The sequence below is a fragment of the Paraburkholderia fungorum genome, from assembly GCF_003610895.1.
Lineage (GTDB): Bacteria > Pseudomonadota > Gammaproteobacteria > Burkholderiales > Burkholderiaceae > Paraburkholderia > Paraburkholderia fungorum_B.
In genome coordinates, this window is sequence record NZ_MCAS01000012.1 from 230,687 (window position 1) to 288,357 (window position 57,671).

The following is a 57,671-nucleotide window of genomic DNA, read 5'->3' on the forward strand; positions in this document are numbered from 1 at the left end:
GGTGCCGAAGCGAATCTCACCGGCAAACGGATGCGAATGCGCGTAGCCGCGTTGCGTGGCGTAGCCCATGGCGAGCAGGAAGCCTTCGTCGCCGCGGGCGAGATTCTGCAGGCGCGTGGAGCGGTTCGCCGGAAAGGCGAGCGGTTCGCGCGAGAGGTCGCCCGGCTCCGGCGCGTCCGGCGTGGGACGTTCCTGTTCGATCAGTCCTTCCTTGTCGAGCAGCGTGACCACGCGCGGCATCGCTTCCGCTGCGCTTTGGGTGGCCTGCTGGGACGGCGGCGTCGCAGCGCTTGTGGCATCGCCTTCGGCGAGCAAGGCGAAATCCAGCAGACGTTGCGTGTAATCGTAAGTCGCGCCGAGCACCTGTCCGCCTGGCACGTCCTTGAACGTTGCCGAAATGCGGCGCGCTACGTGCATGGCTTCGGTGTCGATGGCTTGCGTGTAACCGAAACGCGGCAACGTGGTGCGATAGGCACGCAACAGAAAGATCGCCTCGACCAGATCGCCTGCGGCCTGTTTGATTGCGAGCGCGGCAAGTTCTTCGTCGTAGACCGAGCCTTCGGTCATCACGCGCGCGACGGCGAGGCGCAACTGTTCGCGAATTTGTGCGACGCTGAGTTCGGCCAGCCGCGTATCGCCGCGACGCGCCTTGTCGAGCAGACGCCACGACGCTTCGATCGCGCGTTCTCCTCCCTTGACGGCAACGTACATTAGTTCACCTTCGCTTGAGTTGTCCGCGGCAAGCCGATCAGCGTGCTGCCACAGACGAGATAACAATCGATGCCGCAAGGAAAGAGCGGCGCGAGGGCGGCGCGTTCGCGCCAGAAATGCTCGGGCAAGCCGGCCGGCGCGATCGTCGTGGTGTCCTGAATGCCGGGGCCGCTGAGCACGACCGGCGTGCCGCCCGTCAGTGCTTCGACGCGGATCAGCAAGGTCACCGATTGCTCAGGCGACTCCGCTGCGCCAAGAGGAAAACTTTCCAGCGCCGGCATGGCGCCTGCGTCGTGAATATAGGCAAAGGCGGCAAGTCCCGGTTCGTCGACGAGCGGTGCGCCGGTGTGAAACCGCAGGGCCGACGCCAGCGCTGTATCGGCTTGTGCGAGCCATACCGGCGTAGCGTAGTCGCACAGGGTCAGCAGCGCGGCGAATGCGGCGAGCGCGGCCGGCGTCTCCCGCACTTGCGGCAAACCCTGTTCGACGACGCCCACCGTGCCGGGGCGCGACAGCGCGTCGAGCAGCGTGCGGAAGACCGCCTGGGTGTCGTGGACGGGGTCCGCGAAACCGGGCGTGAGTGTACTCAATGAGGTGCTCAATGAGGTACTCAATGAGGTGGCCAGCGAGGTGGCCAGCGAGGTGGCCGATGCATTCTGTGAGTTTTCCATCAGTCGCCTCTGACCATGGTGAAGAATTCGACGCGTGTCGCCGCAGTATCCTGGCGGCGCTCAGCGCGTTCGGCGGCCTGCTGTGCGGCAAACGGCTCGATCAATTGCCGATGCAAGGCCGCATGATGCTCGGGCATTTGCAGCAGCGCGTCTGCCAGTGCGGCCAGTTCCGCGCGGCGGCGGTCGCGGCCCAGATGGCAAGCCACGCCGACTGCCGCGGCAGCCTCGTTCGTGACGCGCAAACGCAATGTGGCGCGCGTGACGGTGGCTTCACCGAGATTGAACGGGTCGCCGCTGCCGCCGACGCGGCCGCGCACCATCGCGAGGCCGATTTCGGGTGGCCGCAGCCAGTCGTAAGCGGGTGGCGGGACGCCTTGCAGCGCGCGATCCAGTGCGGCTTCGAGATCGGCGCGCGGTGTGCGGGCCAGCACGGCCATCCATGCGCGGCGCATGGCGGAGGAGGGCGAAGCGAGAGTGGCACTCATCGAATTTCCTGTTGATCCAGCGAGTGGACATTTGAGCATCTATTCGTCTAAACGTCTAGACGTTTAGGGGTGTGCTCGCGAAGGGTTGTCGCACATACGCACCGATTCACATTTTCATCACGGCTTGCGCACTACAATGCATGGCATAGCGAATATTTGAACCCAGGGGAATGACAGCACCATGACATCGAACGACAACGCGACGCCGGGCACGCTGCTCGAACGCGGCGCGGGCGTTGCCGTCTGGCGGCAGATCGAACAGATTCTGGCGGCGGAAATCGCAGCGAGCGGCTTTGGTGAAGAGGGCCGTTTGCCGAGCGAGGGCGAACTGGCCAAACGCTTCGACGTGAACCGGCATACCGTGCGCCGCGCCATGCTCGGTCTGGCCGCGCTAGGCCTCGTCAGCGTCGAGCAGGGGCGTGGCACCTTCGTGCAGCCCGGCGCGATCGACTATACGATTGGCCGGCGCACGCGGTTTACAGAAAACTTGCGGCAGCAGAATCACACGGCGGCCGGCACCATGTTATCGGCCGCGCGCGTGAAGGCCGAGCCGAACGTCGCGAAGGCCCTGGGCCTGCGGGCGGGCGCGTCGGTCTACCGGGTCGAGTCCCTGCACGAATCGGATGGCGTGCCGCTCACATTTGCACGCAACTGGTATCCGGCGGCGCGTTTTCCGGATTTGCCCGAAGTACTGGAGCGCACCGGCGGCGTGACGAAGTCGATGGCGGAGTTCGGCGTGACCGACTATCTGCGCAAATGGAGCCGCATCGGCAGCGTGTTGCCCGAGCCGGAGGTGGCGCGGCGTTTGAATATCAACCGGCAGCAACCGGTGCTGTGGGTCGAAAACGTCGACGTCGATCTGGAAGGCACGCCGGTCAAATACGGTTTCACGCATTTTGCGGCGGACCGCGTGCAACTGCTGGTGGAGCACGACCTATGAGCGGCGCGGTGTGGGGTGCCGAGGCTCGTTTCGCCGTATATTACGCGCCGTCGCGCGAGTCGGCATGGTGGCCGGCGGGCTCGGCGTGGCTGGGGCGTGACGCGCAAAGCGGCGCGCCATGCGTGTCGCCGCAACCGGACGCGCTGGCGCGGCCGTTGGCCGAGCTCACCGAAGCGCCGCGTCGCTATGGTTGGCACGGCACGCTGGTTGCGCCGTTTCATCTTGCTCAGGGCGTGACCCAGCAGGATCTGCTCGAAGCGGCGCGCGTATGGGCCGGCGCGCAACGTCCATTCGCTTTGCCTGTCGAAGCCGCGACGCTCGGCGATTTCGTCGCTCTGCGTCCCGCTGATCAGGATGGCGAAGCGAACATCCGTCGCGTCGCGTCCAGTGCGTTGCAAACGCTCGATGCTTTGCGCGCCAAGCCGTCCGCCGCCGCTCTCGCGCGGCGTCTCGCGGCGCCGTTGAGCGAGCGGCAGCGTGCCTTGCTGATTGAATGGGGTTATCCGTACGTCTTCGACGAATTCCGTTTTCACATGACGCTATCCAGTTCGCTCGCCGATGCCGCTGAGCGCGCGATCCTGGTTGCATGGTGGCAGGCCCGAACGCCCGCGCTCGGGCCGCTCGCTATCGATCATGCGGCGCTTTTTGTCGAACCCGGGCCCGGCGAACCGTTCGTCCTGTGGCACCGCGTGCCGTTCCAGACTGGTGAGGCGAAATAACAATGGCAGGGCGTTTGATCTATGTAATGGGGCCGTCCGGCGCGGGCAAAGATTCATTGCTGAGTTTTGCGCGCAGCCGCCTGATGGGCGAGCCGATTCTGTTTGCGCATCGCTACATCACGCGGCCGAGCGGCAACGGCGAAGCGCATGTCGCGTTGAGCGTCGAAGAATTCGCGGCGCGTTCGGTACTCGGTCTGTTCGCGCTCGAATGGTCGAGCCACTCGCTGCGCTACGGCATCGGTGTCGAACTCGATGCATGGCTTGCACGCGGTTGCACGGTCGTTGTCAATGGATCGCGTCAGCATTTGCAGCACACCTTGGCGCGTTATCCGTACGCGGAAGTCGTGCATGTGAATGCGGCGCCGCATATCCTCGAAGCACGGCTCGGCGCGCGGGCGCGGGAGTCGGCGGAACAGGTCGCGGCGAGACTCGCACGCCGGGCGCCGTTTTCGCTGCCGGAGGGGATTCGCTGCACGACGATCGACAACTCCGGCGCGCTGGAAGACGCGGGGCATGCGCTGATTGCTTTCCTGCAGGCGAACACTGAGGTTGGTGACGTTAGTGACGTTCCCCGTGTTCCCAACGTTCACAACGCCCGATAGGCGGGACTACCCGGGCGGCGCCATCCGCTCCCGGGTCGCTTCCTGCAGGCAGGACACGAACTGCAGCACCGCCGGCGTGGGCAATAGAGCACGCCGCGAAATGATGCTGAGATCGTAGTTCGGCAGCGCCTCTTCTATCTGCGCGACGCGGATACCAAGCGGCGCGACCATCTGCGCAAGCGGCCGCGTAAAGCAGCCGATCACGTCGGTTTGCGACACCAGCCCGAGTGTCACCGCGAACGACGACGGCGCCCGCACCAGCCGCTTCGGCACCGGCAAGCCGTGCGCGTTGAACATCGCCATCATCACGCTGTGCGGAAAGTGATCCGCGCCCACCGTCACGATCCACTCCGCGTCGAGCAATTCATGAAGACGCGTGACGTTCGCGAGCGGATGCCCGGCGCGCATCGCGATGACAAACTGCGTTGAGTAGAGCGGCGCCTGCACCAGATCGCTATCGAGTGCCTGCACATGATGAATCGCCGCGATATCGAGCGAGCCGTTACGCAATCGGGCCACGGCATCCGGAATCGTGACCTCTTCAAGATGCAGATTCACCAGCGGCATGACCCGGCGAAACTTCGAGACCGCATGCGGCAGGGCCGTCAGTGCGATCGACGGCATCGTGCCCACGCTCACCTTGCCGGCCAACTCTCCCTTCACCTGCTCGACCGCCTCGGCAGTGCGGCGCATATCGCCCAGCAACTGTTCGGCACGTGGCAACAGCGCAAGCCCGCACGCGGTCAACTCGATGCCGCGCACGCTGCGCACCATCAGTTCGGCATTCAGCGCGCTCTCCAGCTCGCGGATCGTATGCGTGACGGCCGGTTGCGTCACGCCGAGCTCGCGCGCGGCGGCGCGCAGGCTGCGGTGATGGGCGGCGGCGACGAAGGCTTGCAACTGTTGCAGCTTCATGAGGGTAATCCCGTATATAAAGCTTGTTAATCAGGGTGAAAAAAACAGCATCTTATTCGAACAAAACGGCGTGGCTATAGTGCTTGCCTGTTTGCCGCGTCAGCGGCGTGAATTCCAATGGAGCAATAGATGAGCGAAGCCGCGCGTTTTACCGAAGTGTCCGACCTGGTGCCTGCCGCCGAAAGCCTGCGCGAGATCCGTCATCACATCCATCACCACCCGGAACTGGCCTACGAAGAAGTGCAAACCGCCGCGCTGGTGGCCGAGAAGCTCGAGCAGTGGGGCTGGCAGGTCACGCGCGGCGTCGGCCAGACCGGCGTGGTGGGCACGCTGAAGTTGGGCAGCGGCACGCGCAGTATCGGCATTCGCGCCGACATGGACGCGCTGCCGATCATCGAGCAAACCGGTCTGCCGTATGCGAGCGGCATCCACGGCAAGATGCACGCATGCGGCCACGACGGCCACACGACGATGCTGCTCGGCGCCGCGCAGCACCTTGCCGCCACGCGCAATTTCTCGGGCACCGTGCATTTGTACTTCCAGCCGGCCGAGGAAAGCGGTATCGACAGCGGCGCGATGAAGATGATCAACGACGGCCTGTTCGAGCGCTTTCCGTGCGACGCCGTGTTCGGTCTGCACAACCATCCTGGCGAGGAACCGGGGGTGATGCTGTTCCGCAAGGGGCCGTTCATGTCGGCGGGCGACAAGGCGATCATCACCATCGAAGGTGTCGGCGGTCATGCGGCGCGTCCGCATCTGACGGTCGATCCGGTGGTGGTGGCGGCGAGCATCGTGATGGCGCTGCAGACCATCGTCGCGCGTAATGTCGATCCGTCGCAGCCGGCGGTGGTGACGGTCGGTTCGATGCATGCGGGCACCGCGAACAACGTGATTTCCAGCAGCGCGAAGCTGGAATTGAGCGTGCGTTCGTTCAGCCCCGAAGTGCGCACCTTGCTGAAAAAGCGCATTACCGAGCTCGCCGAGAGCCAGGCCGCGAGCTATGGCGGCAAGGCGGTGGTGGAGTACATCGAAGGCTATCCGGTGGTGATCAATTCGGATGCCGAAACGGATTTCGCGGTGCAGGTGGCGCGCGAACTGGTCGGCGACGAAAAGGTAGTCGAACAGACCGGCATTCTGATGGGCAGCGAGGACTTCGCCTTCATGCTGCAGAAACGGCCCGGCACGTTCCTGCGGATCGGTAACGGAGCAGGCGAAGACGGTTGCATGGTGCACAACCCCCATTACGATTTCAACGACCGCAATCTGCCGGTCGGCGCGGCGTTCTGGACACGGCTGGTGGAGCGGTATCTGGGGCAATGAAGCGCCCTGGGTGCCAATCACGCGCCAATCACGAGCCGATGAGCGGGCAATGCGCTCGCACCGCCGGACATAACCATAACAACGAGGAAGACCTGCGATGAACGCTACAACGGATGGCAGCCGTGCCGTGGACGTCCCCCGAACCACCAGCCGCGGCGCGATTGCCGCGGCGGTGATCGGCAACTGGCTCGAGTTTTTCGACTTTACCGTGTACGGCTTTTTTGCCGTGATCATCGGCAAGCTGTTTTTCCCGTCGGCCGACCCGACAACCTCGCTGCTCCTATCGGTGGCGACGTTCGCGGCAGGCTTCATCACGCGGCCGCTCGGCAGCGTGATGCTCGGTGTCTACGCGGACCGCAAAGGCCGCAAGGCGGCGCTCAACCTGACCATCATGCTGATGGCGGCGAGCACCGGTGTGATCGCCATTGCGCCGACGTATGCGCAGATCGGTCTCGCCGCGCCGCTGCTGATCGTGCTGGCGCGTCTCGTGCAAGGCTTCTCTCAAGGCGGCGAGTTCGGCGCGGCAACCTCGACCTTGCTGGAGCAGGGCGGCGGCGCCCGGCGTGGTTTTCGGGCGAGCTGGCAACTGGCGACGCAGGGCGGCGCGGCACTGATGGGCTCGGGCCTCGCGGCGGCGCTGTCGGGTGCTCTGCCCAGGGAGTCGCTGGAAAGCTGGGGTTGGCGCATTCCGTTTCTGATCGGCGTGCTGATCGCGCCGGTCGGCATCTACTTGCGCCGCCGTCTCGCGGACGATCCAGCCGGCGCCCACAGCCACGCCATTGAGCGCGGCGTGCTGCACGAACTCTTCACGGACCATCTGCGTCCGCTCCTGCTGATTACGCTCACGGTCATGGGCGGCACGGTCTCGACCTATATTCTGACCTTCTACATGCCGACCTATGCGATCCACACGCTCGGCCTGCCGATGTCGCTGTCGATGCTGGTCGGCGTCGCGTCGGGACTCGTCATGCTCATCACGTGTCCGTTGTTCGGCATGCTGTCCGATCGTATCGGCAGCCGTAAGCGGCCGATTCTGTTCGGGCGCGGCGTACTGGTGTTGCTGCTGTTTCCCGCCTTCATGCTGATCAATCGCTTCCCGCAGTTGCCCGTCATCATGTCGGCGACCGCGCTGATGCTGCTGTTCTACTCGATGGGATCGGCGTCGGAATTCGCCTTGATGTGCGAGTCGTTTCCGCGGCGCGTGCGCGCCACCGGCATTTCGATCGCGTATGCATTGAGCGTGTGCGTATTCGGCGGCACCGCGCAACTGGTCGCGACGTGGCTGATCAAACTGACCGGCAGCAAGCTGGCGCCGGCCGCGTATGTGGCGGGATGCGTGGTCGTGTCGCTGATCGCGGTGTCGATGCTGAAAGAGACGGCGGATAAGCCGATCGATTGATCGCGAGGCCCCTTGCGGGGGCCTTGCCTGTGACTTGCGTTGCTGGCCTCGCGCTGGCTTCTCGGTTGCCTCGCGGTTGTCTCGCAGTTGCCTCGCAGTTACTCGTCACTCAGCCGCGCCGCGCCACCATCTCCGAGACGGTTTGCGCGGCCTGCTGCAACGGTTCAAGAAACGCCTTCACCATCTGTTTGGCCGAATTGCGCTGAGCGTTGCCGCTGATATTCATCGCCGCGATCACGCGCCCCTGGCGGTTGCGAATCGGTGCGGACAACGAAATCAACCCCCCCTCCAGTTCCTGATCGACGATTGCCCAACCCTGGCGGCGCACCTGCGCAATCAGCTTCTTCAGTTCTTCCTTGTCGGTCACCGTGCGCGGCGTGTGCGCGTAGAGCGGCGCCGAACTCAACGTTGCCTCGAGCGTTTCGTCGTCGAGCGCGGACAGCAGCACACGACCCATCGACGTGCAATATGCCGGCAAACGGCTGCCGATCGACAGGTTGATGGTCATGATCTTGTGAGTCGGCACGCGCAGCACGTAGACGATTTCGGTGCGATCGAGCACGGCCGCCGAGCAACTCTCGTGAACCTGCGCCGAGAGGTTTTCCATGACCGGTTCGGCGAGATTCCAGAACGGCATCGAGGTCAGATACGCGAAACCGAGATCGAGAATCTTCGGCGTGAGGCGGAACAGGCGGCCTTCGGCCTCTACGTAGCCGAGCGTCTGCAGCGTCAGCAGGATGCGGCGCGCGCCGGCGCGTGTCAGGCCGGTGGCGGCCGCGACGTCGGTGAGCGTCTGTTCGGGGCGGCTGGCATTGAACGCGCGGATCACCGAGAGGCCTCGCGCGAACGACTGCACATACGAGTCGCCGGGTTTGTCCGAGGCCGGTTCGGCGTTGTCAGGAACGGCGGAAGACGGCGGCAGGGCTTTGCTCATGGACCTTGAAAGATGCGTTCGAAGAAGGGCGCACGGCGCTCGCACGGTTCAGCCGGCGCGACGCTGTGCAAAGGCGTGACGATAACTTAAGCCTTCTGATTCGCCAAACAAAAAACTGGCCAGGCTCGCCGACAGTATAGGTCGCGGCCACCCGGCCGTTTCTTTCTCCCAACGCCTCATCTGCTTCGCTTCGGTACGCCGATCCGCGGCATGTCCCCCTCGCGTAAACCCCAGAAAATTTCACCTTGCATGTGTATTTTGGTAAAAGTATATTGAAATACACCATCAACTATCTCTATGAGATAACAAATGAACGAAGACATCCTTGTTTCACACCATGGGCGCGTCGCCGTCATCACGTTGAACCGCCCGGCGCGCCTGAATGCGTGGACGACCACGATGCGCGAGATGATCATCGAGGCCCTGGCGCGTTTCGACGCGGATGACAGCGTTGCCGCGATCGTCATGACGGGGGCGGGCGACCGTGCGTTTTCCGCGGGGCAGGATCTGTCGGAGGCGCATGACTTCGACGGCGAGCGAGCGGTGGCATGGGTCAAGGAGTGGGAGCGCTATTACACGGTCCTGCGCGGTTTGAGCAAACCGCTCGTCATGGCCTTGAACGGTACGGCGGCCGGCTCCGCGTTTCAGGTCGCCTTGCTGGGCGACATTCGCGTCGGCCATCCGGGCGTGCGCATGGGGCAGCCGGAAATCAACGCGGGGATCGCCAGCACGACCGGCCCGTGGATCATGAGCGAGATGCTCGGCATGTCTCGCACTATCGAATTGACGCTGACCGGCCGCCTGATGGACGCCGAGGAATGTCACCGCATCGGGCTGATTCATCACATCGTTCCGGCGGATCAGGTGTTCGCCAAGGCCCTCGAAATTGCCACTGAACTGGCCGGCAAGCCGCCCGTCGCGATGCGTCTGGACAAGCAGCGTTTCCGCGAAATGACGGAGCCGAGCTTTCGCGACGCGATCGAGGCGGGTGCGCGTATCCAGCGCGAAGCCTATGACTCCGGCGAGCCGGCGCGAATGATGGAAGCGTTTTTCCGCGAGCGCGCGAAGTAAAGCAAAAACCGCGGCCGTTTCTTTTCATCCTGTGCGGGAGACCTGAGCATGACGCAAGACTTCAACCTGACCCGGCGCCGCTTTCTGCAAGGCGTCGGGAGTGCCGCACTCGCCGGCGCCATGCCGGTACTGGCCGGCGCGCAGTCGAAACAGATCGTCGTTTCCGATCCCGGTGGTCCGTACACCACCGCGTATCGCCAGGCGTTTTACGATCCGTTCGAAAAAGCCACCGGCATCAAGGTGGTGAGCGTTGCGCGTGAATCGCAACCGGTCGCGCAGCTGGCGGCGATGGTGCAGACCAGAAATTATGTCTGGGACGTCACCACGCTCACGCTTTCCGCGGACATTCCGTACCTGGAATCCAAAGGGTTTCTCGAGCCGATCGGCTTGAAAGCCAGCGACTTCCCCGACGTGATGGCCGAAGCGGTGACGCCGAACTGGCTCGGCGTCGACGTCTATGCCACCGTGCTCGCGTACCGGCAGGACAAGTTCGGGCCAAACGGTCCGAAATCCTGGGCGGACTTCTGGGACGTCAAACGCTTTCCGGGCCGGCGCTGTCTGCGCCGCAGCCCGCTGGACACGCTCGAACAGGCGCTGCTGGCCGATGGGGTGTCGCTCGACAAGCTTTATCCGCTTGACGTCGATCGCGCATTCCGCAGTCTCGACCGGATCAAGCCGCACGTGAACATTTGGTGGACCTCCGGCGCCCAGGCCATGCAGGCGATCCAGAGTGGCGATGTCGACATGATCTCGACGTGGAACGGCCGGGCCCAGGCTGCGCGCGACGGCGGTGCGCCGGTCACGATCGTATGGAACCAGGGGCTTTATTCGATCGAAGGGTGGGGCATTCCGAAAGGCACGCCGCGCGCCGACTTCGCCCGGCAGTTCGTGCGCTTTTGCGGCGATGCGCAGCGCCAGGCCGTACTCACCGGCACGCTTGCCTATGGTCCGACCAACCGCAAGGCGTTCGACGCGATCCCGGCCGCCCGCGCGGCCATACTGCCTACCGCGCCGGACAATCTGCGGGACATGCGCCTGCCGAGTCCGCAATGGTGGGCCGACAACCGCCAGAAAGTGACCGAGCGCTTCAACACCTGGATCATTTCCTGAGGAGTGGCGCGATGAGTGCGAAACTTGAAACGATCGGGATTGCGAAAAGCTACGGTGACACCGTTGCGTTGCAAGCGACCGATCTGACGGTGCAGGCCGGCGAATTTCTCACCTTGCTGGGTCCTTCCGGATCGGGCAAGACCACGCTGTTGCAGATGATCTCCGGTCTGGTCGCGCCCACGGCGGGGCGCATCGAGATCGACGGTCGCGACGTCACGCACGTGGAACCTGGCAAGCGTGGCATCGGCATGGTGTTTCAGAGCTATGCGCTGTTCCCGCACATGAGCGTGTGGGACAACGTGGCGTACGGTTTGCGCATGCGCCGCAAGTCGCGTGAGGACGTCAGGCGGGCCGTCGACGACGCGTTGACGATGGTACGCATGGGCGATTACGCGAAGCGCTACCCGAAGGAACTCTCGGGTGGCCAGCAGCAGCGCATCGCGCTGGCGCGCTGCTTCGCCTACCGGCCCTCCGTGATTCTGCTCGACGAGCCGCTCGGTGCGCTCGACAAGAAATTGCGTGAGCACATGCAGTCCGAGATTCGCCGTTTGCACAAGGAACTCGGCGCGACCTTCGTCTACGTGACACACGATCAGGACGAAGCGTTGACGCTCTCCGATCGCATCTGTCTGATGAACCAGGCTCGTATCGAACAGGTGGGCACGCCTGTCGATCTGTACGACCGGCCGGCCACGCGCTTTGCTGCCGGTTTCATCGGCCATTCGAATCTGCTCGAAGGCGCGCTCGATCACGAACGAGGCCCGGGCGGCGAACCGATTCTGTTGACGGCCGGCGGCCGCGTGCCGTTGCCGCAAGGCGGCGCGGCAATAGCTGGATCACCGGGGGCAAAACACTGTCTGCTGCTGCGTCCTGAGGCGCCGCGTCTGGTCGAGCCGAAGCGAGGGTTTCTCGACGGCACGATTTCGGACATCGTGTTCTTCGGCAGCGATACCCGCGTACAACTGACCCTGTCCGACGGCAGCCACCTGAGCGTGCGATGCGAGCGCGGTCTGTCGCCGTGCGTCGGCGATACGGTCGGTCTGGTGTGGGATCCGCATCGCACCACGCTGCTGCACGCGTGACGACCGCCAAGGAAAGATCATGACTATTGCCCTTGAGGCGCAGCCGTCTCACGAGGCCGCGCGCCCACGCCGTTCCGCATGGCTTGCGCACACGGTCCGCTTTTTGCCGATCGCGCCGACGCTGCTGTTTCTGCTGTTCTTTTTCATCGTGCCGGTCGGCGAGATCCTGCAAGGCGGTCTCTTCAACGCGGACGGCACGTTCGGCTTCAGCCAGTTCGAGCGGATCGCGCGCACCCCGGTCTACGCGAAGGTGCTGTGGATCACTTTCTCCATCTCGTTCCTCACGGCGGCGATTGCCGTCCTGCTCGGCTATCCGGTCGCCTATCTGTTGAGCCGTCTGTCACCGCGCGCGCGTGAGCGCTGGCTGCTCTGGATCATGCTGCCGTTCTGGACCAGTTACCTCGTGAAAACCTATGCGTGGATGCTGTTACTGTCGAAGACCGGTGTGCTGTCCACCATTGCGCTCGCGCTGGGTCTCGTCAGCGAAACCAGCGGCACCATTCCGTCGCTGACCGGCGTCCTGATCGGCATGGTTCACGCAATGCTGCCGCTCGCGGTGATGACCATGTTGCCCGTCATGCGTGGCATCGACGATCGTCTCGCGCAAGCTGCCGAGACACTGGGCGCGGAGCGCAGCACGAGTTTTTTCACCGTGTTTCTGCCGCTTTCTTCGCCGGGCGTCGCTGCTGCAGGATTGCTCGTGTTCATTTCGAGCCTCGGTTTCTTCATCGTTCCCGCGCTGCTGGGTTCGCCGAAGGAAACCATGATTGCGCAACTGGTGATTTCTTCGGTGCTCGAACTGTTCGATATGCGCTTCGCCGGCGCATTGTCTACGGTGCTGCTGCTGTGCTCGATTGCGATCTTCCTCGTCTACGACCGGCTGGTCGGACTTTCCTCGTTGACGGGGGAAGTGCAGGACAAGCGCCGTGGCTCGCGTGCTCAAGGCCTGAAGCTGGCGATGCTGATGGCGGCGGGCCGTTTGACGGCGCCGCTCGTCAGACGGCGCACGATGCGTGCGGCCGGCGCCGGCGGGGGAGTGGGTCCGCTGCGCCTTTATACCGTCGCAGTCCTGATGGTGCTGGTTGCGCCGGTCCTGTCGATTATTCCGTATGCCTTCACGCGCAGCGACTTCATTGCGTTTCCACCGAAGCTGTTCAGCTTCAGATGGTTCGGCACCTTCCTGCAGTCGCCGGTGTGGCAGAGCGCGCTGCTGCGTTCGTTCGAGGTGGGTCTCGGCACCGCGGTACTCTCGCTTGCGCTGGGTTTCGGCGCGACGCTGGCGCTGACCCGTATGTCGCAGCGCGCGAGTAAGCCGCTCTTCGCGCTGCTCGTCGCACCGCTGATCGTGCCGCGTATCGTGGTTGCGGTCGGCCTGCTGTATCTGTTCGCCAATCTCGGCCTGACGGGCACCAATCTGGGCCTCGTGATCGGACATACCGTGCTGGCGATTCCTTACGTCGTTGTGACGCTCGCCGCCGGTTTTCGCCAGTTCGACTGGCGTCTGGACGACGCCGCGAGGGTAATGGGCGCGTCGCCCGCAAGACGCATTGCGACGATCGTGCTGCCATTGTTGATGGCGAGCGTGACGGCGGCTTTCCTGTTCGCCTTCATCGTTTCATTCGACGATCTGACGATTGCGATCTTCGTCAGCGGCGGCATCAACACCACGCTGCCCAAGCAGATGTGGGACGACATCCAGCTGGCCATCACACCGACGCTCGCCGCGGTATCGACGACGCTCATCGTTCTGATCGCCCTGATCGTTTTCATTTCCTCCCGGCTGCGGCACGCAACGCGCTAGCCGTACGGTTTCCACTCCATTCGACCATGCACAGCTATTCCGAATACTTCCCCCAACGTCATCCGCAAGATGCGCTGGACTGCGCGCCGCTGATCGCCGCCGGTTTGCGCGGCAACGCGGCGGGCGCCGTTCTCCATTTCGACGAACAGGCCGTGACGCGCGCCGAAACCGCGCAACGCATCGCCCAACTGCAGCGCTGGTTCGCGGACCAGAAACTGGTGGCGGGCGACCGCGTCGCCGTGATGCTCGGCAACAGCGCCGAGCATATTCACCTCATCTATGCGCTGATTCTCAGCGGTCTGGTGTGGGTGCCCGTCAATACGAAGCTGCGCCGCGCGGGGCTCGAGTATCTGATCGAGCACGCGGAGCCGAAACTGTTCGTGTCGGAATCCGTGTTCGACGAAGTGACCGACGGTATCGAGTACGGCAGCACGCGCAGAATCGGACTGCCGGCATTCGATCCCAACGATGCCAGTGCAACGCTCTTCACCCCATCGATCGATCCGGGCGACCCGTTGTGCGTGATCTATACGTCCGGCACGACAGGTGCGCCGAAGGGCGTTGTCCTTACGCATCGGATGATGCGGATTGCGAGCGAGGCGGCCATGCTGGTCGCGGACGTGCGTGCGGGCGACAAACTGTTCCTGTGGGAACCGCTATGCCATATCGGCGGTGCGCAGATGTTGTTGCTGCCCTTTCTCGAGGCGCTCGAACTGCACGTCGTACCGCGTTTTTCCGTCACGCAGTTCTGGGCGCAGATTGCCCGCTCGCGGGCGACGCAATTGCACTATCTCGGCGGCGTGCTCGACATTCTGATGCAGCTTCCCGACGACGCCCAGCCGGATACGCACACGATTCGCGTGGCATGGGGCGCGGGTGTCAGCGCCTCGGCGTGGACGGCGATCGAGTCGCGTCTGCAGGTTCGGCTGCGCGAATGCTATGGCATGACGGAATGTTCGAGTTTCGCGACGCTGAATGCAAACGGCAAACCCGGTTCGATCGGCAGGGCGCTGCCATGGATCGACGTGGCATTGCTCGACGAAAACGGTGAACCGGTCGCGGACGGCGAAGCGGGCGAAATCGTACTATCGAGCCGCGTGGAAGGCACATTCTTGCCGACCTACCTGAAGAACGAAGACGCGACCCGCTCGGCGCTGCGTAACGGCAGACTGCACACTGGCGATAGTGCGCGGCGTGATGCCGACGGCGATCTGTTCTTCGTCGGCAGGCGTACGGATAGCATGCGCGTGCGCGGCGAGAATGTATCGGCTTGGGAGATCGAACGCGTATTCGCGCAGCACCCGGCCATCCAGGCGAGCGCGGCGATCGGGGTTGCCTCGGCGATCGGCGAGCAGGACATTCTGCTCAACGTGCAGTTCAAGGACGTCGCCGTTGACTGGGACGCGATCCATGCATGGGCGGCAGAGCGTCTCGCGAGTTTCCAGTTGCCCCGTTATTATCGGGCGGTCACGCACTTCGAACTGACACCCAGCGAGCGGATTAAAAAGCACCTGCTCAAACGCGATGTCAGCGATGCCTGGGACCGGTCGACGAGCGTGGTCGCGTGAAGCAAGTTATTGCCTATAGATAGACTAATATCTTCATGCGATAATTGGAACCTGATAGAACAACAGGTTTTCATCGTGACCACTGTGCCGCCCCAAACTCCCCGTAAGAAGAAGAGCGACCCGACTGCCGCGCCGGAAGCACCCGCTGATCCGACAGCGTCGTCGCTATACGTTCAGTCGGTCGAGAAAGCCATGACCGTACTCACGGCTTTCGACGGCAGCAAGCGGCAGTTATCGCTCTCGGAGATCGCGGCGCTCACCGGTTTCGACATGAGTGCGACTCAGCGCTTTACGTTCACGCTTGCGGCGCTCGGCTATCTGTTCAAGGATCCCGAAAGCCGCAAGTATGAATTGTCGCCGAAGCTGCTCGATTTCACGTATCACTATCTGACTTCGAACGATCTGGTCAGCCGCGCCACGCCCTATCTGCAGCAACTCGGATCCGAGACCGAGGAGGCCACCAACCTCACCGTGCTGGACGGCACCGATATTATTTTCGTGTTGCGTATTGTCAGCCGCAACGTCTTCAATGCGCATGTCATCACTGGTTCGCGTTTGCCCGCTTATTGCACCGCGCCGGGGTTGGCTATTCTCGCGACCTTCGACGATGGCGAGGTCGACGATATTCTTGCCCGTACGAATCTCGTCGCCTACACGGCCGCCACGATTTACCAGCCGCGCAAGATCAAGGAGCGCATCGCCCAGATTCGCAAACAAGGCTACGCGCATACGGAAGACGAGTACTTCGTCAGCGACATCTCGACCGCCGCGGCGATCACCAATGCGAAAGGGCGCGGGGTGGGGGCGGTCAATATTGCGGTGGCGCGGCCGCGGTGGCAGGCGGATCGCGATGAACGCCGCTTTGCCGACCTCGTGATCTCGACAGCCTCGGCGATTTCATCGCGGCGCAGGGCCGATTGAGTTTCTGTTTTTTCTTCGGCGGGGGCGCTGTCGCGGCACGTGGAAAAACTGCGGCGTTCTCATGGATGCGCCCGGAGTCAATAATCAGTCGCTGGGCGGTGGCCGGCTTGTCGCCGGTCAGCCACGGGCAAGGGGCGGCCAGGAAGATGCGTTCTACCTGGCGACGAGAATCGTTGGCAATTCGATAAGCCGCCAAGGTGCGTGCAAAGAGTCAACAGAAAGAACTCAGTCCTTCTCAGGGTATGCAATGTAGCGGATGATCTTCCAGCTACCGTCAGGCTGGTGGCCGAATACATCGAGACCGGTCTCATCATTAGACTCCTGCTTGCCGTTCCTGGTAAGCGTCGATCTCCAAGTCAGGCGCACGATCGCGAGGTCGCCGGAGACAATGATCTCTTTGATCTTAAGGCCGTAGCGAAGCGATTGCGTGGTGTCGGCCAGCGCATGATGCAGGCGGGCACATAGCAACGGGTAGGTCCGTTCGGGTGCGCCATAGAAATCGTAACGAAGATCGGGCGCGAAAAGGTCGCAGATATGCGCGGCACGTCGCGCGTTGAAATCTACGCGCCACTGTTCCAAAGCGGAGCGGATGGTGCGCGCGGGGTCATCGCTGACTGTCGCCGCGTTCAGCGCGCAAGGGAGCGCACTTAGGAGAACACCGACCAGGGCGATGCGGAGTACGTATCGATTCATTTGGGCTCCTTGTATTTGTATGCGCAGCATTATTTGGATTCCACTGCCCAAATTGTAGGGCACGGTTCTGGCGTCGGTGCTAAAACAGAAAACTTCACATACCGTCGACGCCACCTCCGTATCGCCCGACGGCGACAGTGCCGAACGGCCGACCCCTCGCAGGAAGTGTCAGCCGTCAGGACTCTTGCACGAACAGCGGCAGTAGCTTTTCACCTACCCGGCGCAGTTTTCACTCTCCGTGACACCCGACACTCACCCCATGCCCTAAGTGGAATCCCTTAGCGACGCTGTCCGATGGTAGCGATACCATGCGTGTCACCCAGAAGCTTCGCCGGATTCAAGTCGTGAAGCGTAATGGTATCGCTACCATGGAGATGTCCGTGTCATCGAACCGCAAAACCCCTGAGCAGCTTCGCAGCTACCGCTGGTACGGCGTGAACGACCTGCGCTCGTTCGGCCACCGTTCACGCACGGCGCAAATGGGTTATCACCCGTCGGATTACATGGGCAAGCCGGTGATTGCCGTCGTCAACACGTGGAGCGAGATCAACTCGTGCCACACGCACTTCAAGCAGCGCGTCGAGGAGGTGAAGCGCGGCGTCTGGCAGGCCGGCGGTTTTCCGGTCGAAATGCCGGTGATGACGCTGGCTGAGCCGTTCCAGAAGCCGACCACGATGCTGTATCGCAACTTCCTCGCGATGGAAACCGAGGAATTGCTGAAGTCCTATCCGTTCGACGGTTGTGTGCTGATGGGCGGTTGCGACAAGACCACGCCCGGTTTGCTGATGGGCGCGATCAGCATGAATCTGCCGTCCATCTATCTGCCGGCCGGGCCGATGCTGCGTGGCAACTGGAACGGCCGCACGCTGGGCAGCGGCTCGGACACATGGAAATACTGGGCTGAATTGCGCGCCGGCAAGATCACGGAAGAAGAGTGGAAGGGCATCGAGAGCGGCATTGCGCGCTCGCCGGGCCATTGCATGACGATGGGCACCGCGTCGACGATGACCAGCGCCACCGAGGCACTCGGCCTGACGCTACCCGGCTTCTCGTCGATTCCCGCAGTCGATTCGCGGCATGCGCAGTTCGCTTCGTTGACAGGACAGCGCATCGTCGAGATGGTGTGGACCGACCAGAAGCCGTCCGACATCCTGAGCGCGAGGTCGTTCGACAACGCAGTGACCACCGTGCTTGCCATGTCCGGTTCGACCAACGCGATTGTCCACCTCGTTGCCGTGGCGCGGCGCGCCGGCATCGATCTGACGACAGCACGCTTTGACGAACTGGCGCGCATCACGCCGGTGCTCGGCAATCTGCGTCCCGCGGGCCGGTATCTGATGGAAGACTTTTTTTATGCCGGCGGCCTGCGCGCGCTACTGGTCGAGTTGGGCGAACTGATCGACGGCACGCAGATGACGGTCAGTGGCGCGACGCTCGGCGAGAACATTGCCGGCGCGGAAATATTCGATGACGACGTCATCCGCAAGCGCGCCAATCCACTCGTTGCCAGCGACGGCCTCGCGGTGCTGACCGGCAATCTGGCGCCGGACGGTGCGGTGATCAAACCCGCCGCGATGGAAGCGCATCTGCAGAAACACCGTGGTCCGGCGGTGGTATTCAAGGACTACGCCGACATGGCCGCGCGCATCGACTCGGAAGAGCTGGTCGTCACGGCCGACTCGGTGATCGTGCTGCAGCATGCAGGTCCGGTGGGTGCGCCCGGCATGCCGGAGTGGGGCCAACTGCCGATTCCGCAAAAGCTGTTGAAGCAGGGTGTGCGCGACATGGTGCGCATTTCCGATGCGCGCATGAGCGGCACCAGTTACGGCGCGTGCGTGCTGCACGTGGCGCCTGAGTCGTTCGTGGGTGGTCCGCTCGCGCTGGTGAGGGACGGCGACATGATCGAGCTGGACGTGCCTGCCCGCCGTTTGCATGTCGACGTGAGCGACGCGGAACTTTCGGCGCGCAAGGCCGCGTGGCAACCGCCCAAGCGGCCGTTCGAGCGCGGCTTCGGCGTGATGCATCAGTTGCATGTGACGCAGGCCAACAAGGGGTGTGACTTCGACTTCCTTGAAGAACCCCTCAGCGCAAGCGCGCCGCAAAGTCCGGTGCAGGCCGCGCCGACGGAGCCGCCCTCAGCGGGCACGACGCGTACCGAACCTGAAATCCACTAACTCGACCCAGACCTCTCATGACCGCATCGAACCTCACCATCAGCGACGCCACACTCGCGCAGCTACGGCACGTCAGCACGGCAACGCTGACCACGCAACTCTTCAAGCGCGGCTTGCGCAACGTATTCCTGCAAGGTGTCGCGCCGCTTGTCAAACCGGCGCCTGGCGCACCTAACGTTGTCGGCCCGGCGTTCACGCTGCGCAACATCCCGGCCCGGGAGGATCTGGACCACGTCGGCGTGTTCCAGGACCCGGACCATCCGCAGCGCAAAGCCGTTGAAACGGCGCCGCCTGGCAGCGTGCTGGTGCAGGACTGCCGCGGTGAGCGCGCGGTCGCGTCGGTCGGCTCGATTCTCGCGCTGCGTCTGGCAAAGCGTGGTGTCGCCGGCATGGTTTCGGATGGCCCGGTGCGCGATAGCGGCACGATCGCGGAACTGGGTTTGCCAATCTGGTGCGCGGGCGCGAGTGCGCCGCTGAATCTGGCCAAGCATCATGCGGTCGATATGAATGTCCCAATCGCTTGTGGCGGCGTGCCTGTGTATCCCGGCGATATCGTTGTCGCCGATGTGGACGGCGTGGTCATCGTGCCGCGCGAAATGGCAACTGAAATCGCGCGCGACGCCGCCGAGCAGGAGCAGCTCGAGGCGTTCATCACGCAACGCATCGAAGAGGGCAGGCCGTTGCGGGGCACGTATCCGCCGGACGAGGCAACGATGGCTGCCTACGCGCAGTGGCGCGCAGAAAAACATTAAGGCGCCAAGGCTGTTTCAAGCTGTCAGATTGCCATTGAGCCATTGAGCCATTGCTCGCGCGAACGGCGCGAGCGCAGGAGACACAGTGAATATGACGACACCGGCGATCGACGAATCACGTCTGATCAATCGCCTGGCACTCCGTTTGATGCCGCTGCTCGGAGTGCTCTATCTGGTTGCCTATATCGACCGCTCCAATATCAGCTTTGCCAAGCTGCAGATGCTCGGCAGCCTCGGGCTTTCCGAAGTTGCGTATGGGCTCGGTGCGTCGCTGTTTTTCATCGGCTATCTGTTGTTCGAAGTACCCAGCAACGTGCTGCTGCACAAGTACGGCGCGCCTCGCTGGATGGCGCGCATCATGTTCACGTGGGGCATCGTCACGATACTCCTCGCGTTTACGCAGAACGCAACGATGTTCTATGTGCTGCGTTTTCTGCTCGGCGCGTCGGAAGCGGGTCTGTATCCGGGCGTGATCTACTACCTGACCTTGTGGTTTCCGTCGCGGCATCGCGTGCGCATGCTCGGCTATTTCACGGTCGGCAGCAGTCTGGGCAACATGGTGGGTGCGCCCATCTGCGGCTGGCTGCTCGACAAAGGCGGCCTCGCGGGACTGCACGGCTGGCAGCTTGTGTTCATCGTCACTGGCTTGCCGTCGATTCTGTTGACCTTCGTTGTGCTGCGCCTGCTGCCGGCCTCGCCGAAGCAGGCGAAATTTCTCTCCGCCGATGAAAAACAATGGCTCGCCGGCACGCTCGACGCGGAGCGCGCACAGATGAAGGCACGCTATGCCGGCCACGCCTCGTTGCTGAGCGTGCTGACGGAACCGCGAGTGATCGGCATGGCGCTCTATTACATGATGCTGTCGATTTCCGTCTACGGTGTGAGCTACTGGTTGCCGACGCTGGTGAAAGGCTTCGGTGTCAGCAATACGACCAATGGCCTGCTGAACATCATTCCCTGGCTGATGGCGACCATTGTGCTGGCCTGGCTGCCGTCGAAGCTGCGCGGCGGTAATCGTGCAATCGTCGCGATGCTGGTGGCCGCGTTGCTCGGCGTGGCGTGCTTCCTGAGCGCAGTGTTTCTGCCTACCAACACACTGCGGTTTGCCGCGCTCTGTTTCGGCGCGCCGTGCATGTATTTGCTGATCCCGTGTTTCTGGACGCTGCCGCCGAAGTTCCTGTTTGGCGCGCGCGCCGCGGCCGGCATTGCGGCGATCAATTCACTCGGCAATATCGGCGGTTTCATCGCGCAGAATCTGGTGCCGTGGGTACGTCAGACCACGGGTAGCGTGAAGACGCCGATGCTGATTCCGGCGGCCTGCCTGCTGGTGTTCGCCGTGGTCACGGTGTTTATCCTGCGGCGTAATCGGGGCGGCGCCATAGCGCAAAGCGCTGTGCCCGTGACCGAGTAGATCTGCCTTGAAGGATTTGTGACCCGGCACGTTGGCGCCTTTCGTCGCCGGCGGTCTATGCCGGTCCATGGCGCTCTATGGCGGTCTACAATACGCGCGAACCATCACCTAGTCACCGACCCATGCCGAATCACAAGCCCACCGCCGTTGCCAGCCCTGATATGACGGAGACGGCGGCGCCAGCGAAACGCTTGCGTGGCGGCGCCAAAGGCCTGCGCATTACGGATGTCGCTGCGCAAGCGGGCGTCGCGCCGATTACGGTGTCGCGCGTTTTCAATAGTCCCGAGACGGTTGCGCCCGAAACGCTCGAACGGGTGCGGCAGGTCGTGCAGAAGCTCGGCTATGTACCGAATCGCCTTGCGGGCGGATTGTCGTCGGCGCGTTCGCGGCTGATCGCGGCGATTGTGCCGACCATCTCTCACTCGTTGTTTTCCACCACGATCCAGGTGTTCAGCGAGACGATGTCGCGCGCGGGTTATCAGGTGTTGCTGGCCTTGAGCGGCTATAGCGATTCGAGCGAAGAGGCGCTGCTCGACGCGGTGCTGAGCCGGCGTCCGGAAGGCGTGTTGCTGACCGGTGTCGCTCATACGGATTCTTTGCGCGAGCGTTTGCGCAACGTGGGTCTGCCGATTGTCGAAACCTGGGATATGACCGACGCGCCGATCGACATGCTGGTCGGCTTTTCGCACTATCAGATCGGCGCCGCCGTGGCCGGGCATTTTCTGCAACGGAAGGTGCGGGCGCCTGGCCTCGTGCTGGCGAACGACGAGCGGGCGCTCGCACGCCGTAACGGCTTTTGCGACCGGCTGGCGCAAGCAGGTATTCACCACGTCGCCGAGGTGCGGGTGTCGCCGCCGAGTTCGGTCGCGCTCGGCAAAGCCGCATTGCCCACGCTGCTCGAGCAGGCGCCGCAACTCGACGCTGTATTTTGCGGCTCCGATCTGCTGGCGATCGGTGTGCTCGGCGCGGCGAGGCAGCTCGGCTTGAGCGTGCCGTCGCAACTATCGATCTGCGGTTTCGGCGACCTCGAATTCGCCACCGAAACCACGCCGCAACTCACCACCGTGCGCGTGGACGGCACCCGCATCGGACTTACCGCCGCGCGCTGCCTGCTCGATCGCCTTGCGGGCGACGCCAACGTCAAGGTGACCGACGTTGGTTTTCATATCGTCGAGCGTGAGACGACCTGATGCGGTATTACCGGACTTGCGTTCCTGCTTGACCCGCTCCAACGCTTTCGTCCGCGCAGCGCAGAAAACCCGCGATCAATCGTCCCCTCGGCGACGCCCGGTGCCAAAGAACACCAAAGCGCCGCGGTTCGGTTTTCGCCGGCAACGCTATCTTTGCGATGCCCAATCCCACGGTCAATGGCGACACGATGTCGGGCGCGAGTGAGACGCCGAGTCCACGGTCCACCATCATCGCGATGGCCATCAGCGAATTCAGTTCGAACAGTTCGTGCGGCACGATTTTCGCTTCGCGCAGGTAGTCGTCCGCCTGCTTGCCGCCACCGAGCGAGCGGTCGTAGCGGATGAACGGCTCGCGGCGCAGCAGTTCGTGAGGATCGTCTTTCGCGAGCCGTGACGGAGCGAGTACGACGATCGGCTCTGCTCTCAGCAGATGCCAGTCGTAGGCCTTCGGCAGCGCGAATGCGGGATGCAGGCAGACGGCCACGTCGAGCTCGCCACGTTGCAGCGTGTCGTACAACTCCATCGAGGTGCCTGCCCGGATCAGCACCTTCGCCTGCGGGAAAGCCGTGGAGAAACTGGCGAGCGCATCGGGCAGCAGGCTGAGGAGCGCCGTGGTGATCGTGCCGATACGTAATTCGCCGGCGGCCTCGCCTTCGAGCGCGAACGCTTTCAACTCGGACAATTCACGAACGAGGGCGCGTGCGCGTTCTATGACGCGATGCCCGGCTTCCGTCGGAATGACCGTGCGCCCAGCGCGCACCAGCAGCGGCACGCCCAGTTCGCGCTCGAGCGACTGGATCTGCTGCGCCACGGCGGCGGGCGTGACGCCCACCCGGCGGGCCGCTTCGGCCATCGAACCGCTATCGACTACCAGCAGGAGATTGGCGAGAAATTCGGTTTCCATAAAGATAGATTATCTACCGTTTAAAGATAGAAACGGATAGTTTATCTAAATCCTTAGTGGACTTAGACTCGTTTCCAGCCAAGCAGAAAAGAAGGACTGGAGACATGAGAAGCAAGTTATTCGTGCCGGCGTCGCGCCCGGAACTCTTTGCGAAGGCGCTCGCGAGCGCGGCCGATGCGCTCTCGTTCGATCTGGAAGATGCAGTCTCAGCCGGGCGCAAGCCGCAGGCGCGTGAGGCGCTTCGTGATCTGCTGGGCTCCAGCGAAGCCACCGGCCATGGAAAAGTCCTGATCGTGCGCGTCAACGCGCTCGACACGCCGTACTGCCGTGCCGACATCGAGGCGGTCGTTCAACCCGGTTTGCACTTCATCAATCTCCCCAAGCCCGAAAGCGTGGACGACGTGCTCGCTGCCGTGGCGCTGATCGAGCAGGCGGAGCGCGCCAACGGCGTCGCCACACCGGTGAAGCTGTTACTCAATATCGAGTCGCCCAAAGCGTTCCGTCTTGCCGCTGAACTAGCCGGTGCGCATCCGCGCGTAGCGGGTCTGCAACTGGGTCTCGGCGATCTTTTCGAGCCGCTGGGCGTGGCTCGCCGGGAACCCTCTGCAGTTCAGCAGGCCATGTTCAGCCTGCGCATCGCCGCGGGCGAGGCCGGCGTATTCGCGTACGACTCGGCGTTTGCCAACATCCGCGACGAAGCCGGTTTTCGCGCCGAAGCGCAGCTTGCGCGTGCGCTGGGTTTTCTCGGCAAGACCTGCATCCATCCGAGCCAGATTGCCATCGCCAATGAGGTTTTTCGTCCCTCGGACGAGGAGATCGAGCATGCCGTGCACGTTGTCGAAGCAGCGCGCGAGGCGGATAGCAAGGGGCTGGGCGCGTACGTCGTCGACGGCAGGATGATCGATCCGCCGTTCGTGGAGCGCGCGCGCGTGCTGGTCGGCAATGCCGAACGCCTTGGACTGCTCACCAGCCAGCAACGCGCTGCGCTCGCGGGCGCCGACCTCGCCCATTGATTTGCGCACGAGCGGCGAAACACTGGAGATACACGGAGTTACCCATGCAACGATTGTCGGATTCATCGCCCGTCGAAGCACGCGGCCCGCTTGCGGGCGTGCGCGTGCTCGACCTGAGCGCCTATATCGCAGGCCCTTACGGTTGCACGCTGCTGGCCGATCAGGGGGCCGAAGTGATCAAGATCGAGCCGCCCGCGGGCGACAACCTGCGCAAATATCCGTCGACCCTCGAAGCCGAAAGCCGTGCGTTCCTCGGTGTCAATCGAGGCAAGCGCGGTCTCGTTCTCGACCTGAAGCAAGCTGAAGCGCTTGCGGTGCTCAAGCGCCTCGTCGAATCGGCCGACGTGCTTGTTCACAACTTCCGCCCGAATGTGCCGGCGCGCCTCGGGATTGCCTATGAACAGCTACGCGAGATCAATCCGCGTCTGATCTACTGCGCGGTGACGGGTTACGGCGAAACCGGGCCGAATAAGGAGAAGGCCGGCTACGATCAGGTGCTGCAAACGATGACCGGCATGTGCACCTTGCAGGGAAAGCGTGGTGGGCCGCCGGAGATTCTGTACGGCTCCGTGGTCGATTACTACGCGGCCGCGCTTGTGGCGGCGGGTGTGTCGTCCGCGCTTTTTGAGCGTGAGCGTAGCGGCGCGGGACAGTACGTCGGCGTGTCGCTGCTGCGCAGCGCGCTCACCATGCAATCGGCTCGCATGATCTGGGCCGACAGTGAACCCAGGGACGTCGGCCGTGACATGCGCTCGGGCGGCATCACCGGGATTCATCCGACTCGCGAGGGCTACCTTTACATCTCCGCGAATACCCCGCACTTCTGGCAATCGCTCTGCGAGAAAACAGGCCTCGAAGCGCTGGCGCAGGACGAGCGCTACGGCACGGTACGCAAGCGTGCCCTTCATTGCGACGAGATCGTGCCGAAGCTCCATGCCGCATTGCAGGCGCGCACGGCGTTCGAATGGGAAGCGCTGTTCGGCGACGCCGTGCCGTGCGCGGCCGCCCGCAGTGTCGAGGACATGTTCGACGATCCGCAGGTCGTGTCCGAGGACATGGTGAGCAGTTTCGAGTATCCGGGCGTCGGGCGCTATCGCGGCTTCAAGCAGCCAATCCGGTTCGGCGCGACACCGGGGCCCGAGCCGCTTGCCGCGCCGGCGTTCGGTCAGCATTCCGATGCGGTGCTGCGCGACGTCGGGCTGACCGATACGCAGATCGCGTCGCTTCGCGCCGCGCGCGCGGTGTTGTGAAGGAATATTCCATGGATAGCCGGCAGCCCCGGTTCGCAGCGCCGCCAGGTGCATGCGATTCGCACATGCATATCTACGAGCGCCGCTTCCTCGCGGGCACACCGGGCGTGGGCTTCGTGGAAGACGCAAGTGTGGCCGATTACCGCAAAGTGCAGACACGTATCGGTACGCAACGGACCGTGGTCGTGACACCGCGCACATACGGCACCGATAACAGCGTGACACTCGACGCCATCGCCCAACTCGGGCTGAATCGCGCACGCGGCGTCGCGGTGTTACGGCCCGACGTGAGCGACGAGCAACTGGCCTTGTTGCACGAAGGCGGTATCCGCGGCATTCGCTTCACGTTGTACACGCCGGCTAACGCGGTTGTCGGCTTCGACATGGTCGAGCCGCTCGCCTGCCGCGTCGCGGAACTCGGCTGGCACGTTCAACTGCATTGGACGGCCGCACAGATCGTCGAGCATGAAGCGATGCTCGCACGGCTTCCTGCAACCATCGTGTTCGATCATCTGGCGCGCTTGCCCTTGCCGCAGGGGACGTCTCATCCGGCGTTCGCCGTCGTGCGGCGCCTTGCCGAAAGCGGCCGCGTGTGGGTCAAGCTCTCGGGCGCGTATCTCGACTCTATTGCCGGTCTGAAGGGCGGCTACGCCGACAGCACGGCGAGCGCGCGTGCATGGATCGACGCGCTGCCGGAGAACGTGGTTTGGGGCAGTGACTGGCCGCATACGACCGAGTCGCACAAACCGGACGACGTCATGCTGTTCGACCTGCTCGGCACATGGGCCGATGACGCTGCAACGCGCCGCCGCATTCTGGTCGATAACGCCGCGAAGCTCTACGACTTCCCGGCCTGAACACGCAACCGCCGACCTGAATGCGCACAGAACGCATCGGGCACAGAGAACATCTGGAGACAAACGATGAAACCCGCCGCCGCAACAGCACCCGTACGCAAGACGCGCTTCACTGAGGCGACGATCAGTCTCTTCGAACGCACGATTCCAGACCCGTTCGTGCTCGCCATACTTATTACCGCGATCGTCGCGGCGCTGTCCGCGATTTTTGCTCCGCACGCAAGCCTGGCGCGCCTTGTGGGTGGCTGGTACAAGGGCTTCTTCGACATTCTCACGTTTGCTTTCCAGATTACGCTGGTGCTCGTAACCGGTCACGCGTTCGCTCATGCGCCGCCCGTGCAACGCATCTTCAAGGCGCTGGTTTCGATTGCGCGCACGCCGGTTCAGGCGGCGACGCTCACCTTTGTTCTGGTCGCCGTGGCGTCGTTCTGCAATTGGGGCCTCGGCCTCGTCGTGAGCGCCTTGCTGGCCCGCGAGGTCGCTAAACGCATGCGGGTAGATTTCGCATGGATCGTGGCGGCTGGTTTTTCCGGCTGGGTCGTGTGGGCGAGCGGCATCTCGAGTTCGATCGCACTCGCGCAGTCGACACCCGGCAGCGCGATGAACGTCGTGCAGAAGTTGACCGGGCAGGTCCTGCCGTTTAGCGCGACAGTTTTCACGCGCTTCAATCTGATTCCGACTGTCGCAATGCTGATCGTCATGCCGTTCGTCCTGGCGTGGCTCAAGCCGCGTGACGCGGACGCGGTGGTGCTCGACAGGGAGAAGAACCCGGACGCGCCCTCGCGTGAAAAGCCGCAGGGCAAGCAGAGCTTCGCTCGCTGGATTGAACACTCGTGGCTGGGCAGCGCGTTTATCGGCGCGGCAGGCATTGCTTTTCTCGTGCTCGCGCAGGTGCAGCACACCGCGTTTTCAGGTGTGAACGCCGTGATCTTTGTGATGTTCATCGCCGGCGTCATTCTGCATGGATATCCCTTGGCCTACGCGGACGCGGTGAAGAACGCAGCGAAGCAGACCGGTTCGATGATGCTTCAATATCCGCTGTACGGCGGCGTCATGGGAATGATGGACGCAACCGGACTGCCGGACGTGATCTCGCACTTCTTCATCGCCATTTCGAACGCGCACACCTTGCCGTTCTGGAGCTATATCTGCTCACTGATCGTGACGTTCTTCATTCCGAGCGGCGGCGGTCACTGGGCGGTGCAGGGACCCTTTGTCGTGCCGGCCGCGATGGCGCTGCATGCGTCCGTGCCGGCCACCACGATGGCCGTTGCCATGGGCGAGCAGGTCTCGAACATGATGCAGCCGTTCTGGGCCGCGCCGGTCGTGGCGATGGCGGGCGTCGGCGTCCAGCGCGTGCTCGGCTTCACCGTCGTGACTTTCCTGGTGGGCACGGTGGTCTACGGTGCCGCGTTGCTGCTGCTGGCTTGACGGGCAAGCGAATCAGACGATATGAACGGAGACAGGCAAATGGAATCGGTAACGACGCACGAGGTAGCAGGCGAGGCGCAATCAGACGCTCGAACCTTCAAGGAGCGCTGGTGGGCCATATTCGACACGCGCGTGGGGGCGCTGCCCTTGCCGGTGTATTTCGTTCTCCTTGCTGTGCTGGTCGCGATGACGATGAGAGGAAAGCTTGCCTCGGATCTGCCTACCGGCATGGCCCTGGTTGCCGTTGGCGGCTTCACGTGCGCTGAACTGGCAAAGCGTATTCCGTGGATTCGCCATATTGGCGCCACGTCGATTTTTGCGGCGTTCATTCCTTCGATGCTGGTGTACTACAAGCTGATGCCGGCACCGGTCGTCAAGGCGGTCACCGACTTCACGAAGAGCTCCAACTTCCTGTATCTCTTCATCGCGGCGATCATTGTCGGCAGTGTGCTCAGCATGGATCGCCGTACGCTGATCAAGGGCTTTGTGCGCATCTTCATTCCGGTCGCCAGTGGCTCGATCGTAGCCGCGTTGGTGGGCACAGGGGTTGGTGCTGCGCTCGGCATGGACGTCAAACATGCACTTTTCTTCGTCGTGGTGCCGATCATGGCGGGCGGCGTGGGCGAGGGCGCGCTTCCGTTGTCGGCGGGCTACGCGCAGATCATGGGCGTCGAGCAAGGTCCGTTGTTTGCCCAGGTTCTGTCCGCCGTCATGCTTGGCAATATTGCCGCGATCTGCTGCGCAGGTCTGTTGAGCTATCTCGGCACGCGCAAGCCGAAGTGGACCGGCAACGGGCAGTTGACCATGGACGGGATCGGCGATGGCGAAATCACCGGGGCGCCGCTCGCGTTCGAATTCGATGTGAGTTCGGTTGCGGCAGCAGGTGCGACGGCGATCGCGCTCTATCTGCTTGGCGTGCTGAGCCATCAGTTGTTCGACTGGCCCGCGCCGGTCGTCATGCTCGTGCTTGTGGTCGCCGCGCAGCTGTTTCAGGTGGTGTCGCCGCGCGTGAGGAGCGGCGCACGCTTCATGTATGGATTCTTTTCCACGGCGGTGACCTATCCGCTGATGTTTGCAATCAGTGTGGCGATGACGCCATGGGGCGAGATCGTCACGGCCTTCCATTGGGTCAATATCGTGACGGCTGTCTCCACGGTGCTGGCGTTGACGATGACAGGATTTTTCGTTGGCCGGCTGATCGGGATGTATCCGGTCGAAGCGGCCATCGTCAATGCAACGCATAGCGGACTGGGAGGAACGGGCGATGTTGCGATTCTGACCGCAGCCAACCGGATGGAGCTGATGCCGTTTGCCCAGATCGCCACGCGTATCGGTGGCGCAATTACCGTCATGAGCGCGCTGGCCGTGTTCGCGTATCTGCGCTAAGCGGTGACCGAGCTCAGGGTTTGCACGGATGCCGGCTAGATCGTAAATTTGTATGATGACCCGACAACATGATCCATCGGGACATCCATGTTCGAGAAGATTCCGGTCCGCGCGCTGAGCGATACCGTCGCGCAGCAGTTGCTCAAGCAGATCGACAAAGGCACCTTCGCGCGCGGCGGCAAACTGCCGACCGAGGCGGTGCTGGCGCAGCAGTTCGGCGTGAGCCGCACCGTGATTCGCGAGGCGATTTCGCGGCTGAAGAACGAAGGCGTGGTCGAGCCGCGGCAGGGCAGCGGCGTGTTCATTGCCGCGCACGGCGCAATCCGGCCGCTGCGGATCGACTACGCGGAAGCGGTTGAGGCGGGGTCGGTGCTGCAGATTCTCGCGCTGCGGCGAGCGATCGAGGCCGAGGTGGCTTCGGAAGCCGCCCTGCACCGCAGCGACGCGGACATGGTGTCGATCGACGCCGCGCTCGCGAACATCGACGAAGCGGTGGCCGAAGGCGAGAACGGTGTCGCCGAAGATGTCGCTTTCCATCGCGCCATCGCCGTGGCGACCGGCAATCCGTATTTCCTCAAGACGCTCGTCTTTCTTAATCAATATCTCGAAGCCGGCACCCTGGTCACGCGGCGCAATGAAGCGCTGCGCGACGACTTCTCACGTCAGGTGCGTGAAGAGCACGCGGCCATCGTCGCGGCGATTCGCGCGGGCGATCCGGCGGCGGCGCGCAATGCGGCGAGCACCCATATGAACAACGCGGCACGGCGGCTTGCGGAAGCGGGTATTTGCTGAGCTGAGGCGCTTCGAATCGGGCGCTATCGGCACGCTCGCCACTAACCAACTTAAGGGTCAGGCATGTCCAGAAATGTCGGCGTTATCGGTCTCGGAGCGATGGGCATGGGCGTTGCGCGCTCGCTGCTGCGCGCGGGTTTTCAGGTCCACGCGTGCGATTTGCGCAGCGAGATTCTGCAGGCGTTCGTGGCGGCCGGTGGCGTCGGTTGTGCGTCGCCTGCCGAGCTCGGCGCGCAATGCGAGGTGCTTGTCACGCTGGTCGTGAATGCCGCTCAAACTGAAGCGGTGCTGTTCGGCGCGCAAGGTGCGGTTGCCGCGATGAAACCCGGCAGTGTTGTGATCGCGAGCGCAACTGTCGCGCCGGATTTCGCAAGCGCGCTCGGCCGGCGGATCGAAGCCGCTGGCTTGCAGATGCTCGACGCGCCGGTGTCCGGTGGCGCGGCGCGCGCCGCTTCCGGTGAAATGACGATGATGACGTCCGGCCCGGACGCCGCCTATGCGGCGTGTGAGGACGTGCTGGCGGCGATGGCCGGCAAGGTCTATCGGCTGGGCCAGGCGCACGGTGCAGGGTCGAAGGTGAAGATCATCAATCAGTTGCTGGCAGGCGTGCATATCGCCGTGGCCGCCGAGGCAATGGCGCTCGGTTTGCGCGAAGGTGTCGATCCCGATGCCTTGTACGAGGTCATCACGCATAGCGCGGGCAATTCGTGGATGTTCGAGAACCGCGTGCCTCATATTCTGAGCGGCGATTACGCGCCGCTCTCGGCGGTCGATATCTTCGTCAAGGATCTCGGTCTGGTGCTCGATACCGCGCGCGGCTCGAAATTTCCATTGCCTTTGTCGGCGGCGGCGCATCAGATGTTCATGATGGCGTCGACCGCGGGGCATGGCGGCGAGGACGATGCCGCCGTGATCAAGATTTTCCCCGGCATTCAGTTGCCGGCGGCGAAGTAAGCGCGGAGGCCGCAATGACCACGTCGTCCCAACGCGCGCTGCTCGGCTGCATCGCCGACGATTTCACCGGCGCCACCGATCTCGCCAATATGCTGGTGCGCGGCGGCATGCGCACGGTGCAGACCATCGGCGTGCCCGCGTCGAACGACGCGCTTGACGCCGATGCCCTGGTCGTCGCGCTGAAATCGCGCACCATTGCCGCCGCCGATGCGGTCGCGCAATCGCTCGCCGCGCTCGACTGGTTGCGCGCGCAAGGATGCCGTCAGTTCTTTTTCAAATACTGTTCGACCTTCGATTCGACCGACGCCGGCAACATCGGCCCGGTCACCGATGCCTTGCTCGATGCGCTGTCAAGCGGGCCAGGCGCTGCGGCTTTTACGATCGCCTGTCCGGCGTTTCCGGAGAACGGCCGCACGATCTATCGCGGCTATCTGTTTGTCGGCGATACGTTGCTGAACGAATCGGGCATGGAAAATCATCCGCTCACGCCGATGCGCGAGGCGAACCTCGTGCGCGTGCTCCAGCGGCAAACCGGATCGAAAGTCGGCCTGGTGCGTTACGACACCGTGGCAAAAGGCGTGTCGGCCGTGCGCGAATCTTTCGATGCGCTGCGTGGCGACGGCGCGCGAATGGCGATTGCCGATGCGGTATCGGACGCGGACCTTCACGTACTTGGCGAGGCGTGTGCCGACCTCACGCTGATTACGGGCGGCTCCGGCATAGCGCTAGGTCTGCCGGCCAACTTTCGCCGCGCCGGTTTGCTCGCACAACGCAACGATGCCGCGCACTTGCCGCGCATTGAAGGCTTGTCGGCGGTGCTGGCCGGCAGCGCCTCGAAAGCGACCAACGCGCAAGTGGCGGCCTGGCGCGAGACGCGGCCCGCGTTCCGCATCGACCCGCTGGCGGCGGCGCGCGGCGAACCGGTGGTCGGCGCGGCGCTGGCCTTTGCGCAGCCCTACCTGGATAAAGACGAACCCGTCCTGATCTATGCCACCGCCACGCCCGACGAAGTCAAAGCGGTGCAGCGCGAGCTCGGCGTCAACGAAGCGGGGCACCTGGTCGAATCCACGTTGGCGTCGATCGCACGCGGCTTGCGCGAGCGCGGCGTGCGCAGGTTCGTGGTGGCGGGCGGGGAAACCTCGGGCGCGGTGGTGCAGGCGCTCGACGTGCGCACGTTGCGGATCGGCGCGCAGATCGATCCGGGCGTACCCGCTACCGCAACAACGGAAGCCGAGCCGCTCGCGCTCGCATTGAAGTCCGGCAATTTTGGCGCGGTCGATTTTTTCGAAAAGGCGCTGCGTCACCTCGAGGGAGCCGCGCAATGACCGGTACGCCCGCGCTTCACACGACAAACGAGGCACGCGTGCGCGAAGAAATCTGCGTGACCGGTGCGAGTCTCTATCAACGCGGCTATACGGTGGGCAGCGCGGGGAACATCAGCGCGCGCCTCGATGACGGCTGGCTGATCACGCCGACCGATGCCTGCCTCGGCCGGCTCGATCCGGCCGACATCGCCAAGGTCGATGTCGGCGGCAATGCAGTGTCCGGCGGTAAGCCGTCGAAAACGCTGGCGCTGCATCGGGGCATCTATGCCCGCAATGGCGAGGCACGCGGCATCGTCCACACGCATTCGACGCATCTGGTGGCCTTGACGCTCGCCGGCGTCTGGCACGACAACGATGTTCTGCCGCCGATCACCCCGTACTACGTGATGAAAGTGGGCCACGTCCCGCTGATTCGTTACCAGCGGCCCGGCGACCCGCAAGTGGCTGAGCAGATCGCCGCGCTCGCCGGCACCGTCCGCGCGGTTTTGCTCGAGCGCCTCGGGCCGGTGGTGTGGGAGCGCTCGGTGGCGCAGGCGTCGTATGCGCTCGAGGAGCTCGAAGAGACCGCGCGTCTCTGGCTGATGACGAACCCGCGCCCGGTGCCGCTCGACGACGCGGCGCTCGAAGAACTTCGGCGGGTGTTCGGCGCACGCTGGTAGTCGCTCGAAAAAGCAAAGCCAGGTGGCGCTGCCACGCTGGCCGATCCAAACCGTATCCAGGGAGTTTTCGTCATGCCTCGTTTCGCCGCCAACCTGACCATGATGTACAACGAACACGCGTTCCTCGACCGTTTTGCCGCCGCGGCAAAAGACGGCTTCAAGGCCGTGGAGTTTCTGTTTCCCTATGATTTTCGTGCTGGCGAAATCAAGGCGCGGCTCGAAGAGAACGGCCTGACTCAGGCGCTTTTCAATGCGCCGCCCGGCGACTGGGCGGCGGGCGAACGCGGCATTGCTTCGCTGCCGGGCCGCGAAGACGAATTTCGCCGCAGCGTCGAAACCGCGCTCGACTACGCGCGTATGCTCGGCAATCGCAAGTTGCATGTGATGGCCGGTTTGATTGGCGCCGATCAGCCGCGCGCACGGCATCGCGAGGTGTATCTGAAGAACCTTGCCTATGCCGCCAGGGCCGCGCAGGGAGACGGCATTACCGTCGTGATCGAGCCGATCAATACGCGCGACATGCCCGGCTTCTTTCTGAACCGCCAGGACGACGCGCAGGCGATTTGCGCGGAAGTGCGCGCGGCGAATCTCAAGGTGCAGTTCGACTGCTATCACTGCCAGATCGTCGAAGGCGACCTTGCTGTGAAGCTCAAACGCGATATGGCAGGCATCGGCCATATTCAGATCGCCGGCGTACCGGAGCGTCACGAGCCCGATATTGGCGAACTGAACTATCCGTATCTGTTCGATCTGATCGACGCGCTGGGCTATGACGGCTATGTCGGCTGCGAATACCGGCCGCGCGCCGGCACGTCCGCGGGGCTCGGCTGGCTCACGCCGTATCTGAACGCAGCTCGCCAATGAGAACAAAGGAAGGACGAAGCCCATCATGAAAGTACTGATTACCGGCGGTGCGGGTTTTCTTGGCCAGCGTCTCGCGCGCGAATTATTGGCGCGCGGCGTAGTGAAAGACCAACATGGCCAGCCTCAGGCGATTACGGAATTGGTGCTGCTCGACGTGGTTCGCGCAAGCGATTTCGGCGACCGCCGCGTGCGCCCGGAAGTGGGCGACATCGCTGAGCGCAGCGTGCTCGAGAGCGTGATCGACGAGCGCACCGCGGCGATCTTCCATCTTGCCGCGATCGTGAGCGGACAGGCCGAGGCGGATTTCGATCTCGGCATGCGCATCAATCTCGACGCGTCGCGCTTGCTGCTGGAAACCTGCCGGCAGCGTGGGCACACGCCGCGGGTGGTGTTCACGAGTTCGGTGGCCGTGTATGGCGGCGATCTGCCCGAGGTCGTGCAGAACGACACCGCGCTGAATCCGCAATCGTCGTACGGCGCGCAGAAGGCGATCGCGGAGTTGCTGCTCAACGATTACACGCGGCGAGGCTTTGTCGATGGCCGGGTGTTGCGCCTGCCCACGATTAGCGTGCGGCCAGGCAAGCCGAATGCGGCGGCGTCGTCGTTCGCGAGCGGCATTGTTCGCGAGCCGCTGAACGGCGAGACCGCGGTGTGTCCGGTGGCGGGCACGACACGCGTGTGGCTGCTGTCGCCGCGCAAGGCGATCGAAAGTCTGATCGCCGGACTCGAACTCGATTCCGCTGTGCTCGGCAACCAGCGCGCGCTGAATCTGCCGGGGATCTCCGTGAGCGTCGACGAGATGGTGGCGGCGCTGCGCGAAGTGGCGGGTGACGCGGCCGCAAGGCGGATCGTGTGGGCGCCGGATGGGCGAGTGGAGAAGATTGTCGGCGGCTGGCCGGGCCAGTGGGATGCCTCGCGCGCCGAACGGCTCGGGCTGAGCGGTGACCGCAGCTTCGCCGACGTGATTCGCAGCTATATCGCCGACGAGGGTATTCAGATTCGCTAGCTAATAGCACGTATAGCACGCATAGCGCACTTACCGGAGAGTTGCCGTTTCAGGGGCACCGTGAACGGCAGAATGGTTCAAAGCCTCGTGCCGGCAGGCGCAGCGGCGCTTTTGCCAGCACGAGCGCGTCAATCTTCAGATCTATACGCGGCCATTGCGACGAGGCCGCGAGCCTGCACGTATTCCCTGGTCCGCAGCCGGCTTTGCTTGACACGATTTCGGCCACGCGCCTATTATCGTGTCTGATTGTTCGATATATGACCGTGTGTTCGCATAAAGAACAAATGACCGCCGCCTTGGCCCCATCGTTTACTATCCTGCGCTAAGCTGAATTGACACGGCGGCTACCATGCGGCCGTTTCCCATTGCACTCGCGGGTCGATACCGCGGAGCAGCCGGCTCGCGCCAGGCACCAAGCGGCCGGTGCCGCCAACGGGTATCGCCAGCAGCACAGCACATGCAGCACATCAACTGGAGACATCACATGACCGAAGCATTCCTGTGCGACGCGATTCGCACCCCGATCGGCCGCTACGCGGGTTCGCTGTCGTCGGTTCGCGCCGACGATCTGGGCGCGGTGCCGCTCAAAGCGCTGATGGAGCGCAATAAAGACGTCGACTGGAACGCGATCGACGACGTGATCTACGGCTGCGCGAACCAGGCCGGTGAAGACAACCGCAACGTCGCGCGCATGTCGTTGCTGCTGGCCGGTTTGCCGCAAGGCGTGCCGGGCTCCACGGTGAACCGCCTGTGCGGCTCGGGCATGGACGCCGTGGGCATTGCCGCGCGTGCGATCAAGTCGGGCGAGGCTGCGTTGATGCTGGCCGGTGGTGTCGAAAGCATGAGCCGCGCGCCGTTCGTGATGGGCAAGGCGACGAGCGCGTTTTCTCGCCAGGCCGATATCTTCGACACGACGATCGGCTGGCGTTTCGTCAACCCGCTGATGAAGCAGATGTACGGTGTCGATTCGATGCCCGAGACCGGCGAAAACGTCGCGACGGACTACAAGATCAGCCGTGCCGATCAGGACGCATTCGCGCTGCGCAGTCAGCAGAAAGCCGCGCGCGCACAACGCGACGGCACGCTCGCACAGGAAATCGTCGGCGTGACGATCGCGCAGAAGAAGGGCGATCCGATCACCGTGTTGCAAGACGAACACCCACGCGAAACCAGTCTTGAAGCGCTCGCCAAACTGAAGGGCGTGGTGCGTGCGGACGGCACGGTGACGGCTGGCAATGCGTCGGGCGTGAACGACGGCGCGGCGGCTTTGCTGCTTGCCAACGAAGCAACGGCGAAACGCTTCGGTCTGACGCCGCGTGCGCGTGTGCTGGGTATTGCAACGGCAGGCATCGCGCCGCGCGTGATGGGCATCGGCCCGGCGCCGGCCACGCAGAAGTTGCTGGCTCGCCTGAACATGACCATCGACCAGTTCGACGTGATCGAACTGAACGAAGCATTCGCCTCGCAAGGGATTGCCGTGCTGCGCGCGCTCGGCGTCGCGGACGACGACGCACGCGTGAATCCCAACGGCGGCGCGATCGCGCTCGGCCACCCGCTCGGCATGAGCGGGGCGCGTCTGGTGACCACCGCGATGTATCAACTGCACCGCACGCAGGGCCGTTTTGCGCTGTGCACGATGTGTATCGGCGTCGGTCAAGGCATCGCGATCGCTATTGAGCGCGTGTAACGGCTGGCGTTTGTGCAGGTAAGCGCCACGGCGGTTTTGGTGGTGAGGCGGCGCGCATGACATCTTGCGGGCCGCCTCATGAACAGCCCCTTCGCTCAGGCGAAGGGGCTGTTTTATTTTGCGCGCCGCATGGACGCGCCGGTAATTGAATACGTGTTTAATCGGTGTTAATGGCGGATATGCATTGCATTGTGACGAATACCGTCGATAAAAGAATAATCGTGAATTGAATCGTCATGCAGTATGCGTTTAATGCTTTTGGCATATTGTGTATTGCCGCCGTATATGAGTGGCCAGCAGGATTAAAGCGACGCTGTCAAGCGGCAGGATGCCGCTGCGGTGGCGTGCCAAGGCTTCCGTGGCATTTCGCATCGTGCCGCCCGTCGATTTAAAATCACCATATAAACAGCCGTAGCTTCTTGTAAGGCATGTACAATCATTGCGCCGCACCGCTTTAATAAGTGAAATCCTGATGCTTTATGCATTCGTGGCGTTAATCGGCATCCTGCGGTTTCAGATCGCCATAGCGCCAGATCGGACAATTTCTCGAGGAGAGCGTATATGAAGGCAGCGACGATTGGAGCAGCGTTAATGGTGGCGGCGTTCGCCGCAGCGCAACCGGCATGGGCGCAGGATGCGATGGCCAGTGCCGCGCAAGGTATCGTCAGCGCAGTGCAGCCGGTGCACGTGAAAGCGCAGATCGTGGGTATCGATCCGGGCACCCGCACGCTCACGCTCAAGGGGCCAGGCGGCAACGTGGTGGTCGTGCTGGTGAGCCAGCAAGTCGCCGGTTTCGATCAACTGAACGTCGGCGACCGGGTGGATGTGCTGTACAAGAATGCGTTGCTGGTGAAGGCGGACAAGGTCACCGGCGCGGACAAGGGCATTCGTGCACGCGTCGATACGCAGGTGTATGCCCCGGCCTCGGGCGGCTTTGAGTCCGCGCGTCAGGTCGAAGTGCTCGCCACCGTGCAGAAGATCGATCACAAGAAGCGCCTCGTCACGCTGCGCGGCGCGTATCAGACTCAAACGCTTGAAGTCGGGCCGGACGTCGACCTGAAGGGCGTCAAGGTGGGCGATACGATTCACGCTGTATTCGTTTCGGCAGCGGCCGTGCAGGTCACGCCGCAATAAGCAGCCGGCGTAGCCGTTCAGCAAACACCCCTCATTGCAGGGGTGTTTGCTTTTCCGCAGTACGAAAGTTCGATCATCGGGTTGCGGTGGGACAGCCTATCGGGCCGCCGGTGCTTCCAGTCCCAATCCCGCGAGCCATCCCAGCCAACGCCTGACGAAACCACGTTTGGGCGGCAGCGTGCAGCTCAACGACACGCGCGCGGTGCGTTCGCTATCCGTGCTCAGCCATATGCGTTCGCCGCGGCGCAAGCGGAACTCGTTACCCGGTTCGAGCCAATGATCGTAAGGCGAGTTGATGCGTGTGAGCCATAGGCGCGCGCCTTGCACACTGAGCGTGCTGTCGGCATCGGCACGCCATGTCAGCGTAGCGCCTGGCACTACGGAAAAATGTAGCACTACCTTCGGTAGACCTTCGTTCTGTCGACACGCAGACAGACTTGAGTCGTCATCCATGCATTGCGGGCTTGCCTGATCCATCTTGCTCTCCGTCATCGAGCCGGCGGACGGAGCCCCACAAAACAAAAGGCCCCTTCCGTTACCGGCGGGGCCTTTGGGTCCTGTTTGCAGATTCAGACTGCTAACGCGCACGTGCTCCCAAATGCCTGCCGATGATGGCATGCATTGTTCGATTTTTAATCGCGACTGGGATGGAGGTGTGCGTCAACATGAGAACGAGTGTGCCGTTTTGCCGCAGGTCTTGTCAATAAAAAAATCGCAATGGATTCAAGCAATAAAGTGCGGCGCATGGCGCCGGTCGGTCTTGCTTGCCGTGACGCTGTGACGAATCTGGGCGGCGAGGGCGCTTCGCAATGCATAGCGTTTGCGCCGGGTTGCGTTGCCGGTATCGTCGCCCTGACGCTCGGCCAGATATCGAGCCGGCGGCGCGAGGACGAACCAGCCGTTCCAGCGCGCAAGCGCTCCGCATTCCATCGACAAGCGATCGTAGTCCGCGGCCACACGACGTTTTCTCAGGCAGTAACGCCAGTTGGCGTAGATGTGCGCCTGCTTCGAGACGATGAAGGTGCCGCCCGCATCGAGTGCTGCGGCGACACACTGCGCGAGGTAAATCACCAGCACTTTCGGCCGCAATCCATACCAGCGTTTGGTGAGTGCGCGAAACAGTTCGCGGCCGTTGATCGAGTTGTTCGGACCCTGCACGGAGCCGATGCAAAGACGCGGCCGTCGCACCTTGCCGCCGAGATAGGCGAGGCTGAACGTGCAGGAGACGATGCGCTGGTCGCGCGCATCGCGGATGCACAGGGTCCAGTCGCCTTCCTTCTGGAATTGTTCGATCGACTCGAGCGACACGTGCCAGCGCTCGGCGCCCACCGCGAACGATGCGATGGTCGCCGAGCCGACGGCGGCGATACGCGCGGCGAGTTGCGGCACGCGTTGCTGCGTCAGTGCGTGATGATCGAGGCTCGCCATCAGGCGCTCGCGCGGGCTGAAGCGGGTATGAAGGAACGGCCGATGCATGCGCTCAAGCGCGGTGGGGTGGCGTTGCACCAGATCGTGCAAGGGCGAAACGGCGCAGCGTTTGAGCCATACTTGCGTGGCGCGCCACGACATGAGCGAGCGCAGCCACAGGCGCATGCGTCGCCAGCGATGAAACACGCTGGTGCCGGGGTAGAGTGAATGAGCGGCTTGCTGAATGACCGCAAAGGAAGCGGTGGCTCTCACGAACCACGGCGAGCGGGCGCGAGTCCCGTCGTTGGAAACAGTCGACATGGCAAATCCTTGGGCTATTTCAACCGAGCGGATGCTAGTCGCGCGAATCGCGCGTGCGTGTTGAATTGCTTGCGCGTTTGTCGAGTTTTGTCTAGCGTGTCGCAAGATGTGCGGCGCATCAGCTATGCTGTGCGTCGAGCCGGCCCCTCCAGCCCGTCCAGCCACGGGTGGCCGGCCCGCGCGTGCGGATGAATGCGCGGCGCGGCGCCGTCGCTTGCCGGCCATGCACCCGTGCCATGCGGTTGCTCGCCGCTACTGAAACAACTAGCCCTGAACGATTCGTCCCATGCCATTCCGGATCCTGCTTGTCGAAGACGATGACCGCCTGTCGGCACTGGTCGCCGGTTACCTGCGCAAACACGACTACGAAGTCGAGACCGTGCTGCACGGCAACGACGCCGTGCCGGCCATTTTCAAGCGCCGCCCGGATCTGGTGATTCTCGACGTGAATCTGCCGGGCAAGGACGGTTTCCAGATTTGCCGCGAGGCGCGCGAGCAATTCGACGGCGTGATCATCATGGTGACCGCGCGCGACGAGCAGTTCGACGAGGTGCTGGGCCTCGAATTCGGCGCGGACGACTATGTGCATAAGCCGGTCGAGCCGCGCGTGCTGCTGGCGCGCATCAAGGCGCAGCTGCGCCGCGTGAGCGCGCGTACCGCGGAGGTCGCTCAACCCGAGAGCTACACGTTCGGCAAGTTCGAGATCAGCCGGGCAAGCCGCACGGTCAAGCTCCCGGACGGCAGCCTGCCCGATCTGACATCGGCCGAGTTCGACTTGCTGTGGGCGCTGGTGAGTTGCGCGGGCGAAGTGGTGAGCCGCGACGAGTTGATGCGACAATTGCGCGGTATCGAATTCGACGGACTCGACCGCACGATCGACGGCGGCATTTCCAAGCTGCGCCGCAAGCTGCACGACGACGCCGGCACTCCACAGCGCATCAAGACGGTCCGCGGCAAGGGCTACCAGTTCAGCAAACTGGCGTGGGATTGAAGGCGCCCGCGGCGCTCCGCGCCGGCACGCGACCGGGGTTAAGGTGAGCGGGTGTTAAGTTTCGACTGAGTAATGCGTCGAAATATGGGCCGACAAAACTCCACAAACACTGCAGCAAATCGACAGTTATGTGAGGCGGAGATGATTAGCATCGCAGGCTTGTGCAACCACAGGCTTAGCGATGTCCGCTCGCGTTTCCCCACTTTCCGGCCATGCCGTGTTGATGATTCACGGTTTGGGTGGCACGCGCCATGATTTTGGCGCGCTCGACCGCAAGTTCGAGCAGATCGGTTGCGACGTGCATCTGCCGTCGCTGCCGGGCCACGGCTCGAACCCGGACGCATTGAGCCGGGTGACGTTGAGCGACTACATGCAGCTGCTGAGCCGCACGTACCGCGAGTTGGCCGCTCGTTACGAGCGCGTGGACGTCGCGGGCATTTCGATGGGGGCGTTGCTTGCCTTGATGTTGAGCGCGCGCGAGCGCATGACCACGGGGCGTCTCATTCTGCTTTCGCCGCCCCTGTTTCTGGATGGCTGGGGCGGTTCACGTTTGCGTCCGTTGCGCTATCTGATGTATTGCATCCCGGGGCTCCGCCGCCTGATTCGCGTGCCTGAGGGTGAGCCGTTCGGCATCAAGAATGCGCGCATCCGCAACCTGATCCGCCGCCATTTGCAGAAGGGGAGTGGCATTCACTATCCGTACGTGCCGTTGGCGGCGATCGAGCAGGTCGACTGGATGCGTTTCGCGGTGAAGCGGGCCTTGGGGCGCGTAACGTGTGAGACGTTGGTCATGCATTCGGAGGAGGACGAGGTGACGAGCATCCGCTCCGCGGAATTCGTGTGCGAGCACCTGGGAAGCCGCGCGGTGACCTTCGTGCGCTTGACCGACAGCTACCACATGATCACACTGGACAACGAACGAGAAACGGTAGCGGAACAAACCTTGGCATTCGTGCAGAGAGCATAGGAAACAAGAACAGGCCAAAAGAACAAGAACAAACAGGCCAAAGCAAAAAAACGCCGAATCGAGCCCCCCAAACAACGAGCGATGCCCACAACAACCAGGCTAAACTGCCAAACGGTTGAGGAAGAAGGCTACGGCGCGCGCAGCGCCGCCGGAAGTATGACTGCCTTGTCACCAGGGCCGAATGTGCGGGGGCACCGATTCCAGATGCACCACTGCCCCCTCCAAGCCAGGGGACCCACTTATGAGCTGGCGGTGTGAGCCGCTTTCTTTGCTTATCTTTCTTTGCGGCGGCAAAGAAAGTAAGTGCCGCCCCGCACAGGGGCAACACTAATAGACCACTACCGCAAAAAAACAGCCCACTACCGCAAAAAAAAACCAAACCACCACCACAAAAAAAGCAGCGAAGAGAAACAAAATGCCACCAGCAGCGGAGCAAAAGAAACTCTCCCCCTACCGCTATGCAAAATGGCGCCTACACCGTTTCCGCCGCTCGTGGACGGACATCCGAGCGGACAGAATCCCGAGCTGGTCAAGGCTATACCTGCGCGTCTACACACGCCTGCTGACGCTGACACTGCTGGTACTGGCAGCATCAATAACCACCCTAAGCCTGACAGTAAAAACCTCCCCATCGATCTGGCAAACGCTAACAACAGCAAAAGCGTCGATCCCAATCGCATTGGTGACCCTACTGCTGCCAGCAATAACCGCTTACCGCTGGATGCGCCCTGTCTGGCTGGACCTGGTCATGGTTCGCGAACGCGCAATCGACTTCACTGGCGGACGCTTCAACACCCGCGCCCGCGAATCGCACAGCGTCATCATCGGCCCATTGGCCCGTACCCTGAACGCTTTAGCCGAGCGCATGGAACGCCTGATCGCCGCGCAGCGCGAACTCACCAACGGCATCTCTCACGAACTGCGCACACCGCTCGCCCGCGTGCGCTTCGCACTGGAAAACCTCCGCGAACCCGCATCCGCGGCCGAATACAACAGCGCATTGGCGAGCATCGGCCAGGACGTCACCGAACTCGACGAGCTCATCGACATGAGCCTCACCTACGCGCGCCTCGAATACAGTTCCCTGCAATCGAACCTCGAATCGACCGTGCTGGCGGCCTGGTTCGACAGCCAGATCACCGACGCCACACTGCTTTACGCGGACAAACAACTGATTCCGCAAGCCGACGTCGACGCGTCGCTACGCGTCGTGATGGACAAGCGCCTCATGTCCTACGCAATGCGAAACTTGTTGCGCAACGCGAGTAAATACGCGCACTCGCAGATCATGGTCGGCCTGAGCATCAAGCACGGCAACGTGGAAATTTATGTGGAAGACGACGGCACCGGCGTGCCGCCTGAGCAGCGCGAGCGCATTTTCGATGCCTTCGTGCGGCTCGACCGGCAGACCGGCGGCTATGGTCTCGGTCTCGCGATTACACAACAGGTGCTGCGCGCTCATCACGGCCGCATTGCCGTCACCGATCCCTTGACGCTGAGCGGCGCACGCTTCGAAATGAGCTGGCCGGTGGGTACGGTGGCGTGACGCGCGCCGCTCCCCGGCAGCGTCAATAGGTGTGTCCCAACTGGAAGTAGAAGTTGTGGCGGCCGCCCGGTGCGAACGCAATACCCAGATATATCGGTCCGAATGAACTGGTCAGCGCAGTGAAGACCGTCACGCTGCGCTTCAGCGGACCACTGCCGAAATCGGAGTCGCGGTTCCAGACGTTGCCCGCTTCAATGCTCAGCCCGGCAAACAGGCCGCGAATCGGCGACGCGTTGAAGGTGGCGAGCTGATTCATGTACGTGACCTGACCGTACACCATCGAATTGCCGGACAGCTGGTCGGCGGCATAGGCCGACAAATGCTGGAAGCCGCCCAGCGTGAAGCCGAACGGATTGGTCAGGTTGGTGCCGCCGAAGTCGTTACCCGCTTCGATGCTTGCGTTGATGCTGTGCCGTCCATAGCTCGCCGCGACGATGCCTTTGCCGTACACCTCGGTGAAACTGTCGCTGCCCGCGAACAACGAACGTTCTACGCGTAGTTCGCCGAAATAACCTTTGCGGGCAAAAAGCGGATCGTCGAGCTGGTCGATCACGAGACGTGCGCGCGCGCTGAGCTGCCGCCCATAGATGTCGGGGAACAGCAGCGGCGAGCTGGCCACATCGAAGTCCAGCGGCAAGTTGTATTGCGGCGACGCGAAACCATGCGCGTAGGCCACGCCGATCCGGAAGTCGCCCAGACGCGAGATCGGTATGCCGAAGTCGACGCCGGCGCGCTGCGTCTGCAGGAGGTACTGCGTGACCTTGACGTTGCCGGAATCGTCGTAAAGGTTGGCATAGCGGCGCTGAAACTCGACATAGGGCGCGACGTAATAGCCGAAAGAAGTCGAGAGCGGTTGCCGCAACTCCGCATGCAGGTCGATCAGGTCACTGCCGACGGTTCCGTCCACGCGTCCTTCCAGCCCTGACGAGGTGAGCCATGGGCGGCGATAACCGAGGTGCAGGCGGAAGCCGCCTTCATCCGTCGAACTACTCGACAAGCCGAGTCCGAACAGCAGGAAATTCGGTCCCCATTGCTTCTGCTGCGCGGCGATGACGAGTTTGTGTTCGTCGCCGTCGTCGACGAGCTGCTGGCTTACGCTGGCGAAATCGCCCGTATTGGAGAGTGCCAGCAAATCCTTGTTGAGCGCGGCCGGATCGTATACGTCACCGGGTTTGACGTGCAACGCGTTGCGAATGCGTGACTCGGGCACGGCGCCCTGCGATGCGATCTCGATCTGCGTGATCCGTACCGGACGCATGGCGGGCGTATCGTGCCGGGCGCGCCACGCGGCGTAATCGGCGGGCGAGAGCGCCAGATGCTGAAGCTGCGGGAGCGCCGCACGGGTGGCGGCGGCGCCGGCCGCGATCGCCTGGCTCGCATTGGCGAAATCGGTGAAGCTCAGCGAGCCGAGGTTCGGTTCGATCAGTACGTCACCGGCTTGCAACTGCTCACGTTGGCGCGCAACGTTCTGATGAATCAGAATGCCGATCATCTGTTGCATCACGTCGGCGGGTGACGCTAGCGCATCCAGCGGCCGCAGCGGCGAACCGATGTCGACCGCGATCACGACGTTCGCGCCCATGTCGCGCGCCGTTTCGATCGGCAGGTTGCTGACAATGCCGCCGTCCACCAGTGTGCGTCCGTCGATATCGGCTGGCGCGAACAGGCCGGGCAACGCCATGCTGGCGCGAATCGCCTGGGGCAGCGAACCGCGATCGAGCACCACCTTCTGGCCGGTGCGCAGATCGGTGGCGATCGCGCGATAGGGGATGGGCAAGCGGTCGAATGAAACGTTGCCGGGCACGGCGGAGGTCCAGTCCTGCAGCAGCGCCTGCAGGCGATTGCCCTGGACGAGCCCGACCGGCAAGCGGAAACCGTTGGCGCCGTAACCGAGCGAGAGGCTGTTCACATACAGCCGCTCGTCTTCACGGCGCGATTGCGGCAGATCGGCGCGGTCGGTAATGTCGAACGCGATATCGGCGAGGTTGATGCCTGTGAGGCGGTTTTGCATGTCCTGCGCCGTCATACCGCTCGCGTACAGGCCGCCGACCACCGAGCCCATGCTGGTGGCGGCGATGCAATCGACTGGAATGCGGTTTTCCTCGAGCACCTTCAATACGCCGAGGTGCGCATAACCACGCGCGCCGCCGCCCGACAGCACAAGACCGACGGAGGGCCGGCCGGCTGGGCCGCCTTGGGCTGGGCAGGCGGATTCGGCTGCGTGAACGGGACGTGCGAAGGCGGCGATCCCGCACGCCAGCAGCACCACGGTGCAGCGCAAACGAAGAACGACAGGGCGGCGGCCCCTGCGCACCGCCGTTTTTTGTAGTTGTTCCCTCGCCAACGCTCGACTCATCTGTTTTTGTTCTGAAAGAAAACCGAGAGATTACATGGTTTTGCCCCGGTAAAAACAGGTGACATCGTGTAAACGCGGGTTTGCGAAAAAACGTAGTCTGGCGCCTGACTTGGCCGGCCTCGCGCCTTATGCTGGCGCCGGGTGTTCGGGCCGCGTGTATCGGAGCCGGGCGTGCGCGCGAAATCCCGCCACTAGCGGCGCACCAATGCACGTACAGCTCTTGCCGCCAGCGGGCGCCCCATATCCGGCGCAACAAAATGCGCCACCTGGCGCGCGGCGAGGTCGACCGTCACGTAATCGTTCGGCGCTTTCGTATTGAGACCGTCGGACGCCGAGTGATACTCGATCCGTAACTGCGCGGCGGTGACGACGATGCGCAGATAACCGTAATTGGTGTCGTCGTAGTTCTCGAGCACGACCTGATCGGCGATGGCCGACGCCGCCTGCACGATCTGCGGCGCGCGGATGGCGGGCGCACCCTGCGCGGCGAGTTTGACCAGGCCGTGTCCGCCGTTGCCGCACACCAGGTAGGGAATCTGCGTGCCGTCCGCATTTCGGGTACGGGTGAAGCGCTGATAGTTGTGGGCGTGGCCGGAAAGGAATGCATGCGGCCACACGCCATTGGCTTCGCAGATGCTGTCGATTTGCGCCAGCATATCGACGCTCGATCCGTGCCCGCCCGCGCTATACGGCGGATGATGATTCGCGATCAGCAACGCGCCGCTGAACTTCTCGGCCTTGACACGCTTGAGCGCGGCGTCGAGAAAGGCAAGCTGCGTATTTCCGATTCCGGGACCTGAGATGACGCCGGGGTCTTCGAGCGTGTTGCTGTAGATCACCAGCACGCGCATGAACGGTGCTTCGAACGTGAAGAACACGCCCGGCTGGATTTGCGCCGTGCGCGACAAGCCGCCGGCCTCGGGCGTTACGGCGAAGGTCTCCGCGCAAAAATTTCGCAGGTAGGCGGTGAGACTGGCGGCGTGCGCTTCCGGCGACACCATGCCGTCGTGATTGCCGGCGCAGGCGAGGATCGGCGCCGGATAGTCCCGATATGGTTCGTAAAACTGATCGTAATAGTACTGACCCTCGCCGAAGTTATAGACGACATCGCCGAGCAGCAACGCGAATTGCGGCACCTCGCCGGCATTGGCTTCATTGAAGTCGGCGGTCAGCTTGTCGGCTACTTCGTTTTGCGTTGCCGGGCCCTTGGTACTGCCGCAATCTCCTAGCGCGTGAAATACCAGTTGTCCGGCGGCTGTGATTCTGTCGATGGCGGTGGTGTTGCCGCCCATGACTTCAGCGAGCGTGAGCTGGGGCTCCACGCCGCCTCTCGGCGCGGGAAACGGCAACGGAAACAGCTTGTGCTCCGCATTGAGCAAGTCGATTTCCTTGTAGGCCGCGTCGTCCGATGGATGGGGCACACGAAACACCGTTGGGTCCGCGGTCGGCTGCGGCTGCGCGAATACGGGTTGGCTCAGCATCCGCGGTTGCAGCGCTGTTGCGGCGGCCGTCCACGCCGGCTGCTTTGAGCCGCTGGCGGGCGCCGTGGCTTTTTTGCCGGAGGCGGCGGTCTTGCTTGCCGACTGTCGTTTGTCTTCTGCTTTCGCTGTGCTTTCTTTTGCCTTGGCTTTGGGTTTCGACTCGCGTTTTGTCGACATGAGCGCCTCTTGAAGAGTGAGCGGGGTGACAAGTCAGCGGCTTGCGCCGTTGCATCCATCGAACCCTACGACACGCGTTTTGCGCAAAAGTGTCGCGTGGTGTGGAGCAGGGCGCGCGGCGGTGTTCGACGCTGAGCGCAATACGCGACGAGCGCGGCGCGAAACAATTTATGTCGCGCTATGTCACGGCTCCTTCGAATCGCCCCGAAACCTTTGTCCAGCGGGCCTCGGTCGCGGTGAAACAGGGTGACATATCTTCATTGCAGATTAAAACCGCGCGTCCTTCTATAGTCCGTTCGTCGCCACGCCGCAGTGCGCAAAAGTGGCCCGAAATCAGGAAGGACATACCGTGAAAAACTGCTCGTTCATCGTCCCGGCCGCTGCTGCATCCCACACCTCCGTGGCCGCCGCCGCATCCGTACGCAGCGTGTTGCGCAAGCTTGCGCTCAGCGCGAGCGTCGCCGTGCTCGCGCTCGGCAGCACGTCGGCGTTTGCCTGGTCGCAACATGGCACGGCCTACACGTCGCGTGGCACCTACAACGGCGCGCGCTACGGCTCATGTGGCGGCGGCAGTTGTTCGCATGCCGGTGGCGTGGCCGGCCCCTACGGTGGTCTGGCGACCAACACCGGCACCGTGACCCGCACCGCCCCGGGCCAGTTCTCGAATTCAGGCACGGCGACGGGGCGCTACGGCAACCAGGTTCAGCACGCGGGCGACACCAGTTGCGCGAGCGGCACCTGTTCGCATACCGGCACCCTCACGGGCCCGGACGGCAAAACCGCCACCACGTCCGGCGATGTGACCAGAACCGCACCTGGCCAGTATTCGTCCTCTGGAACGGTGACGGGCTCGAACGGCAACACCGTCAATCATTCGGCGTCCACCAGCTGCGTGGGCGCTTCGTGTTCGCGTTCGGGCACGGTGACGGGGTCTGATGGCGGTACGGTGAATCACTCCGGTACGGCGACGCGTGTGGCGCCTGGTGTCGTGACGACGTCGACGAGCGCGACGGGGACACGCGGCAACACAGTGACAACAAGCGGGACGGTCGTGACTACCGGCGTTGTCACGACGGGCAGCACGGCGGTCGTGGTGGCGCCGAGGCCAGTGGTGGTTGCACCGCCACCGGCTGTCGTGGTGCCGCCGCCGGTGGTGTATGTGCCGCCGCCTCCGGTTGTCTACGCACCGCCGCCCCCGCCGCCGCCGGCCGTATATGTTGCACCGCGCGTTGTTTATGTGGCGCCGGTGCCGCGTCCTGTCGTGTGGGTGCCGGGGCACTGGGTCGGCAACGTGTGGGTGCCGGCGCACTGGTCATGAGCGAAAACCTGCGAGCGGGAGCCCGCGATGAAGCCGGGCGCTTCGGTCCGCCGCGAATGAGCGTACCGGCGAGCGTCCCAGCGCGCCGGGCACGTTTCACCGCGCTACGCACGCGGACGTTTTGCAAGGTCGGCGCGGTGGCGACGATGATCGTGGCCGCGGGTGTGGCGATTGCGATGGGTGAGGGCGCCACCCGCACTGAAACGCATGACGTGCGTCGGGCTACTGAATATCAACAGGATTGTTCGGCGAAATACGCTGCGTTACTCGATCTGGCCGAATTGGCGAGACGCGACGGCAAATCGTCCGAGGTCGTGGTGCGCGGGCTGAGCGACCGTGGTGGCGTAATGAGTGAATGTTTGCCGGCCGGCAAGCGCGCCGGGGCACAGTAACAGCGCGAATGGCCATGGTGGCCATTCGCGCTGGTCAAAGGCGATATTCCAGGGAAGGATCGCCCTGATCCAAGAGCGGCCGCTAGCGGCCTTGCTGCTGAAGATACTGCCTGACGTCGCCCAGGGTCACACTGCCCTTATGGCTTGAATCGATCTGATCAAAGTGCTTGGCGACATAGCCAAGCCCCGCTGCCTGAGCCTGAGTTTTCGTGACCGCCGCGCCATTGCTCAGGGCCGTATTCGCCCCGAGCCGCGCTTCGAGCCGCTGCTGGGCTTCCTGCTGCAATGCCGTGCCGGTCGAGGGCGCGACGGGCGCTACACGGTTTTGAGGAAAGAACGGACCGTCGACACCTCTCGCCCCGTTTGGCGGCGTGGCTGGCGCCACCGCTTGCGGCGGTAAGGCGTGCGCGCTGCCAATCAGGCATCCGAGGACGAGTAACGGGGACACACGCCGCAACATATCGAAAAGGGACATGATGACTCGCATTGATTGAGTGAATAGAGTATCGCGAACGAGGCGCATCGCGTCAGTTCAGTCAGGGCGCCGTGGCTTGCGCCGTGGCGGTAGCGGTCGGCTGACTGGCGGGGCTCTCATCGCGCCACGGCGGCGGCAGTGTCCAGAGCGCGAGCGCATCCGGAATCGGCGTGCCCCGATAGAAGCGCACCAGATCCCGTTTCATCCGCGGGCGGGCGACGTCATCCAGATAGATCATGTGTCCGCCCTGGAAGAAGTTGACCTGCAAGTCCGGATTCAGACCGGGCACCGTTTGCAAGCGCGCCAGTTGTTTCTCGGTATTGAAGAACGGTGTGGCGAGATCATGAAAGCCGTTTTCCGAGAGGACCTTGAGTTGCGGATTGAGCGTCAGCGCGCCCAGCAGATCCGGGATCGTGTCGGGCAGAGGCTGTCCGTCATGCGAGAAGTCCCACACGTTGATGATGTTGTCGTTCAGCGGCAAATAGGTCGCATTCGGCGCGGTATATCCGAGGTAGTCGGGCATCTGCGTCGCGAGCGCCGTGGTGAACGGCTGGGAGATCAGGATGTCGGACGGGTCCCCGTCGTTCTGCAGGCGCGGATCCGAATTCGGCAATGACACGCGTCCGTCATACCGGCCGATCGTCGTGCCGGGCAGGAGGCTCGTCGAGAACGGGTTCGCGCCGAAATAGCCCTGCAGCGCCTGAGTGGTCAAACTGGATGGGAAAGTCCACGCCTGAAGCGTTTGGGCACTCGGAAACACCGGCGTACCCAGGGCGTCGGGTATGCCGAGCTGACTGAGCACCCACGATTGCGAATACCGTCTGAACTGGTTGTAGGCCGCCGTGACGAACAGGCTCGTCTGCAGTGCATAGAGGTCCTGATTGAGCGGCGCCGGCGACACCTGGTTGTAGTAAGCGGCGACTTCCGCGTAGCCGGGGAAATAACCCGCCAGGGTATCCGTATCCAATGCCAGCGCACTCGTCGAGTTCGTAATGGCGACGGCCTCGATCGCGTCCGCGAAATAGTTCAGGATTGCAGACTGAAGGACGATGCCGGTCAGATGCACGCCGGCCGATTCGAGCGCCAACGCGAGCATATCGGTGCGAGGCGTGCCGTACGACTCGCCGTACAGATAGATCGGCGAGGTGGCGCGATTATTGACCGTCAGATAGCGCTGAATGAAGTCGCGCATGATGTTGACGTCGGCATCGGTCGTCCAGAACGTCTGGTTCGTATTCGGCAGAATCGCCTCCGAAAGACCGGTTCCGGGCGGATCGATGAAGACCATGTCCGTGGTGTCGATCAGGCTGTCCTTATTGTCGACGATCGGATAGTTCGGCCAGTTGCCGAACAGCGGGTCGGGCGTGGCGACCCGCGTCGGCGCGAACGAGCCGAGCCGCAGCCAGATCGAGGCGGAGCCCGGACCGCCGTTGTAGACGAACGTGACAGGCCGTGGCGAGCCGTTCGGACCCGGCGCGGTGTACGCGACATAGGACATCGTGGCTTCGGGGTTGCCGCTTGCATCGGTGGCTGTCAGGTGGCCGGTGGTCGTGGTGTAGTTAATCGGCGTTCTGCCTAACTTCCACTGGTAGTGCATGATCGCCGCTTTCTCCGACGCCTGGGCCGGCGCGAGGCCGTCTGTGGCGTTGCCTGAATACGCAACCGGGTCGATATAGGTTTGATTGGCCGCTGGTGATTGCGATTGTGCGGCCTGTTGAGCGGTGAGTTGCTGATTTGCAGCGGTCTGCTGCATGCTCACGGCGGTGCCGGAAGAAGAACCGCCGTCGCCTCCGCCGCAACCTCCGAGAAGCATGATCGTGACCGCTAAGGTTCCCATGGCCGGCAGCCTGCTCTGGCGATGATGATGGCTATGGCCGGTAAGACGCTCGTCTCGTTTCATCTCTATCCTTGGTGGTGGGTTCAGATACCGTTTCACAAAGGCCGCTCGCGCCGGAGAAAATAAATCGGAGTTCGAAATATTAACGATGAATCATTGGCGTGCAGCGGTTGAGACCAACATGCTTCAAAGCGCATAGATCTGTATCTCTATGCGGGATGCGTAGAATAACTAAATATCTGGATCGGATATTCCGGTGCTTTGGGGGATACGTTTCCTTAATCGGATATTCGTATATTGGCGGCAGAAGAAAAATAGGTGACGCCACCGGAGTTTGTCAAGGACGTGCCGAGTTTCCGTAATTGCAACTTCGGAAAGTTGCACCTCAATACGCACGCGGGCCAATTAGCCTCAGCGAAGAGCCGGTGTGAGTTAATCGATTATTTATTACGAAATTAAATGTTTTTGTTTGTTAATCGTAATAATCGGATTGTGCCGGGGAATGCAGGCGCGCCACTGTGTGACTACGTGGCCTGATTTTCCGGGCCGGTCAGATCGCGCTCCAGAAAAATCGTGCCTGCAATGGGATTAAAAACATAAGCCGGAATCGGCTCGAAATCAAGCGATGCATAAAGCCGTTGTGCGGCGCGCATATCGGGAAGCGTATCGAGACGAATACGCGTATATCCCGCCTCCTGTGCGATCCGGCAAATCCGTGTTGCCAATTGCCGGCCGACCTGCTGGCCGCGCCCGGCTGGACGGATATAAAGGCGCTTCATTTCGCAGATCGATCCATCCAGAGGCCGCATTGCCACACAGCCGACCACGTCCTCATTATTTTGCGCGAGAAGAACGCAGCCCCGCGGCGCGGAAAATTTGCCGGGCAACTCCGCGAGTTCTGACTCGAAATTCTGGAAGCTCAGATCGATCCCCAGGCTTTCGGCATACTCGCGAAAAATTGCCCGTACCACTTCAAGCTGTTCGGGAAATCGGGCCGGATAGATTTCGACCATTCGCGCGTTTCGTGTTTCAGCCGGTTCTGGCGTCAGTTGCCGGCGCACGTTCATTCGGTTTCACCCGGCACCAGCGGGAAGCGGATTTCGAACGTGGTTCCAACGCCTTCGTGCGACGAAAAATCGATGTGAGCGTTCAGCAGGTGGCAAAGCTCCTTGACGATTGCGAGGCCGAGACCCGTGCCAGGAATATCGGCGCCCGCCGCGCGTTCGAATTCGTCGAATACCCGGTGCGCGTCCGAAGCTGCAATGCCCACACCGGTATCCGATACGCGAATCAACCAGTGTTCCGCGCCGGCCTTTGCGAAGGTCAATTCGATCTCGCCGGACTTTGTGTACTTGGTCGCGTTGGAAAGCAGATTGACGGCAATCTGCTTAAGCTTGAGACGATTGGACGTGGCCTCGGTTAGCGCCGGGTCGAAGGTCGTGTGCAGCTTGAGGCCCTTGGCCTCGATTGCCGGGCGCGAAGAAGCGACGAGTTCGTCATAAAGCCCGCGCAGCTCGACCTGCTCGCTCGCAAGTGGCGTGTCGTCGCCGAGCACCACGGAGTACTCGACCATCTGGTCGACGAGTTGCTTCATGTCCGCGGCTTGCCGGTTGGCCAACGCCAACGCTGTATCCGCCTTTGCGGGCCCCCGTGCGATCAGTTGCAGCGCGATCGAAAACGCGTTCAGAAAATTGCGCAGATCGTGGACCACGCTGCGGGTGATCTGCATGCGTGATTCGTAAAGATCGCCGACCAGCCGCTGCTTGAGCGTCAGCTCGTGATTGACGCGTTCGAGCCTGCCGGTGTACTCGTCGATCTTGCGGTCCCGTTCGCTGACCGCCTCCTTGATCGACGTGAGCGTCACCATACTGAAGGTTTCGGCAACCATGCGCCGCGCCCGGCTTTCGTGGCGGCGCGTGAAGGTGCTGTCCTGGTTGGCGAATTCTTCCAGCGCGTCGTCGAGCACCAGGTGAAACAGATCGAGTTCGCGCACCAGTTCCTCGATCCGATAGCCCTGACGCCAGCGCACCATGCCGTGCTTTTTCGCATTGCGTTCGAGCACCGGTTCGACGCGCTCGAGATCCTCGACGTCGAGCGCGCGGCATAGCCCTTCAAGAATTTCGGGCAGGTGATCGGCGAGTTGCTGATACGTGAGCTTGTCCGCTTCGACGAGGTCGGTGTCGCCGAAAACGCTTTTCATCCATTGCTCGGTCAGACGGATTCGCTGGTCACGAATGAAATCGGCAAATTTGCGCAGCGGGCTGAGACGTGTGTCGGTCATATTGGGTACATCGGGCTGAGGTTTTCAACTTATTATCGCCGCAATTTTTGATGGTGGAACATCTCTTGCAGAACCTTGGCCAGATGAAGATAGGCTTTGACGCGACAACCCCCCGATACTGCGATTCAAACGGCCCCGTGCCCAGCAATCTTTTCCGTTCGGACGCGTGGAAGCAAGGGCAATGGTTCGACCTTACCGACCACGAACAGATACGAGAGGGCGCCGACCACGCATAGCGAGCCCGCAACCATCAGCGGAATCACAAACGAACCTTTGGTGATCGCCAGCATGACACCGGTAAACGTGGTGATGAAAATACCGGCGAGATTTCCCGCAAAGTTCTGAATGCCGCCGAGAGACGCCACATGAGCCGGTGTCGGCGCCACTTCGCCCACCAGAGTCCAGACATTGGCGCCGGCGAACGACAAACTCGCATAGGCGAGGGCGAACAGCGCGAGGCATGCCCACGTGCTTTGGACGAACGCCGAGAGTGCGATCGACGACGAAAGCAGCATGCCGATCACAAGGCATGTCTTGCGCGCCGCGGTGGCGCTCCAGCCCCGTTTGAACAGGCCGTCCGAGACGAGGCCGCCAAGCCAGCCGCCGGGAATGGCCAGCAGCGCCGGCAGCATGCCCCACGTGCCGAGCGACGCGAGCGAAAATCCGCGCGACTGCAGCAGATAACTCGGGAACCACGTGATGAAAAAGTAAATCGCGAAGTTCAGGCAGAACAGCCCGATCATCATGCCCCACACCGTGCGGTAACGAAACAGATCGAGCCACGACACGGTGCCGGCGCTTCCGGTGGTGCCGGTGGTGACCGCTGCGGGCGCGGCACGCTGCGCCAGCAAGGCGTCGACGGCCGCGGGTGCAATCGCCCGGTAGCGCTCAGGGTCACGATAGATGAACCACCACGCGAGCGCCCACACAACACCGAGGCCACCGGTTATCGCGAACGAACCGCGCCAGCCGACGATAGAAATCAACCACGCGACCAAAGGCAGCGAAAGCGCCGATCCGACGCGTGAGCCGCTGTCGAAAATACTGCTCGCGAGGCCGCGCTCGCTGCGCGGAAACCAGTTGAACGCGACTTTGGCGAACGACGGAATCGCCGCCGCTTCACCCACGCCGAGCATCAGCCGTACACCCACGAGTTGCGCGAGGCCGCGTGCCGCGCCGGTCGCGATCGTGAAGGCCGACCACCAGCCCACCGCGAGCGCGAGGCTCACGCGCACGCCGACCTTGTCGATGAACCAGCCGGCCGGCAGTTGCAGGAATGCGTAGGTCCAGAAGAACGCACTGAGCACGAGCCCCATGCCGACAGCGTTCAGACCCAGCTCCGCCCGAATGCTCGGTGCGGCGATCGCCAGGTTGGCCCGATCGACGAAGTTGATGACGTTGGCGAGGAAACACATGAAGATCATGGTCCATCGGATGCGCGGCATGGAAGTCTCCGTCCGGATTGTGGTTATGACGGCGCCGGCCGGGCAATCCGGCGGCGCCTTTTTCTGAGCGTTTTATTCGGGCTTCAGGACAGCTTGTCCATCGCTTCCCACAAGCCGTTGATGTAGACGGCGCCGAGCGCCCGGTCGTACAAACCATAGCCGGGCTTGCCGGTTTCACCCCAGATCATGCGGCCATGATCCGGACGGAAATAACCGGTAAATCCGGTGTCGTGATAGGCCTTCACGATCGCGGCGATATCCAGCGAACCGCAACTGGACAGATGGGCCGATTCTTCGAAATCGCCCTCTGGCGTGATCTTTACATTGCGGATGTGCGCGAAGTGAATGCGCCCCATGCCGCCGAATTCGCGTACGAGTGCTTCCACGTTGTTCTGGGGTCCGGCGCCGAGCGAGCCGGAACACAGCGTCAGGCCGTTCGCGGGCGAGTCCACGATCCTGACGATGCGCGCAAGGTCGTCGCGATTCTTCACGATACGTGGCAGTCCGAAGATAGGGCGCGGCGGGTCGTCGGGATGAATGGCCATCTTCATGCCGCAGGCTTCGGCAACGGGAATGATCGCTTTCAGGAAATATTCCAGATGCTGCCAAAGCTTTGTTTCGTCGACCTCGCGGTACTCGGCGAGCAGGGCCTGCAATTGGCCGGGCTTGTAGCTTGAATCCCAGCCGGGCAGCGCAATGCCGTTGTTCGGGTCGATCTCTTCGATTTCTTTCGTGCTGAAGGCGAGGCACGTCGAACCGTCTTCGAGCGTTTTTGCCAGTTCCGTGCGGGTCCAGTCGAACACCGGCATGAAGTTGTAGCAGATCACCTTGATGCCGGCTGCCGCGAGGTTCCGGATGGTGTCCTGATAGTTGGCGATGAGACGATCACGCCCGGGCTTGCCGAGCTTGATGTCTTCATGCACGGGCACCGATTCGACGACTTCGAAGCGAAGACCGGCCGCTTCGATCGTCGACTTCAGCGCGGCGATCTTATGAGCGGGCCACACCTCGCCCACGGGCTCGTCGTAAATGGCGGACACGATATCCGTCATGCCGGGAATCTGGCGAATGTACTGCAGGCTGACGGGATCGGACTCGCCGTACCACCGGAAAGACATCTTCACGACTTCACTCCTTTGATTGGCTGCACAAGCCTTGCTGGTTGGAGACGGGAACGCGTTGTTCGGTCTCCCGATTCAGCCGGATTATGATTGGTTGACCAATTTGCCACGATAGTGGTTTACCAGTCCATGCCTGCGCGGAGTCTTTGGTGCAGGCGATGAGCGAGCGGATGACGGCGGTTCGAGTGACGCGAAAGCTGCCGCTGCGCGAAATTGGTGTACCATTTTCAGGCGAGGGCCGAAGGGGGCGCCTCGCATGTCTATCCGCGAGCACTTGATGACCGATCTCCTCACCCAGCCATTCGCCCAACGGCAAGACGCAGAAGCCGCGGACCGTTCCTATATCGGCCTCGCGAAACAGATTCACGCATTGATCGCCGGCTCCGGAGATTTCGAAGCGGGTTCCAGATTGCCGTCGGAGCGCACCCTGGCCGACCGCTTCGGCGTGAGCCGCACGCAGGTTCGCGAGGCGATCATTGCGCTGGAGGTGCAGGGCGTGGTTGAAGTGCGTGGCGGCTCGGGCATCTATGTGTCGGCGGGCATCGGCGCCAAACCGGTGACCTTCGAGTTGCCACGCGGCCCTGGTCCGATCGAAACGTTGCGCGCACGCGCGTTGATTGAGTCCGAGGTGGCGGCGCTGGCGGCGAGCGAGCGCAAGGACAGCGACCTCGACCGGATCTTCTCCGCGCTCACCACGATGCGCGAGCAGATGCATGACAAGCAGGCAAACGACGCGGCGGATCGTCAGTTTCACATGCGTATTGCCGAAGCCACCGGTAATACGGTCTTGTTGCACATGGTCACCGCGATGTGGGACTGTGCGCGAAGCGATCCGCTATGGGCCAAGATCGAGGAGCACTTCCATACGCCGGCGATGCGGGCGGCGTCACAGGAAGATCATCAGCGTATCTTCGCTGCCATCATGAGCCGCGATCCGGCCGCGGCGCGAGATGCGATGCAGGCGCATCTGTCCCGTGTGGCGGGCGAGTTTACTCAGGCCTGGCGATAGCGCGCTGTAATGGGCGGCGTAACGCGCGCCGTAAAGCGTAGCGCAATGCGCACCGTAACGCCGGGTTTCACGGCCACGCGGCCAACATGGCCCGCTTGTGTACTTTTGGCGCCACGTCATTTTATTTTTTGACGCGCTATTTATTTTCGATGTCATATCATCGCGCTGTTCTATTTCGACAGCGCTCGCAAGACGCGCTCGCGTAACCCGATTGAAAACGATTGAAAACCACACTGTAGTCAGTAAGCGCAATTGGCAAGTCATTGCAATGCGCCACACGCAATAATCAGCAAACGATATTGAATGTTTCCGCAACCCGCATGGCACCGGCGTGCCAGTGCGTTGCCTGTCCGTTCGCGCGTCCCGCTGGTGATCCGCTGTTGATCCGTTGGTGATCAGCATGCTCGCGAGCGGTATCGAATGCACATCATTGATTACATCCATCACCGCTTAATCACGGAGCCAACAAGTATGAAAAAGTCTTTACTCGTGGTCGCGCTTTCGGGCGCCTTTGCTATTTCGGCGCATGCGCAAAGCAGCGTGACGCTCTATGGCCTTATCGATGCGGGATTGATCTACACGAATAATCAGGGCGGACATAGCAACTGGCAGGAAGTGACCAGTTCGACGCAGAACACGGTTTTCGGCCTCAAGGGTTCGGAGGATCTTGGTGGCGGCTTGCACGCGGTCTTCAAACTGGAGCAAGGCTTTCTCCTGAATAACGGCGCACAGGCTTTCTCCGGTGATGGTTTCGGTTCTCAGGCATGGGTCGGTTTGCAGAGCGATCCGTACGGCACCCTCACGTTCGGCCGCCAG

The 57,671-nt window shown here is 62.6% G+C and carries 52 protein-coding genes (2 of these 52 running past the window's edge); 35 read left to right on the plus strand and 17 right to left on the minus strand.

The genetic code is table 11. The features are described 5' to 3' along the window. The 3 genes in view from BCY88_RS13775 to phnG are tightly spaced (each overlapping or abutting the next) and all read right to left on the minus strand, a layout consistent with a single transcriptional unit that may run on beyond the window. Positions 1–711, minus strand: the 5' portion of a protein-coding gene (locus BCY88_RS13775) for a carbon-phosphorus lyase complex subunit (RefSeq protein ID WP_120344772.1). It extends 441 nt beyond the left edge of the window; the window shows 711 of its 1,152 coding nt (coding positions 1–711); its start codon is at positions 709–711; its stop codon lies off the left edge, out of view. Then, positions 711–1,382, minus strand: a complete 672-nt coding sequence (gene phnH, locus BCY88_RS13780) for a phosphonate C-P lyase system protein PhnH (protein ID WP_120344773.1) — start codon at positions 1,380–1,382, stop codon at positions 711–713. The genes BCY88_RS13775 and phnH overlap by 1 nt, the downstream gene beginning before the upstream one ends. Beyond that, complete coding sequence (gene phnG / locus BCY88_RS13785; RefSeq protein ID WP_120344774.1) at positions 1,382–1,867, minus strand: phosphonate C-P lyase system protein PhnG; 486 nt, start codon at positions 1,865–1,867, stop codon at positions 1,382–1,384. The genes phnH and phnG overlap by 1 nt, the downstream gene beginning before the upstream one ends. A 181-nt stretch (positions 1,868–2,048) precedes the next feature. Here phnG and phnF point away from each other — a divergent pair, with 181 nt between their 5' ends. From phnF to phnN, 3 genes are read left to right on the plus strand one after another with little or no spacing between them, the layout of a single operon-like run. Next, positions 2,049–2,807: a phosphonate metabolism transcriptional regulator PhnF gene (gene phnF, locus BCY88_RS13790; protein WP_120344775.1), complete on the plus strand. Its 759-nt coding sequence runs from the start codon at positions 2,049–2,051 to the stop codon at positions 2,805–2,807. Beyond that, positions 2,804–3,526 (plus strand): DUF1045 domain-containing protein, encoded by a 723-nt coding sequence (locus BCY88_RS13795; protein WP_120344776.1) that lies wholly within the window; start codon positions 2,804–2,806, stop codon positions 3,524–3,526. The genes phnF and BCY88_RS13795 overlap by 4 nt, the downstream gene beginning before the upstream one ends. 2 nt (positions 3,527–3,528) lie before the next feature. Next, positions 3,529–4,128 (plus strand): phosphonate metabolism protein/1,5-bisphosphokinase (PRPP-forming) PhnN, encoded by a 600-nt coding sequence (gene phnN / locus BCY88_RS13800; RefSeq protein WP_120344777.1) that lies wholly within the window; start codon positions 3,529–3,531, stop codon positions 4,126–4,128. Between the two features lie 6 nt (positions 4,129–4,134). Here phnN and BCY88_RS13805 read toward each other — a convergent pair whose 3' ends face one another. After that, positions 4,135–5,043 carry a LysR family transcriptional regulator gene (locus BCY88_RS13805; protein ID WP_120344778.1) on the minus strand — a complete coding sequence of 303 codons (909 nt, stop codon included), beginning with the start codon at positions 5,041–5,043 and terminating at the stop codon, positions 4,135–4,137. 129 nt (positions 5,044–5,172) lie between these two features. On the opposite strand from BCY88_RS13805, the gene BCY88_RS13810 reads away from it, so the two are divergent. Continuing rightward, positions 5,173–6,363: a M20 aminoacylase family protein gene (locus tag BCY88_RS13810; protein ID WP_120344779.1), complete on the plus strand. Its 1,191-nt coding sequence runs from the start codon at positions 5,173–5,175 to the stop codon at positions 6,361–6,363. Positions 6,364–6,460: 97 nt separating this feature from the next. Beyond that, complete coding sequence (locus BCY88_RS13815; protein WP_120344780.1) at positions 6,461–7,762, plus strand: MFS transporter; 1,302 nt, start codon at positions 6,461–6,463, stop codon at positions 7,760–7,762. Positions 7,763–7,871: 109 nt separating this feature from the next. On the opposite strand, the gene BCY88_RS13820 is transcribed toward BCY88_RS13815, so the two are convergent. Continuing rightward, complete coding sequence (locus BCY88_RS13820; RefSeq protein WP_120344781.1) at positions 7,872–8,696, minus strand: IclR family transcriptional regulator; 825 nt, start codon at positions 8,694–8,696, stop codon at positions 7,872–7,874. A gap of 309 nt (positions 8,697–9,005) precedes the next feature. On the opposite strand from BCY88_RS13820, the gene BCY88_RS13825 reads away from it, so the two are divergent. From BCY88_RS13825 to BCY88_RS13850, 6 genes are all read left to right on the plus strand, one after another. Beyond that, on the plus strand, positions 9,006–9,767 hold the full coding sequence (locus tag BCY88_RS13825; RefSeq protein WP_120344782.1) for an enoyl-CoA hydratase/isomerase family protein: 762 nt from the start codon (positions 9,006–9,008) through the stop codon (positions 9,765–9,767). Positions 9,768–9,815: 48 nt separating this feature from the next. Next, the gene (locus tag BCY88_RS13830) at positions 9,816–10,877 is read left to right on the plus strand and encodes an ABC transporter substrate-binding protein (protein WP_120344783.1); all 1,062 of its coding nucleotides are present in this window, start codon (positions 9,816–9,818) and stop codon (positions 10,875–10,877) included. 11 nt (positions 10,878–10,888) lie between these two features. Next, entirely contained in the window at positions 10,889–11,959 is a 1,071-nt protein-coding gene (locus BCY88_RS13835; protein ID WP_120344784.1) for an ABC transporter ATP-binding protein, read from the plus strand. Between the two features lie 19 nt (positions 11,960–11,978). Then, on the plus strand, positions 11,979–13,760 hold the full coding sequence (locus BCY88_RS13840; protein WP_120344785.1) for an ABC transporter permease subunit: 1,782 nt from the start codon (positions 11,979–11,981) through the stop codon (positions 13,758–13,760). A gap of 26 nt (positions 13,761–13,786) precedes the next feature. Beyond that, entirely contained in the window at positions 13,787–15,328 is a 1,542-nt protein-coding gene (locus BCY88_RS13845; RefSeq protein WP_120344786.1) for an AMP-binding protein, read from the plus strand. A gap of 84 nt (positions 15,329–15,412) precedes the next feature. Next, the gene (locus BCY88_RS13850; RefSeq protein WP_120345016.1) at positions 15,413–16,249 is read left to right on the plus strand and encodes an IclR family transcriptional regulator; all 837 of its coding nucleotides are present in this window, start codon (positions 15,413–15,415) and stop codon (positions 16,247–16,249) included. Positions 16,250–16,474: 225 nt separating this feature from the next. Here the strand turns inward: BCY88_RS13850 and BCY88_RS13855 are convergent, their stop codons facing one another. Further along, entirely contained in the window at positions 16,475–16,942 is a 468-nt protein-coding gene (locus tag BCY88_RS13855) for a YybH family protein (RefSeq protein ID WP_183081362.1), read from the minus strand. Positions 16,943–17,316: 374 nt separating this feature from the next. On the opposite strand from BCY88_RS13855, the gene araD reads away from it, so the two are divergent. The 4 genes from araD to BCY88_RS13875 all read left to right on the plus strand — a co-directional run bounded on the left by araD (position 17,317) and on the right by BCY88_RS13875 (position 22,469). Next, on the plus strand, positions 17,317–19,116 hold the full coding sequence (gene araD, locus BCY88_RS13860; RefSeq protein WP_120345017.1) for an L-arabinonate dehydratase: 1,800 nt from the start codon (positions 17,317–17,319) through the stop codon (positions 19,114–19,116). A gap of 17 nt (positions 19,117–19,133) precedes the next feature. Continuing rightward, positions 19,134–19,868: a ribonuclease activity regulator RraA gene (locus tag BCY88_RS13865; protein WP_120344788.1), complete on the plus strand. Its 735-nt coding sequence runs from the start codon at positions 19,134–19,136 to the stop codon at positions 19,866–19,868. A gap of 85 nt (positions 19,869–19,953) precedes the next feature. Continuing rightward, positions 19,954–21,279 (plus strand): MFS transporter, encoded by a 1,326-nt coding sequence (locus BCY88_RS13870; protein ID WP_120344789.1) that lies wholly within the window; start codon positions 19,954–19,956, stop codon positions 21,277–21,279. Between the two features lie 122 nt (positions 21,280–21,401). Beyond that, positions 21,402–22,469 (plus strand): LacI family DNA-binding transcriptional regulator, encoded by a 1,068-nt coding sequence (locus BCY88_RS13875; RefSeq protein WP_120344790.1) that lies wholly within the window; start codon positions 21,402–21,404, stop codon positions 22,467–22,469. Positions 22,470–22,476: 7 nt separating this feature from the next. Here the strand turns inward: BCY88_RS13875 and BCY88_RS13880 are convergent, their stop codons facing one another. Then, positions 22,477–23,373, minus strand: coding sequence for a LysR family transcriptional regulator (locus BCY88_RS13880; RefSeq protein WP_120344791.1), 897 nt, complete (start codon positions 23,371–23,373; stop codon positions 22,477–22,479). 104 nt (positions 23,374–23,477) lie between these two features. Here BCY88_RS13880 and BCY88_RS13885 point away from each other — a divergent pair, with 104 nt between their 5' ends. The 13 genes from BCY88_RS13885 (at position 23,478) to BCY88_RS13945 (ending at position 37,731) form a co-directional block, all read left to right on the plus strand. Beyond that, entirely contained in the window at positions 23,478–24,386 is a 909-nt protein-coding gene (locus tag BCY88_RS13885) for an HpcH/HpaI aldolase/citrate lyase family protein (protein ID WP_120344792.1), read from the plus strand. A 44-nt stretch (positions 24,387–24,430) separates the two neighbouring features. Then, positions 24,431–25,636, plus strand: coding sequence for a CaiB/BaiF CoA transferase family protein (locus tag BCY88_RS13890; RefSeq protein WP_120344793.1), 1,206 nt, complete (start codon positions 24,431–24,433; stop codon positions 25,634–25,636). 11 nt (positions 25,637–25,647) lie between these two features. After that, positions 25,648–26,493, plus strand: a complete 846-nt coding sequence (locus BCY88_RS13895; RefSeq protein ID WP_120344794.1) for an amidohydrolase family protein — start codon at positions 25,648–25,650, stop codon at positions 26,491–26,493. A gap of 66 nt (positions 26,494–26,559) precedes the next feature. Then, positions 26,560–27,924, plus strand: coding sequence for a short-chain fatty acid transporter (locus BCY88_RS13900; RefSeq protein WP_120344795.1), 1,365 nt, complete (start codon positions 26,560–26,562; stop codon positions 27,922–27,924). A gap of 39 nt (positions 27,925–27,963) precedes the next feature. Beyond that, on the plus strand, positions 27,964–29,310 hold the full coding sequence (locus BCY88_RS13905) for a 2-hydroxycarboxylate transporter family protein (RefSeq protein WP_120344796.1): 1,347 nt from the start codon (positions 27,964–27,966) through the stop codon (positions 29,308–29,310). A gap of 87 nt (positions 29,311–29,397) precedes the next feature. After that, positions 29,398–30,102 (plus strand): FadR/GntR family transcriptional regulator, encoded by a 705-nt coding sequence (locus BCY88_RS13910; RefSeq protein ID WP_120344797.1) that lies wholly within the window; start codon positions 29,398–29,400, stop codon positions 30,100–30,102. A gap of 63 nt (positions 30,103–30,165) precedes the next feature. Beyond that, entirely contained in the window at positions 30,166–31,056 is an 891-nt protein-coding gene (gene ltnD / locus BCY88_RS13915) for an L-threonate dehydrogenase (protein WP_120344798.1), read from the plus strand. A 14-nt stretch (positions 31,057–31,070) separates the two neighbouring features. Further along, positions 31,071–32,381 carry a 3-oxo-tetronate kinase gene (otnK, locus tag BCY88_RS13920; RefSeq protein WP_120344799.1) on the plus strand — a complete coding sequence of 437 codons (1,311 nt, stop codon included), beginning with the start codon at positions 31,071–31,073 and terminating at the stop codon, positions 32,379–32,381. Next, a complete protein-coding gene (gene otnC / locus BCY88_RS13925; protein WP_120344800.1) occupies positions 32,378–33,040 on the plus strand; it encodes a 3-oxo-tetronate 4-phosphate decarboxylase in 663 nt (220 codons plus the stop codon). The genes otnK and otnC overlap by 4 nt, the downstream gene beginning before the upstream one ends. Positions 33,041–33,112: 72 nt before the next feature. Further along, on the plus strand, positions 33,113–33,904 hold the full coding sequence (gene otnI / locus BCY88_RS13930) for a 2-oxo-tetronate isomerase (protein ID WP_120344801.1): 792 nt from the start codon (positions 33,113–33,115) through the stop codon (positions 33,902–33,904). A 25-nt stretch (positions 33,905–33,929) separates the two neighbouring features. Further along, the gene (gene denD, locus BCY88_RS13935; RefSeq protein ID WP_120344802.1) at positions 33,930–34,910 is read left to right on the plus strand and encodes a D-erythronate dehydrogenase; all 981 of its coding nucleotides are present in this window, start codon (positions 33,930–33,932) and stop codon (positions 34,908–34,910) included. Between the two features lie 484 nt (positions 34,911–35,394). Beyond that, entirely contained in the window at positions 35,395–36,597 is a 1,203-nt protein-coding gene (gene pcaF, locus BCY88_RS13940; RefSeq protein ID WP_120344803.1) for a 3-oxoadipyl-CoA thiolase, read from the plus strand. 561 nt (positions 36,598–37,158) lie between these two features. Further along, complete coding sequence (locus BCY88_RS13945) at positions 37,159–37,731, plus strand: hypothetical protein (protein ID WP_120344804.1); 573 nt, start codon at positions 37,159–37,161, stop codon at positions 37,729–37,731. Between the two features lie 96 nt (positions 37,732–37,827). Here BCY88_RS13945 and BCY88_RS13950 read toward each other — a convergent pair whose 3' ends face one another. After that, a complete protein-coding gene (locus tag BCY88_RS13950; protein ID WP_120344805.1) occupies positions 37,828–38,208 on the minus strand; it encodes a DUF2917 domain-containing protein in 381 nt (126 codons plus the stop codon). 246 nt (positions 38,209–38,454) lie between these two features. Then, entirely contained in the window at positions 38,455–39,459 is a 1,005-nt protein-coding gene (locus BCY88_RS13955; RefSeq protein ID WP_183081363.1) for a DUF535 family protein, read from the minus strand. A 286-nt stretch (positions 39,460–39,745) separates the two neighbouring features. On the opposite strand from BCY88_RS13955, the gene BCY88_RS13960 reads away from it, so the two are divergent. The 3 genes from BCY88_RS13960 to BCY88_RS13970 all read left to right on the plus strand — a co-directional run bounded on the left by BCY88_RS13960 (position 39,746) and on the right by BCY88_RS13970 (position 42,963). Next, positions 39,746–40,450 carry a response regulator gene (locus BCY88_RS13960; protein WP_120344807.1) on the plus strand — a complete coding sequence of 235 codons (705 nt, stop codon included), beginning with the start codon at positions 39,746–39,748 and terminating at the stop codon, positions 40,448–40,450. Between the two features lie 181 nt (positions 40,451–40,631). Next, positions 40,632–41,417 carry an alpha/beta hydrolase gene (locus BCY88_RS13965; protein WP_120344808.1) on the plus strand — a complete coding sequence of 262 codons (786 nt, stop codon included), beginning with the start codon at positions 40,632–40,634 and terminating at the stop codon, positions 41,415–41,417. Positions 41,418–41,832: 415 nt separating this feature from the next. Beyond that, positions 41,833–42,963 carry an ATP-binding protein gene (locus tag BCY88_RS13970; protein ID WP_120344809.1) on the plus strand — a complete coding sequence of 377 codons (1,131 nt, stop codon included), beginning with the start codon at positions 41,833–41,835 and terminating at the stop codon, positions 42,961–42,963. 22 nt (positions 42,964–42,985) lie between these two features. On the opposite strand, the gene BCY88_RS13975 is transcribed toward BCY88_RS13970, so the two are convergent. Next, entirely contained in the window at positions 42,986–45,319 is a 2,334-nt protein-coding gene (locus BCY88_RS13975; RefSeq protein ID WP_120344810.1) for a patatin-like phospholipase family protein, read from the minus strand. Positions 45,320–45,510: 191 nt separating this feature from the next. Next, entirely contained in the window at positions 45,511–46,977 is a 1,467-nt protein-coding gene (locus BCY88_RS13980; RefSeq protein WP_120344811.1) for a metallophosphoesterase family protein, read from the minus strand. Positions 46,978–47,326: 349 nt separating this feature from the next. Here BCY88_RS13980 and BCY88_RS13985 point away from each other — a divergent pair, with 349 nt between their 5' ends. Further along, on the plus strand, positions 47,327–48,295 hold the full coding sequence (locus BCY88_RS13985; protein ID WP_120344812.1) for a hypothetical protein: 969 nt from the start codon (positions 47,327–47,329) through the stop codon (positions 48,293–48,295). Next, entirely contained in the window at positions 48,292–48,687 is a 396-nt protein-coding gene (locus BCY88_RS40335; protein ID WP_259461389.1) for a hypothetical protein, read from the plus strand. Before BCY88_RS13985 ends, BCY88_RS40335 begins: the two co-directional genes overlap by 4 nt. Before the next feature lie 82 nt (positions 48,688–48,769). Here BCY88_RS40335 and BCY88_RS13995 read toward each other — a convergent pair whose 3' ends face one another. The 6 genes from BCY88_RS13995 to uxuA all read right to left on the minus strand — a co-directional run bounded on the left by BCY88_RS13995 (position 48,770) and on the right by uxuA (position 55,849). Then, positions 48,770–49,162, minus strand: a complete 393-nt coding sequence (locus tag BCY88_RS13995; protein ID WP_259461390.1) for a 2-oxoglutarate dehydrogenase — start codon at positions 49,160–49,162, stop codon at positions 48,770–48,772. 61 nt (positions 49,163–49,223) lie between these two features. Continuing rightward, positions 49,224–51,062: a S10 family serine carboxypeptidase-like protein gene (locus tag BCY88_RS14000; RefSeq protein ID WP_120344813.1), complete on the minus strand. Its 1,839-nt coding sequence runs from the start codon at positions 51,060–51,062 to the stop codon at positions 49,224–49,226. A gap of 461 nt (positions 51,063–51,523) precedes the next feature. Then, complete coding sequence (locus BCY88_RS14005) at positions 51,524–52,012, minus strand: GNAT family N-acetyltransferase (RefSeq protein WP_120344814.1); 489 nt, start codon at positions 52,010–52,012, stop codon at positions 51,524–51,526. A 50-nt stretch (positions 52,013–52,062) separates the two neighbouring features. Continuing rightward, positions 52,063–53,280 carry a sensor histidine kinase gene (locus BCY88_RS14010; RefSeq protein ID WP_120344815.1) on the minus strand — a complete coding sequence of 406 codons (1,218 nt, stop codon included), beginning with the start codon at positions 53,278–53,280 and terminating at the stop codon, positions 52,063–52,065. A gap of 125 nt (positions 53,281–53,405) precedes the next feature. Beyond that, the gene (locus BCY88_RS14015; protein ID WP_120344816.1) at positions 53,406–54,725 is read right to left on the minus strand and encodes an MFS transporter; all 1,320 of its coding nucleotides are present in this window, start codon (positions 54,723–54,725) and stop codon (positions 53,406–53,408) included. Positions 54,726–54,808: 83 nt separating this feature from the next. Then, positions 54,809–55,849, minus strand: a complete 1,041-nt coding sequence (uxuA, locus tag BCY88_RS14020) for a mannonate dehydratase (RefSeq protein ID WP_183081365.1) — start codon at positions 55,847–55,849, stop codon at positions 54,809–54,811. A gap of 274 nt (positions 55,850–56,123) precedes the next feature. On the opposite strand from uxuA, the gene BCY88_RS14025 reads away from it, so the two are divergent. Both BCY88_RS14025 and BCY88_RS14030 read left to right on the plus strand, forming a co-directional pair. Next, complete coding sequence (locus BCY88_RS14025) at positions 56,124–56,855, plus strand: FadR/GntR family transcriptional regulator (protein WP_120345020.1); 732 nt, start codon at positions 56,124–56,126, stop codon at positions 56,853–56,855. Positions 56,856–57,326: 471 nt separating this feature from the next. Continuing rightward, positions 57,327–57,671, plus strand: partial view of a porin gene (locus BCY88_RS14030; RefSeq protein WP_120344818.1) — the beginning only. It continues 816 nt past the right edge of the window; the window shows 345 of its 1,161 coding nt (coding positions 1–345); its start codon is at positions 57,327–57,329; its stop codon lies off the right edge, out of view.

Coding starts and splice junctions, on each gene's coding strand:
- phnH (WP_120344773.1), bottom strand. CDS start 1,382: ATGGAAAACTCACAGAATGCATCGGCCACCTCGCTGGCCACCTCGCTG.
- phnG (WP_120344774.1), bottom strand. CDS start 1,867: ATGAGTGCCACTCTCGCTTCGCCCTCCTCCGCCATGCGCCGCGCATGG.
- phnF (WP_120344775.1), top strand. CDS start 2,049: ATGACATCGAACGACAACGCGACGCCGGGCACGCTGCTCGAACGCGGC.
- BCY88_RS13795 (WP_120344776.1), top strand. CDS start 2,804: ATGAGCGGCGCGGTGTGGGGTGCCGAGGCTCGTTTCGCCGTATATTAC.
- phnN (WP_120344777.1), top strand. CDS start 3,529: ATGGCAGGGCGTTTGATCTATGTAATGGGGCCGTCCGGCGCGGGCAAA.
- BCY88_RS13805 (WP_120344778.1), bottom strand. CDS start 5,043: ATGAAGCTGCAACAGTTGCAAGCCTTCGTCGCCGCCGCCCATCACCGC.
- BCY88_RS13810 (WP_120344779.1), top strand. CDS start 5,173: ATGAGCGAAGCCGCGCGTTTTACCGAAGTGTCCGACCTGGTGCCTGCC.
- BCY88_RS13815 (WP_120344780.1), top strand. CDS start 6,461: ATGAACGCTACAACGGATGGCAGCCGTGCCGTGGACGTCCCCCGAACC.
- BCY88_RS13820 (WP_120344781.1), bottom strand. CDS start 8,696: ATGAGCAAAGCCCTGCCGCCGTCTTCCGCCGTTCCTGACAACGCCGAA.
- BCY88_RS13825 (WP_120344782.1), top strand. CDS start 9,006: ATGAACGAAGACATCCTTGTTTCACACCATGGGCGCGTCGCCGTCATC.
- BCY88_RS13830 (WP_120344783.1), top strand. CDS start 9,816: ATGACGCAAGACTTCAACCTGACCCGGCGCCGCTTTCTGCAAGGCGTC.
- BCY88_RS13835 (WP_120344784.1), top strand. CDS start 10,889: ATGAGTGCGAAACTTGAAACGATCGGGATTGCGAAAAGCTACGGTGAC.
- BCY88_RS13840 (WP_120344785.1), top strand. CDS start 11,979: ATGACTATTGCCCTTGAGGCGCAGCCGTCTCACGAGGCCGCGCGCCCA.
- BCY88_RS13845 (WP_120344786.1), top strand. CDS start 13,787: ATGCACAGCTATTCCGAATACTTCCCCCAACGTCATCCGCAAGATGCG.
- BCY88_RS13855 (WP_183081362.1), bottom strand. CDS start 16,942: ATGAATCGATACGTACTCCGCATCGCCCTGGTCGGTGTTCTCCTAAGT.
- araD (WP_120345017.1), top strand. CDS start 17,317: ATGTCCGTGTCATCGAACCGCAAAACCCCTGAGCAGCTTCGCAGCTAC.
- BCY88_RS13865 (WP_120344788.1), top strand. CDS start 19,134: ATGACCGCATCGAACCTCACCATCAGCGACGCCACACTCGCGCAGCTA.
- BCY88_RS13875 (WP_120344790.1), top strand. CDS start 21,402: ATGCCGAATCACAAGCCCACCGCCGTTGCCAGCCCTGATATGACGGAG.
- BCY88_RS13880 (WP_120344791.1), bottom strand. CDS start 23,373: ATGGAAACCGAATTTCTCGCCAATCTCCTGCTGGTAGTCGATAGCGGT.
- BCY88_RS13885 (WP_120344792.1), top strand. CDS start 23,478: ATGAGAAGCAAGTTATTCGTGCCGGCGTCGCGCCCGGAACTCTTTGCG.
- BCY88_RS13890 (WP_120344793.1), top strand. CDS start 24,431: ATGCAACGATTGTCGGATTCATCGCCCGTCGAAGCACGCGGCCCGCTT.
- BCY88_RS13895 (WP_120344794.1), top strand. CDS start 25,648: ATGGATAGCCGGCAGCCCCGGTTCGCAGCGCCGCCAGGTGCATGCGAT.
- BCY88_RS13900 (WP_120344795.1), top strand. CDS start 26,560: ATGAAACCCGCCGCCGCAACAGCACCCGTACGCAAGACGCGCTTCACT.
- BCY88_RS13905 (WP_120344796.1), top strand. CDS start 27,964: ATGGAATCGGTAACGACGCACGAGGTAGCAGGCGAGGCGCAATCAGAC.
- BCY88_RS13910 (WP_120344797.1), top strand. CDS start 29,398: ATGTTCGAGAAGATTCCGGTCCGCGCGCTGAGCGATACCGTCGCGCAG.
- ltnD (WP_120344798.1), top strand. CDS start 30,166: ATGTCCAGAAATGTCGGCGTTATCGGTCTCGGAGCGATGGGCATGGGC.
- otnK (WP_120344799.1), top strand. CDS start 31,071: ATGACCACGTCGTCCCAACGCGCGCTGCTCGGCTGCATCGCCGACGAT.
- otnC (WP_120344800.1), top strand. CDS start 32,378: ATGACCGGTACGCCCGCGCTTCACACGACAAACGAGGCACGCGTGCGC.
- otnI (WP_120344801.1), top strand. CDS start 33,113: ATGCCTCGTTTCGCCGCCAACCTGACCATGATGTACAACGAACACGCG.
- denD (WP_120344802.1), top strand. CDS start 33,930: ATGAAAGTACTGATTACCGGCGGTGCGGGTTTTCTTGGCCAGCGTCTC.
- pcaF (WP_120344803.1), top strand. CDS start 35,395: ATGACCGAAGCATTCCTGTGCGACGCGATTCGCACCCCGATCGGCCGC.
- BCY88_RS13945 (WP_120344804.1), top strand. CDS start 37,159: ATGAAGGCAGCGACGATTGGAGCAGCGTTAATGGTGGCGGCGTTCGCC.
- BCY88_RS13950 (WP_120344805.1), bottom strand. CDS start 38,208: ATGGATCAGGCAAGCCCGCAATGCATGGATGACGACTCAAGTCTGTCT.
- BCY88_RS13955 (WP_183081363.1), bottom strand. CDS start 39,459: ATGTCGACTGTTTCCAACGACGGGACTCGCGCCCGCTCGCCGTGGTTC.
- BCY88_RS13960 (WP_120344807.1), top strand. CDS start 39,746: ATGCCATTCCGGATCCTGCTTGTCGAAGACGATGACCGCCTGTCGGCA.
- BCY88_RS13965 (WP_120344808.1), top strand. CDS start 40,632: ATGTCCGCTCGCGTTTCCCCACTTTCCGGCCATGCCGTGTTGATGATT.
- BCY88_RS13970 (WP_120344809.1), top strand. CDS start 41,833: ATGCCACCAGCAGCGGAGCAAAAGAAACTCTCCCCCTACCGCTATGCA.
- BCY88_RS13975 (WP_120344810.1), bottom strand. CDS start 45,319: ATGAGTCGAGCGTTGGCGAGGGAACAACTACAAAAAACGGCGGTGCGC.
- BCY88_RS13980 (WP_120344811.1), bottom strand. CDS start 46,977: ATGTCGACAAAACGCGAGTCGAAACCCAAAGCCAAGGCAAAAGAAAGC.
- BCY88_RS40335 (WP_259461389.1), top strand. CDS start 48,292: ATGAGCGAAAACCTGCGAGCGGGAGCCCGCGATGAAGCCGGGCGCTTC.
- BCY88_RS13995 (WP_259461390.1), bottom strand. CDS start 49,162: ATGTCCCTTTTCGATATGTTGCGGCGTGTGTCCCCGTTACTCGTCCTC.
- BCY88_RS14000 (WP_120344813.1), bottom strand. CDS start 51,062: ATGAAACGAGACGAGCGTCTTACCGGCCATAGCCATCATCATCGCCAG.
- BCY88_RS14005 (WP_120344814.1), bottom strand. CDS start 52,012: ATGGTCGAAATCTATCCGGCCCGATTTCCCGAACAGCTTGAAGTGGTA.
- BCY88_RS14010 (WP_120344815.1), bottom strand. CDS start 53,280: ATGACCGACACACGTCTCAGCCCGCTGCGCAAATTTGCCGATTTCATT.
- BCY88_RS14015 (WP_120344816.1), bottom strand. CDS start 54,725: ATGCCGCGCATCCGATGGACCATGATCTTCATGTGTTTCCTCGCCAAC.
- BCY88_RS14025 (WP_120345020.1), top strand. CDS start 56,124: ATGACCGATCTCCTCACCCAGCCATTCGCCCAACGGCAAGACGCAGAA.